Annotated in this window: 40 protein-coding genes, 2 pseudogenes and 1 other annotated feature (1 of these 43 cut by a window edge); of the genes and pseudogenes, 4 read left to right on the top strand and 38 right to left on the bottom strand. The window is 41.1% G+C overall.

The window, feature by feature from the left end:
* From tnpA to DL92_RS0101990, 7 genes are all read right to left on the bottom strand, one after another.
* On the bottom strand, positions 1-216 hold a 216-nt coding region (tnpA, locus tag DL92_RS0102020), incomplete at its 3' end, for an IS200/IS605 family transposase (protein ID WP_026666744.1).
* 200 nt (positions 217-416) lie between these two features.
* Positions 417-2,408 carry an oxidoreductase gene (locus DL92_RS0102015; RefSeq protein WP_026666743.1) on the bottom strand — a complete coding sequence of 664 codons (1,992 nt, stop codon included), beginning with the start codon at positions 2,406-2,408 and terminating at the stop codon, positions 417-419.
* 162 nt (positions 2,409-2,570) lie between these two features.
* A complete protein-coding gene (locus DL92_RS17980) occupies positions 2,571-4,742 on the bottom strand; it encodes a DEAD/DEAH box helicase (protein WP_051198962.1) in 2,172 nt (723 codons plus the stop codon).
* Positions 4,743-4,862: 120 nt separating this feature from the next.
* Positions 4,863-5,210 (bottom strand): type II toxin-antitoxin system RelE/ParE family toxin, encoded by a 348-nt coding sequence (locus DL92_RS17975; protein ID WP_034461977.1) that lies wholly within the window; start codon positions 5,208-5,210, stop codon positions 4,863-4,865.
* Positions 5,207-5,467 carry a type II toxin-antitoxin system Phd/YefM family antitoxin gene (locus DL92_RS0102000; RefSeq protein WP_026666742.1) on the bottom strand — a complete coding sequence of 87 codons (261 nt, stop codon included), beginning with the start codon at positions 5,465-5,467 and terminating at the stop codon, positions 5,207-5,209. Before DL92_RS0102000 ends, DL92_RS17975 begins: the two co-directional genes overlap by 4 nt.
* Positions 5,468-5,598: 131 nt before the next feature.
* On the bottom strand, positions 5,599-6,114 hold the full coding sequence (locus DL92_RS0101995; RefSeq protein WP_026666741.1) for a GGDEF domain-containing protein: 516 nt from the start codon (positions 6,112-6,114) through the stop codon (positions 5,599-5,601).
* An 84-nt stretch (positions 6,115-6,198) separates the two neighbouring features.
* On the bottom strand, positions 6,199-6,966 hold the full coding sequence (locus tag DL92_RS0101990) for a PAS domain-containing protein (protein ID WP_155840974.1): 768 nt from the start codon (positions 6,964-6,966) through the stop codon (positions 6,199-6,201).
* Between the two features lie 160 nt (positions 6,967-7,126).
* Here DL92_RS0101990 and DL92_RS21645 point away from each other — a divergent pair.
* Positions 7,127-7,522: pseudogene (locus DL92_RS21645) on the top strand (cache domain-containing protein); the annotation flags it as partial.
* Positions 7,499-8,752 carry a methyl-accepting chemotaxis protein gene (locus tag DL92_RS17970; RefSeq protein WP_330371019.1) on the top strand — a complete coding sequence of 418 codons (1,254 nt, stop codon included), beginning with the start codon at positions 7,499-7,501 and terminating at the stop codon, positions 8,750-8,752. The pseudogene DL92_RS21645 and the gene DL92_RS17970, both read left to right, overlap by 24 nt.
* 59 nt (positions 8,753-8,811) lie before the next feature.
* On the opposite strand, the pseudogene DL92_RS20595 reads toward DL92_RS17970, so the two are convergent.
* From DL92_RS20595 to DL92_RS0101955, 6 genes and pseudogenes are all read right to left on the bottom strand, one after another.
* Positions 8,812-8,982 (bottom strand): annotated as a pseudogene (locus tag DL92_RS20595) (diguanylate cyclase); the annotation flags it as partial.
* A gap of 33 nt (positions 8,983-9,015) precedes the next feature.
* Entirely contained in the window at positions 9,016-9,354 is a 339-nt protein-coding gene (locus DL92_RS0101975) for an SCP2 sterol-binding domain-containing protein (protein ID WP_026666739.1), read from the bottom strand.
* Between the two features lie 79 nt (positions 9,355-9,433).
* Positions 9,434-9,901: a GNAT family N-acetyltransferase gene (locus DL92_RS0101970; RefSeq protein WP_026654924.1), complete on the bottom strand. Its 468-nt coding sequence runs from the start codon at positions 9,899-9,901 to the stop codon at positions 9,434-9,436.
* A 3-nt stretch (positions 9,902-9,904) separates the two neighbouring features.
* On the bottom strand, positions 9,905-10,750 hold the full coding sequence (locus DL92_RS0101965; protein ID WP_026666738.1) for an amidohydrolase family protein: 846 nt from the start codon (positions 10,748-10,750) through the stop codon (positions 9,905-9,907).
* Between the two features lie 24 nt (positions 10,751-10,774).
* The gene (locus tag DL92_RS0101960) at positions 10,775-11,653 is read right to left on the bottom strand and encodes an aldose 1-epimerase family protein (protein ID WP_026666737.1); all 879 of its coding nucleotides are present in this window, start codon (positions 11,651-11,653) and stop codon (positions 10,775-10,777) included.
* Positions 11,654-11,677: 24 nt separating this feature from the next.
* Positions 11,678-13,225 carry a sodium:solute symporter family protein gene (locus tag DL92_RS0101955; protein ID WP_026666736.1) on the bottom strand — a complete coding sequence of 516 codons (1,548 nt, stop codon included), beginning with the start codon at positions 13,223-13,225 and terminating at the stop codon, positions 11,678-11,680.
* Positions 13,226-13,442: 217 nt separating this feature from the next.
* On the opposite strand from DL92_RS0101955, the gene fsa reads away from it, so the two are divergent.
* Positions 13,443-14,096 (top strand): fructose-6-phosphate aldolase, encoded by a 654-nt coding sequence (gene fsa / locus DL92_RS0101950; RefSeq protein ID WP_026654927.1) that lies wholly within the window; start codon positions 13,443-13,445, stop codon positions 14,094-14,096.
* 72 nt (positions 14,097-14,168) lie between these two features.
* Here fsa and DL92_RS0101945 read toward each other — a convergent pair whose 3' ends face one another.
* The 15 genes from DL92_RS0101945 to DL92_RS0101875 form a co-directional block, all read right to left on the bottom strand.
* The gene (locus DL92_RS0101945; protein WP_026654928.1) at positions 14,169-14,786 is read right to left on the bottom strand and encodes a metallophosphoesterase family protein; all 618 of its coding nucleotides are present in this window, start codon (positions 14,784-14,786) and stop codon (positions 14,169-14,171) included.
* A complete protein-coding gene (rnhA, locus tag DL92_RS0101940; protein WP_026654929.1) occupies positions 14,783-15,271 on the bottom strand; it encodes a ribonuclease HI in 489 nt (162 codons plus the stop codon). The genes DL92_RS0101945 and rnhA overlap by 4 nt, the downstream gene beginning before the upstream one ends.
* Before the next feature lie 2 nt (positions 15,272-15,273).
* Positions 15,274-16,947: a MutS-related protein gene (locus tag DL92_RS0101935; protein ID WP_026666735.1), complete on the bottom strand. Its 1,674-nt coding sequence runs from the start codon at positions 16,945-16,947 to the stop codon at positions 15,274-15,276.
* 9 nt (positions 16,948-16,956) lie between these two features.
* The gene (locus tag DL92_RS0101930; RefSeq protein WP_026666734.1) at positions 16,957-17,790 is read right to left on the bottom strand and encodes a purine-nucleoside phosphorylase; all 834 of its coding nucleotides are present in this window, start codon (positions 17,788-17,790) and stop codon (positions 16,957-16,959) included.
* A gap of 95 nt (positions 17,791-17,885) precedes the next feature.
* Entirely contained in the window at positions 17,886-19,817 is a 1,932-nt protein-coding gene (locus tag DL92_RS17965) for a serine hydrolase domain-containing protein (RefSeq protein ID WP_051625201.1), read from the bottom strand.
* Positions 19,818-19,867: 50 nt separating this feature from the next.
* Entirely contained in the window at positions 19,868-21,778 is a 1,911-nt protein-coding gene (locus DL92_RS0101920) for a heavy metal translocating P-type ATPase (RefSeq protein ID WP_026666733.1), read from the bottom strand.
* Between the two features lie 22 nt (positions 21,779-21,800).
* Entirely contained in the window at positions 21,801-22,019 is a 219-nt protein-coding gene (locus DL92_RS0101915; RefSeq protein WP_026666732.1) for a cation transporter, read from the bottom strand.
* A gap of 77 nt (positions 22,020-22,096) precedes the next feature.
* On the bottom strand, positions 22,097-22,456 hold the full coding sequence (locus DL92_RS0101910) for an ArsR/SmtB family transcription factor (RefSeq protein ID WP_026654935.1): 360 nt from the start codon (positions 22,454-22,456) through the stop codon (positions 22,097-22,099).
* A 174-nt stretch (positions 22,457-22,630) separates the two neighbouring features.
* Entirely contained in the window at positions 22,631-23,134 is a 504-nt protein-coding gene (locus DL92_RS0101905) for a hypothetical protein (protein WP_026654936.1), read from the bottom strand.
* A 246-nt stretch (positions 23,135-23,380) separates the two neighbouring features.
* Positions 23,381-24,343 carry a hypothetical protein gene (locus DL92_RS0101900; protein ID WP_026666731.1) on the bottom strand — a complete coding sequence of 321 codons (963 nt, stop codon included), beginning with the start codon at positions 24,341-24,343 and terminating at the stop codon, positions 23,381-23,383.
* Between the two features lie 100 nt (positions 24,344-24,443).
* The gene (gene tyrS, locus DL92_RS0101895) at positions 24,444-25,664 is read right to left on the bottom strand and encodes a tyrosine--tRNA ligase (protein WP_026666730.1); all 1,221 of its coding nucleotides are present in this window, start codon (positions 25,662-25,664) and stop codon (positions 24,444-24,446) included.
* A gap of 82 nt (positions 25,665-25,746) precedes the next feature.
* Positions 25,747-26,008, bottom strand: a binding site (T-box leader).
* 69 nt (positions 26,009-26,077) lie between these two features.
* The gene (locus tag DL92_RS0101890) at positions 26,078-27,100 is read right to left on the bottom strand and encodes an NAD(P)H-dependent glycerol-3-phosphate dehydrogenase (protein ID WP_155840972.1); all 1,023 of its coding nucleotides are present in this window, start codon (positions 27,098-27,100) and stop codon (positions 26,078-26,080) included.
* Positions 27,101-27,117: 17 nt separating this feature from the next.
* Entirely contained in the window at positions 27,118-27,771 is a 654-nt protein-coding gene (plsY, locus tag DL92_RS0101885; protein ID WP_026666728.1) for a glycerol-3-phosphate 1-O-acyltransferase PlsY, read from the bottom strand.
* A 1-nt stretch (position 27,772) separates the two neighbouring features.
* Positions 27,773-29,101 (bottom strand): ribosome biogenesis GTPase Der, encoded by a 1,329-nt coding sequence (der, locus tag DL92_RS0101880; protein WP_026666727.1) that lies wholly within the window; start codon positions 29,099-29,101, stop codon positions 27,773-27,775.
* A gap of 21 nt (positions 29,102-29,122) precedes the next feature.
* On the bottom strand, positions 29,123-30,487 hold the full coding sequence (locus DL92_RS0101875; protein ID WP_026666726.1) for a DUF512 domain-containing protein: 1,365 nt from the start codon (positions 30,485-30,487) through the stop codon (positions 29,123-29,125).
* 152 nt (positions 30,488-30,639) lie between these two features.
* On the opposite strand from DL92_RS0101875, the gene DL92_RS0101870 reads away from it, so the two are divergent.
* Complete coding sequence (locus DL92_RS0101870) at positions 30,640-31,839, top strand: ribose-phosphate pyrophosphokinase (protein ID WP_026654943.1); 1,200 nt, start codon at positions 30,640-30,642, stop codon at positions 31,837-31,839.
* Positions 31,840-31,914: 75 nt separating this feature from the next.
* On the opposite strand, the gene DL92_RS19990 is transcribed toward DL92_RS0101870, so the two are convergent.
* The 10 genes in view from DL92_RS19990 to lepB (DL92_RS0101820) are tightly spaced (at most 29 nt apart) and all read right to left on the bottom strand, a layout consistent with a single transcriptional unit that may run on beyond the window.
* Entirely contained in the window at positions 31,915-34,389 is a 2,475-nt protein-coding gene (locus DL92_RS19990) for a sensor histidine kinase (protein WP_026666725.1), read from the bottom strand.
* A complete protein-coding gene (locus DL92_RS0101860; RefSeq protein WP_026666724.1) occupies positions 34,386-35,081 on the bottom strand; it encodes a response regulator transcription factor in 696 nt (231 codons plus the stop codon). The genes DL92_RS19990 and DL92_RS0101860 overlap by 4 nt, the downstream gene beginning before the upstream one ends.
* Positions 35,082-35,098: 17 nt before the next feature.
* A complete protein-coding gene (gene pgeF / locus DL92_RS0101855; RefSeq protein ID WP_034461980.1) occupies positions 35,099-35,980 on the bottom strand; it encodes a peptidoglycan editing factor PgeF in 882 nt (293 codons plus the stop codon).
* 25 nt (positions 35,981-36,005) lie between these two features.
* Positions 36,006-36,377 (bottom strand): YraN family protein, encoded by a 372-nt coding sequence (locus DL92_RS0101850; protein WP_026666723.1) that lies wholly within the window; start codon positions 36,375-36,377, stop codon positions 36,006-36,008.
* Positions 36,378-36,400: 23 nt separating this feature from the next.
* Positions 36,401-36,700 carry an EscU/YscU/HrcU family type III secretion system export apparatus switch protein gene (locus DL92_RS0101845; protein ID WP_026666722.1) on the bottom strand — a complete coding sequence of 100 codons (300 nt, stop codon included), beginning with the start codon at positions 36,698-36,700 and terminating at the stop codon, positions 36,401-36,403.
* 2 nt (positions 36,701-36,702) lie between these two features.
* Positions 36,703-38,445 (bottom strand): flagellar hook-length control protein FliK, encoded by a 1,743-nt coding sequence (gene fliK / locus DL92_RS0101840; protein ID WP_026666721.1) that lies wholly within the window; start codon positions 38,443-38,445, stop codon positions 36,703-36,705.
* A complete protein-coding gene (locus DL92_RS0101835; RefSeq protein WP_026654950.1) occupies positions 38,442-39,203 on the bottom strand; it encodes a ribonuclease HII in 762 nt (253 codons plus the stop codon). The genes fliK and DL92_RS0101835 overlap by 4 nt, the downstream gene beginning before the upstream one ends.
* On the bottom strand, positions 39,203-39,742 hold the full coding sequence (gene lepB / locus DL92_RS0101830) for a signal peptidase I (protein WP_026654951.1): 540 nt from the start codon (positions 39,740-39,742) through the stop codon (positions 39,203-39,205). The genes DL92_RS0101835 and lepB (DL92_RS0101830) overlap by 1 nt, the downstream gene beginning before the upstream one ends.
* A gap of 29 nt (positions 39,743-39,771) precedes the next feature.
* Positions 39,772-40,647, bottom strand: a complete 876-nt coding sequence (gene ylqF / locus DL92_RS0101825) for a ribosome biogenesis GTPase YlqF (RefSeq protein WP_026654953.1) — start codon at positions 40,645-40,647, stop codon at positions 39,772-39,774.
* Between the two features lie 29 nt (positions 40,648-40,676).
* Positions 40,677-41,072, bottom strand: the 3' portion of a protein-coding gene (gene lepB / locus DL92_RS0101820) for a signal peptidase I (protein ID WP_026654954.1). It continues 192 nt past the right edge of the window; 396 of the gene's 588 nt are visible here — the last part of the coding sequence; the start codon falls outside the window, past its right edge — the gene reads right to left on this strand; it ends in the stop codon at positions 40,677-40,679.

The raw sequence follows: 41,072 nt of genomic DNA, 5'->3' as shown, positions 1-41,072 counted from the left end.
ACTCATACTCGGTGGGATCCTTACCAGCATATGTATGTGATCTGGGCATACTTCTGCCTCTATTATCTCTACACCTTTCCTCTTGCATAATGTACTGAGAATATTTGCAATGTCCTGCTTGATCTGACCATACGCAACCTTTCTCCTGAACTTAGGTGCAAATACTATGTGATACTTACACTCCCATCTAGTGTGTGATAAACTATTCATGTCCATTTTGGACTACCTCCTGTGCTTTACTTTGGTTGGCGAACCGTAGTAATTCTAGCACGGGAGGTTTTTTTACTGTAAGCTGAAGCAGCTGTTGTCCCCCTGCATAGCAGGGGGTTTTATTAAAGATGCTACACAAACAAACGACGAATGACTTAGATAATGAGTCATTCGTCGTTTTTATTTTTGTTTTTGATTTTCTTTTATCAGATATGATTTGCTACTTCAAATGCATCCCAGATACCGTACATAATGTTGGATACCTGTCTTGCATCTCCGAGAAGATAGATCTCATCCACATCGTTCTTGTACTGATTATAGAGAGTATTTTCGCTCGAATATCCAACGCATAAAACAACGCTGTCTGCGGCAAGTTCCTTAGTGCTGTCTGCAACTTCAGCCTTAAGAACGCCGTTCTTATACTCTGTAACCTTCGCTCCTGTTACAACTTCAATTCCGTTGAAAGGAATAAGCTTCTCAAGCATTTCCTTATTTGCTGAGCATAGAGGTCCGTTAACTGCCAGAATCTTATCAAGAGCTTCAACGATAGTAACTTTCTTGCCCTTCATGGCAAGGTCAAGCGCGAGCTCACATCCGACAAGTCCGCCACCAACTACTGCTACGTTATCACCTGTTTCCTTCCGACCAAGAAGTACCTGCTCTGCAGAATATACTTTCTCGTCATCTCCAAGTGAGAACATCTTCGGACGAGAACCTGTAGCAAGAATAACAGCATCGAACTGCTTGTCGAGAATTTCTTTTTCAGTAGCCTTAGTATTAAGGTGAACCTCAACTCTGAGACGAGTCATTTCATCTTCATACCACTTTGCAAGAGCTATATCGTCTTCCTTAAATGAAGGTGCGCCTCCGGGAATAAGATTTCCGCCAAGTCTCTCTGTTGCCTCATAAAGAACAGGCTCGTGACCTCTCTCTGCAAGTACGCGTGCAGCCTCAAGTCCGGCAACACCACCGCCTACTACAAGAACCTTCTTCTTTTTGACAATAGGATTGTAACGGTTCAATCTCTCTTTTCCTGCCTGAGGGTTAACCGCGCAGTTTATAAGAGAATAGCTCTGGATACGTCCCATGCAGCCTTCCTGACAGCTGATACAAGGACGGATCTGACTCAAATTGTTTCTGCGAATCTTGTTTACGATATCAGGATCTGCAAGAGTCGGGCGTCCGAGAGATATCATGTCGCAAATATTGCTTTCAAGACACTCAAGAGCTGTGTCGGGATTATCTACACGTCCTGCCATGATAACAGGGATATTTACATTTTCTTTTGTAATTCTTGCAAACTCTTTGTACGGAGCCTTCTCCATATACATCGGGGGATGATTCCACCACCATGCATCATATGTTCCGGCATCAACATCAAGAGCATCATAGCCGTATTTCTCAAGAAGCTTGGCAGCCTCGATACCTTCCTCGATATCACGTCCCTTCTCCTCGAATTCTTCTCCGGGAAGTGCTCCTTCACGGAAATCTTTAACCATGCTCTTTAATGAGAATCTTAACGCAACGGGGAAATCCCATCCGCAAGTCTTTGCAATCTCTTCACGGATTTCTTTTGCAAATCTGAGTCTGTTTTCAAGTGATCCGCCATATTCATCTGTACGCTGGTTGAAGAAAGAAATAGCGAACTGATCGATAAGATATCCTTCGTGAACGGCGTGAATCTCAACACCGTCAAATCCCGCACGCTTAGCATTATATGCGCCTTTTCCGAAACTCTCTACGATTCCGTGAATCTCTTCAACAGTAAGAGGACGGCAAGTCTTATCAAGCCATCTGTGAGGAATTGGTGATGCAGATACAGGCGGAAATTCACCTAAGTTTGTAGGAATTGTAACTCGTCCGAATCCACCGCTCATCTGTAAAAAGATCTTTGATCCGTAAGCATGAACACGCTCTGTCATCTCACGGCTGGTTCTTACGAACTGAACCGGATTGTATGTTGAATTGGGTGTGTTGGGGAAAGAAGGTTTTTCCACCTCTGTATCCGAAAAAGTTACACCCGTAATAATAAGACCGATACCACCCTGAGCACGTCTGGTGTAGTAGTCGATACCTCTGTCATTCCATCCGCCTTCGCAGTCTCCGAGACCAAGCGGTCCCATGGGAGCCATGGCATAGCGGTTTTTGATTTCCAGTTTGCCGATTTTGATCGGCTCAAAAAGCCCTTTGTATTTCATTGAAACCTCCTTATTATCCGGCATATTTTTTAGTTCTGCCATATGCCGATAACCATCGTTTAAAAAAAATTTGCCATAGAAATATTTTAAAATACGGGCTTTTTGATAACCATCAACAAATAGTTGTTGTGTAGCAACGTTTTATTTATGAAGAAAATAGAATCATATAAAATTTGAAAAACTAGCGGGTAAATATTTTTGTCTTTCTTTTTCAATTACTTTAGTAATCCATTCCTTGTCCATTATGTTATCGAAAGCGCCTGCAACTACGGACTCATCAGCATAGTTATCAAATTCTGTCTGTTTCTCATCAAGGATCAGCATCATCTCATCATCTATAGTATCAGGGCATAACAGCCTGTATACAAGCACGTTTCTGACCTGTCCCATTCTGTACACTCTTGAAAGGGCCTGGCTTTCCAAAGACGGTTTAATCTGTGGTTCGCAAAACACCACTATACTGGCAGCCTGAATATTTAATCCGACGCCCCCTGCAATTATCTGGCTAACAAGAGCGCTTCCTCCGGGAGCCTCGCCCAGCTTATCCACAAGAAACTGCCTTGTACTCATCTTAGTGTCTCCGCTGATCACACCTATGCATCTTCTTCCAAGAAGATCACTGACTTTAGATATTGTTTCTCTAAAGAAAGAATATATGATAACCTTTCTTCCTTCACTTTCTGCCTGATCAAGAAGTTCCAGAAGTCGCATGCACTTTGATGATGTAGTCATGTCATCCTGAAGAAAAGAAACCCTTCTCATATCGGAGAATCTTCCACTTACAATCGCATCTTTATAGGTGTCTTTATCTGTATCTGTAAGGCTGCACCACTCCTGTTCCTGTGCGATTTCCGGAAGTTCCTTGAGAACCTGCTGCCTTGTTCTTCTGATATATACCGGTGCCAAGCTTTCTTTAAACTGCGGCAAGTGACTGATATTTGCCAGTGCCTTTACCTGTTCTGTCATATCGGGCCGAACAAAATCAATCAGGTTGCACATCTCGTCAACGCTGTTTTCAAGCGGCGTTCCTGTCATCAAAAGAATTCTCTCCGACTCGTTATCAAGCCTTCTGATGTACATAGTTCTTTTGGCATCCGGATTCTTCATGTAATGCGCTTCATCTATAACCAACATAGAAAGAGACATGTGATTATCTATGCGATCTACAATCTTTCCCATGGACTCGTAGTTGGTTATTGCAGCACCGCCATTATCCTGCCATCTTTCAAAAGAATCTTCAAGTGTCTGACCATGTATAATAAAAGCCTCTATCCTGCTAAATTTCTTTAGTTCCCTTGCCCAGTTTATAAGCACGCTGGCAGGACAAACGATCAGAAAATAACATTTCTTTTGCTGCGTCACCTGTATATGAGCCATTGCAGCAATGGCCTGGATTGTCTTTCCAAGTCCCATCTCATCGCCAAGAAGAACCTTCTTCTGATGTAAAATATATTTTGCTCCAAATATCTGATAAGCCCTAAGCGATCCACTAAATCCATCCAAATTAAGAGCTGTTTTATTTATCTCTTCTGCAAGCTGCGCCGGAATACTGTCATATACAAAAGGCTTGTTGCCGGTCATATTGCCAAGGCTCTCCAGCAGCACATAGAATTCAGCGCTATTCCTGTTAAAAGCCTCCATGGCCGCAACCTTAGTTGTATGAGATGCTTCCTGATACTGATTAATGGCATGAAGCATATTATCAAAGAAAGAGCTACTCACAAACTCATATATGTCTTCAGCCATAGTCACGGTATTCTGCTTAGAAACACCTGAGGAAAAGATCCAGTGGAACCCGTTTCTTATCATCCCGCTGTTCTTTATCCTCTGAGCATAATCATCAAGATTTGATGAACCTTCCGAAACATCTCTTCTTACTTTTTCGCTATTAAGATAATTAGCAAGTTCTGTAATAAGCTCAGCATTGTCGTCTGCATTTTCAGACTTATCATCCGGATCAAGACGGATTGTCACTCTTGACGCCAAACTATTGGCAAATTCAGTAACGACATTTCTTATAGCCTCTGTCTGCTTTTCTCCTATGCCGTCAAGAGACTGTATTTCATAGTCAGTAGCTTTTGCCAGCTGTCCCAGACTCGTATAACCTGCATCCACAAGTGCCTGAACACGAATGCCTGCTCTTGCTTTTTTTAGCTCATCCACAGGAATGTTAAAAAGCTCCTTCCGAGCCTCAATTCCTGCGATCTTATTGCAAATCTGCTTGATATTACTTTCCTGCAGCGTCCGGTCATTATAGATATTTTTAAATGCCGCATTTGCATCATCAATTGCGTTTATTAACTTCTTTAAATCTTTGAAATTTGGTTTGTCCATAAGTATCGCCTAGTGGTATGAATCTTCTGCTTATAATCCATCAAAAATTCCCTATATATGTATAAATAGCGTGATTAAGATATCCATTCCATATCCTATCACGCCAAAATGTGACACTAATTATTCGCCCCAATATTCTTCTGTTTCTTGAGAAGTCGTTTTTATTCCAAACAATTTCCACATATAATCTTCACGTTCATCATAAATATTCACAATATATATCTGATTATCATCAATCCTGTAGAAAATATAATTCTTTGCAACATAAATAAAATAGTAATCAGTATCGATTCCAAACATATTTTTGACAGATATTCCTATATTTTCATTTTCCTTGACTTCATGGATTCTGCCATTTATTTTTGCGAATACTTCTTTCCTTTTTGCTTCTCCAAAATACGAGTCAATGTACTTCCGCATTTCTATAATCTTTTCTTTATAATCCTGAGAATAACGTAATGCCTTCAATCGTCAAGTCCCATCACTTTCTGCATTTCTTCATCACTAACCCAACCTTCTCGATTCGAACGCATTTCAGCCTTCTTAAGATCACCTAATACATTATGAAGAGTCCTTAAGTGATCAAGTTCATCTGCTTCCTCCACAGTCATTATTGCATAAGCACCTCTACCATTTCTGGTAAGGTATACTCTACTACTTGAATCAACTTCTTTAAGTACATCTGTATAATTTCTAAGATCGGAAATAGGCATAATAGCTGGCATGTTAAATAACCTCCTATCTACTACAATATATATAACTCTAACTTTTAGTATAAAACTCTTCCGGAAAAATCACAAGTTAATTCACCCGTAAATAAACACTGCTAATTTACAGCATATAACTTTTTATCCCTCTATGACCTACGCATCTTCAAGCTCTTCTTGTTTTCATACATTCTTTTGTCTGCAATTTCAAATACTGCAGCCACACAATCTTGTTGGTCATATTTTGCCATACCACAGGCAACGACTACTCCGCCGTTTATAAGAGCATCCTTGTTATGCCGTGCAATTACATCTACAAGTTCCTCACTACGAGCATAGTCCTCATCCTGCGAAATAACCACAAATTCATCGCCGCCTATTCTGTAAACAGGGCTGCGCTTAAAAATATTGCAGATTATGTCACACGCATCACATATATATTTATCACCGGCTTCATGCCCTTCAGTATCATTAATTTTCTTAAGATCATTTACATCCAAAACCACAATAGCGAACTCAGGCTGACGCTGCTCCTGAATTCTCTGATTCATGATACTCTCTCTTACCTTATATGCATTCTTGTTCTTGATGCCTGTAAGCGAATCAATCTCAGCCATATTCTGCACAAGCGCAAGCTTCTCCGTATATTCACGTTTAATGCGCATAGCATCAGTCACATCCTGACACAGACCTAACAAGCATTCCCTTCCGGTATCATCTGTAAACTTAAGCTTTGTTGTCTGAAACTGTCACGGATTGCCGGCCGCATCAGGCACGTCCTCATAGAAAATATACGGTCCATCCATCGCAAGAGCTTTTTTATCATCCTCTATAAAATGAATAGCAGTCTCTTCGTCAAAAATCTCTAAATCAGTCAGCCCTACAACACCTTCCGGAGTTTCTTTATTTGCATACTCGGCAAAGGCTTGATTACAAGCAAGATATTTCCCTGTGTCTACATCTTTTGAAAATGTCATGGCCGGCATATTGGTCAAAAGATCTGAAAGCGATTTCTTAAGGCTCATTATCTTTCGGCTTGCATCAGCCTCTTTCCTAAGACGCTCATTCTCCTGCTGAAGCCTCGCATATTCTGCTGAAATATCCTCATTTTCATTTATACTTTCTCCAACAAAAGCTCCCTGATCCGTGTACCAGACAAAAGCAAGTCTTGTGCCGTCTTCTTTGTAAATGTGCCTGCCATATGAATGAACTACTCTGTATTCTCCATCCTTTTTTTGCCTGTAGATCACATCAAATACGCCGCCCTCTGCCAAAAAGCAATTTACAGCCTCAACTATAGAAGACAGATCATCAGGATGTACATTACGATATATGTCGTCATTTACAAGATTATAGATTTCTTTTTTCTCCACATCCACATATCCTGAAAGCTCCAAAAAACCTTCAGACATGACTATTGTAACCACTTTCCCATCAATACACTGGTAAATTGCAAAGGGAATCGGGCTACTTTCCAATAGATTTAGTTCTTCATCACTATACCTGTATTTTTCCAAGAGAGCCACCTTCTTTATAAGACAACAAAGAAACTGTTTTCCATAATATATTTTATCATGTAATAGCCAGTCTCCATCATTATTACGATTATTTTATGAATTATTAACAATTTTACATTTACCGGTTATCACGTTGGTGATATAGTCTAATGAGCTAAAAAATGAAACGCAGGAAGCCATGAGCATTTGTCAGGTTATGTATGACAGATCTCAAGCCGGTACAATGTCTCTGGAAGAAGCTAAATTAGAAGCTGCCAATATCATCAGAGAGCTAAAGTATAATGATGGATCAGGCTACTTTTGGGTTGATACTTCTGAAGGCATTAACGTGGTTCTTTTAGGCCGAGATACTGAAGGACAGTCAAGATGGGACAGCGTTGACCCTAACGGCACGTACTTTATCCAGGAGATGATAAAAAATGGTATGCAGTCCGGAGGCGGTTACACAAATCTTATGTTTGCTAAGCCCAATGAAACCGAGCCTCTTCCCAAGATCAACTATACAGCATATTTCGAGCCTTTTGACTGGGTTATGGGCACCGGCGTATGGGTTGATTATATCGATACGCTTAAGAGCGAATATACAGCGGAATCCGGCAAAGCACTTGCAGCCACCATCAGAAACAGCATTATTACCATGATAATTCTTTTGCTCATCGGAATTGCCATCGCTGCTTATATGGGAAAAAGAATTACTACTCCCATTAAACTTGCTACAAGCCAGATGGTCAGAATGTCCAATAATGATTTTTCTGATAATAAAGAAATGAATAGCGTCCGAGCGCTTCCTGCCAGAGAGAACAATGAAATCGGACAGATTGCAAAGGCACTTGACCTTATGCACAACAACATAAGAGAACTTATGCTAAAAATCTCTGACACAACATCTTACGTAGCATCAGCATCTGAAGAGCTTTCATCAAGCGCTTCGCAATCCGCGAAAGCCAGTGAAATGGTTGCTACCTCCTGCACTTCAGTTGCCGAATCATGTTCCGGACAGATAACCTCTGTAGCGGAAGCAAGTAACGAAACACAGGCATTTGTAAATAACATGCAGGAATTCCAGGATGCGATCAACAAGACCACTGAAATGATAAAAACCACTAATGAAGCTGCTACCAAGGGTGCTTCTGACATGACCAATGCTACAAATATGATGAGTTCAATCAAAAATTCCGTGGAAAGCACTGCCTCTGTAGTAGAAGCCTTAGGCGATCAGCTCAAGAATATCGACACTTTTGTTGATACCATAGCAGAAATAGCAAGCCAGACCAATCTTCTTTCCCTCAATGCCAGCATAGAAGCTGCAAGAGCCGGAGAAATGGGTAAAGGTTTCGCGGTTGTTGCCAGCGAGATCAGCAAGCTTGCCGACCAGTCCAATGAAGCTGCTTCAAAGATCACGGAACTGATTGATGAAATAATGCACAACTCCGACGAAGCTGTTTCTTCAATGCGTCAGGGTGCTCAGGACGTTGTATCCGGAACAGAAACCGTCAACGACGCAGGAAATACCTTCAACAGTATCGTAGATATGGTATACTCAATCTCCGAGCAATCAGAAAGAATGAGTGAAATTGTCAACCAGCTTTCTGAAGGCACCGACACCATTGCAAGTAACATCAGCAAGATAGAGGATATGAGCGCCAGCGTTGCAGATGAAACCCAGAACGTTTCCGCCGCTTCACAGGAACAAACCGCTTCCTCGCATGAAGTTGCAGAAGCTTCCGATAAACTTGCCAGCAATGCACAAGACCTGCAGGAGTTCGTTTCCAAATTCTCACTTTAATAAACAAAAAACCGGATGCTTTCCTATATTTGACAGGAAGCATCCGGTTTTTTATTCTATTATTCTACGTAGTAAACATAGTTTTCTTTTCTGGGAGCAGCATCCTTAGCAGGCTCAGCAGCATAGCCAAGTGCACAATGACCGATTCCTTCGAAGTTGCCTTCAACTCCTAATTTCTTAAGGAGGTCTTTTCCAAACTCAGAATCAAACTCTTCTTTTGCTCTATTCAAGCCCCTAACTTCACAAAAAAGTCAGAGGCGCTATTACACATCATTATACCCTGGTTTCTTAAGCAGCTTTGAAAATTCCAAAGCCTTTCCAACATCACCATCAACCTTAATCTTGCCAATTGTAAATGCTGCAACAGGATCAAGTTTGCCGAAGATCAGCTTGTTAAAATCATCAGACTTGATAGTAATTGCGCAGTTTCTGTCGTGATAGTCATAGGGCTCCACGTTGATCTTGTGATCCTTGACCTCAACATAAAATACGTTAGGTTCAGTATCTGTAAGATTGACCTGCACCGCAAGAAAATCCACATTGCTGACATCAGCCTTCTCAGCCAGTTTTCTTACCTTAGATAACACTGTTTCAAACTTCATGGTCTTGGCCCTCCTCTTCCTATGGCTTAGGAAAATTTATTCCGTTTCTCTTTTGAATAGGATCATTTCTGGTCAAAAGTCAAAGTGTAATTTCCATTGTTGTCTTCTGCACCTTCATGCCAAGGCTCTCATAGAAAGCTCTGGCACTGTCATTACCTTCCCAAACATTCAACGTAATATCCCTGCAGCCAAGTGCCTTTGCTTCCTTGCAGACATGCGCAAAAAGCTTCTTGCCAATGCCTTTACCTCTGCACGCAGAATCAACGCAGAGATCGTCGATATACATATATTTAAAAGACACTACAAAAGGCTTGCGTAAAGTCTCTTGCAGCATACAAAACGCATAACCAAGGACTTTACCGCCATCATCCGCAACATATACTTTCACATCCTCAGCTTTAAGGATAGCCTCAAGCTCAGCTTCACTATACTTCGTATAACCGGATACAAAGTAATCCGGCTTTATCTTTACATGAATCTCAAGCACCTCAGACAACAGCTTCAAAAGCTGCGGAATATCTTTATTCTGTGCATCTCTTATGATCATATCTCACCTCCCGAGCAGTTTACATGCGTTCCCGCTAAGAATCTTAGTAGTATCATTCTCATCAATCGGTAATCCCTTGATGAACGTGGTCGCCTCTTTCTGATCTGACCAAGGTGAATCACTTCCGAACAAAAGCCTGTCACTACCAAAAGCCTTTACAAGCTTCATAAATCCATCTGCATCAAGCATTCCTGTATCCTTATCATCCCAATATCCATCAGAAAGCGCTTGAATTCTCCCGGAGGAAAAAGATGTATCCAGAAAAGCCTTTGTATCCTCAAGATACAAAGGAACTTCATCCCAGTTCCTCCATCCGCCCATGTGTGCGAGAACAAACTTAAACTCACCAATCGTGTTAATTACATTTCTGCACATCTTCGGCGAACATCTGACAACGCCCGGAAAGCCGATATCAAGCCCTGCGTGGGTAATGACGATAAGGTCATTCTCGCAGGCAGCATAAATGATATCAAGAAAAGTCTTGGAATCAATATCCTCATTCTGATAAACAGGATGAATCTTGATTCCTTTAATGCCGTTATTTTTGAGCCTTCTAAGCTCCTCTTTAAAACGTGAATACTCAGGATGAATACATCCAAAAGAACATAACCTGTCCCCGTACTTCTCATTATTTCTAAGAGCCTTGTCATTGATACTCTCCACCTGAGAAGACGCCGTTGCAACAGGCAAAAGGACGGACATATCTATGCCGCCCTTATCCATTGAATCCAAAAGACCTGAAACCGTACCGTCAGTATGCGGAACGATATGTGCCTCTTTGCTGAGGCTGTCAACCGCCCTTGCAGCGATTGAATCAGGAAATGTATGCGTGTGAAAATCAATTATCATAAAACGATCCGCCAAGTAACTTCATTACAGAATCTCAATCTCAAATGAAGTATCAAAGCTCTCTCCCACCGCTAATTTATTGCCGTACTCTCTATCTTCAATGCCACCTTCAAAGCCTACTCTGTCGCACCTTCCGTTCCAAGGCTCGATGCAGACAAAAGGTGCATTCTTTTTAACCGGTGACCATACTCCAAACAGCGGAACATCACAAGTAACACGAAGTTTATCTCCGTCATTCGCACTTACAAGTGTAACCGCGTCAGCCTGCCTTCCCTCAAATATAAGTGCGTCACCGTCAAAGAGCTCGGGACTTAAATTTACAATTCCTTCCAAAGTTTCTACATCAATCTGCTTATCGGAAAGACAACCGCAGGACATATCAATAACATTTGATCTAAGAGTTCCCGCAACAGGAGATTCGTCTTTTTCAAACAGGAGCTTATCCTTATTAAGATCGCAGTTAAACGCAGGATGCGCACCGATTGAAAAATACATCTCTTTATCATTCGTATTCGTGACCGTATATGAAACAACCACTTTGCTTCCAACAAGCTTATAGCCAATCTTCAAAGAAAACTTAAAAGGATATTTTTTTAGCGTATCTTCATTTTGGGTAAGCTCAAACACAAGCTCGTCATCAGCTTTTTTTACAAGAGAAAAATCATTATCCCTTGCAAATCCGTGCTGTGAAAGCTTATAAGAAACGCCTTCATACTTATACTCACCGTTCCAAACCGAACCTACAATAGGAAAAAGAACAGGTGCAGTCCTTCCCCAAAACCTAGCATCTGCCTGCCACATGTATTCTTTTCCCGATTTAGCTCCTATAAGCGACTTAAGCTCAGCACCGTGCTCCGATACCTTGATTGCAATATGATCATTCTTTAAAACATGTTCTGCCATAAACAACCTCTTTAATCAAAAAATTTACTCTGAATCATCAGAAAGTGATGTGCTCTGATGAACAAGTACTTCCTTGTTATAGCATGCAAACGCGCTGTCCACAAGTTCCTTCGGAGGCTTCTTTGTGAAAAGAGATATTACAGGCACAATGATAAGTCCCGCGATCATGCAGAACGCACCTGCATTTATAGGTGACTGAAGAAGCTGAGGGAACTTGGGTCTTATGAGCATATTTGCAAGCATAACTACTGTAGAAAATATGAAATTCACCCATACAGCAGCTTTTGTAATGAACTTAAAATACAATCCGTAAAAGAAAGGCGCAAGGAATGCTCCCGCAAGCGCTCCCCACGAAACACCCATGAGCTGCGCGATAAATGTCACGTTCTGCTTGTACTGAACAATCGCAATAACAACAGAGATGCCGACAAATACGACGATAAGAATTCTCATGATAAGAAGCTGCTTCTTTTCATCCATATTCTTGATAACATGGCCCTTCAAGAGGTCAAGCGTAAGAGTCGAACTACTTGTAAGAACAAGTGATGAAAGTGTGGACATTGAAGCTGAAAGAACAAGAACAACAACCACAGCAATAAGGAAATCCGGAAGCCCCGAAAGCATCGTAGGAACGATACTGTCAAAGCCATCCGCCGCAATATCTATCTTATCGGAAAAGAGTCTTCCGAAACCGCCGAGGAAGTAACATCCGCCGGCAACAATAAACGCAAAGAATGTAGAAACAATGGTACCTTTTGAGATTGACTTCTCACTCTTTATCGCATAAAACTTCTGAACCATCTGAGGAAGTCCCCATGTTCCGAGCGATGTAAGGATAACAACTCCGAGAAGATTAAGCGGATCAGGTCCAAAGAATGAAGCGAACACGCCCGGTGTTGTCGATACGCTCTCATCTGAGATTCTTGCAAGTCCGTCAAGAGCTGCAAGGAAACCGCCCTGCGAATTAAGAACAGAAAGAACAACCGCGCAGATACCGATAAGCATGATTATTCCCTGAATAAAGTCATTTATCGCAGTTGCCATGTAACCGCCCGCGATTACGTAAATACCTGTAAGTACGGCCATAACAATAACGCAGATTGAATAATCGATGTTAAAAGCCATACCAAATAGTCTTGAGAGTCCGTTATACAATGAAGCTGTATAAGGAATAAGGAAAATAAATGTGATAACGGAGGCTGCTATCTTAAGAGATCTTCCTCCGAATCTTGCAGCAAAGAACTGCGGCATCGTGGCTGAATCAAGATGTTGACTCATGATCCTTGTCCTTCTTCCGAGGATAGCCCATGCAAGAAGTGAACCTATGAGTGCATTGCCGATTCCAACCCAAGTTGCGGCTATACCGTATTTCCATCCAAACTGTCCCGCATACCCCACAAAAATAACCGCGGAAAAATAGGATGTTCCATAAGCAAAGGCTGTAACCCATGGGCCTACTGCTCTTCCACCAAGTACAAAACCGCTTACGTCAGTCGAGTTCTTCCTGCACATCAGACCGATGTAGATCATTACAGAAAAGAACACAAGTAACATTAACACTTTAATAATCATACCTTCTCTCCTTAAAGTAAATAATCTTTCTTCACTTTAACACTTTCAATCGCTAAAGGCAATCAAATAGTACAAAAAAGTCAAAGTAAAATGTACAAGAAATTCATATTGAAAAAAAATAATATAGTGCTATCCTAGTGGTATCATTTTTATTTGGAGATCCTTTGGGATTATCCATAACTATCAATAAGGTTACAGACAAGGAGTATATGCAAAAATGAAATTCTTTTTGGACACAGCCAATGTCGATGAGATCAGAAAAGCCAACGACATGGGCGTAATTTGCGGAGTTACAACAAACCCTTCTCTTATCGCAAAAGAAGGACGTGATTTCACACAGGTAGTTGCTGAGATCGCATCTATCGTTGACGGACCTATCAGTGGCGAAGTTAAGGCTACAACAACTGATGCAGAAGGTATGATCAAGGAAGGTCGCGAGATTGCTAAAATACACAAGAACATGGTTGTTAAGATCCCCATGACCGTTGAAGGTCTTAAGGCTTGCCACACACTTGCAGCCGAAGGCATCAAAGTCAATGTGACTCTTATCTTCACAGCTAACCAGGCTCTTCTTGCAGCAAGAGCAGGCGCTGCATTCGTAAGTCCTTTCCTCGGAAGACTTGACGACATCAGCGTTCGCGGAACAGATCTTATCTCTGAAGTTGCCGAGATCTTCAATATCCACGGAATTGAAACAGAGATTATCGCAGCAAGCGTACGTCATCCTATGCACGTTACCGACTGCGCACTTGCAGGAGCAGACATTGCAACAGTACCTTACAAGGTAATCGAGCAGATGACACACCACCCTCTTACAGATCAGGGAATTGAGAAATTCGTAAAAGATTACGAAGCAGTGTTCGGCAAATAATAAAGCTTTACACGCATAAATACAGGCATATCACTTTAGTAAGCTCTAAGGTGATATGCCTTTTCTTTTTCTTTAAATTCCGCCAAGACTACCCGACAACTTGATCCACTCTGACAGCGTCAGCGGCTCATAATCGGATCTCATGCAGAAACAGTTTATCATATTACATGGAATTGTCTTCTCATGCTCCGCCGCAATCGGCACATAAGGCGTCGATCCTATCATCTCAATTATCTTCTTCATGAGGACTTCATCTCTTGTTTCATGCACATGCCCGTATAACATATAAGTCTTAGGTTCTCCGCTGTGTTTCAGCCTGTACTGCCCGTCATAGAAAGGCATCGGATAATGGCAACAGACAACCTTCTTCTGGGAATCCGTGATCACTCTGTAATTGTCGATCCACTCAAATCTGTCCTTATCAAAATTTATAGATTTAACATATTTATCATGATTCCCTGTTATAAGACAGAGCTTTCCTTTCAGCCTGTGAATAAGTTCATTGGTCTCTTCAACCGTGCCAAAAGATAAATCTCCAAGAATAACAACGGTATCGGCGCGCGTAACCTTGTCATTCCACTTTTTTATCATGTACTCATTCATCTCTTCGCAGCTTGAAAAGCCGCGCTTATCCATCTTCTCATTAAGTGCGTTATGAAAAAAATGGCAATCGGCAATATAATATATCATCGAAGGTCACCGCCGTCATCGTGAAGTAGTGTGGACGGATCGTCATCGGCAGCAGTTGTCGCAAGCTCGTCGCACCTCTCATTCTCAGGATGTCCCGCATGGCCCTTGACCCAGTTCCACTTTATCGCATGTCCCTTTGTTGCCTCAAGAAGTCTTTTCCAGAGCTCTACATTTTTTACAGGCTGCTTTCCCGCTGTCTTCCAGCCTCTTTTTATCCATCCGTCTATCCACTTGTCGTTAAATGCCTTGATAACATATTGCGAATCGGAAAACATCTCAACTTCGCATGGTCTGTTAAGGCACTCAAGACCGACTATTGCGCCCATAAGCTCCATTCGGTTGTTAGTCGTCTTATCATAGCCGGCGCTCAGTTCTTTTTCATGAACCTCGCCCTTTGAATCGACATATCTAAGCACAGTGCCGTATCCACCCGGTCCGTCCGGATTTCCTCTTGCAGCGCCGTCTGAATATATTTCAACTTTCATATTTATTCCCAAACTCCCGTATTCAAAAATTTCTCCGCAAGATTCTGCGCGTTGTCTACAAGACTGCTGTCATATCCAAGAACGCTCAAAAGCTTGATCGCATTCCTGTTCGTCGCAGGACCTTTTTTAAGCATATAATCAAAATGTACATCGTTGTCAGAGACATTTCCCTCAAAGTGATAGAGGTCGTACTTATCCTTAAGAAGCTGAGTGAGCTCGATGTCATGCGTAGCGGCAAAACAATTAACTCCGGAATCTGTAAGGAACTTAAGTATCTCTGTCGACGCAGCGATTCTCTCAACCGTGTTTGTTCCGCGAAGTACCTCATCAACGAAGCAAAGAACAGGATTTCCCTCTTCCTTCGCCGCATCAATTATTCTCTTCATGGACTTGATCTCGACAATATAATAACTGTCACCCTCATAGATATCATCCTTAAGCGCCATTGAAGAATAAATTCTGAGAAGAGGTGCTTTGTAACTCTTTGCAAGAACTGTATGCACAGACTGTGCAAGCAAAACGTTGATACCGATGGTCTTAAGGAATGTCGATTTACCGGAAGCATTCGAACCGGTCAAAAGAACTCCTTTCTTAGTATCAATACTGTTAGAAACCGCATTCTCGATAAGAGGATGCATCACGTTATCAAAGTTCATCTCGCCGTTTTCAAAAACAGGAATACAATACTGCCCCTTTACAGACTCTCTGTAACAAGCAATCGAAATATATGCATCCAATCTTCCGATCACGGTGAGTATCACATCAAGATCGTCTTTCTTTTCCATGAGCTGACGATACATCTTGTTAAACTTGATAAGATCGATATGCGTGATCATACGAACATAATCCATGATAATATCAGCAGGACCACCGCCACCCGACGGCTTCATAAGAACACTTGAACCGCTGACAAATCCTTTAAGGCTGTCATAAGACTTATTCAAAAGCTCAATATCATCACTAAGCTCAGGATAACTTGCTCCTTTAAAAAGTTTCGCAGACGAAAGAGCCTTAAGAATATAAGAATATGTCGAAAGATACGGATCAATCTTCCCTTTGATATTAAAATACATGATCACATTTGCTACTACGGCAGCAAGAAAAAGAAATGCTCCGAGCTCAAACTTAATGCATGTAATAACGATCGTCAAAGCAATAAGAGCTATCATCAGATAGTGCTTTGCATTGCTGAAATTCCCTACATCATTGAGAACTTTGAGATAATCATAGATTGAATATCTGTTGCCTCTTCCGATTCTGGCAAAGATCTGCTGATACTTAAGCCTTGCCTCGTCATTTTCGGAAAAGAACTTTATCTTTTTCTCCTCATTTTCAAAATCATCAGTCTGCTTGGGCGTTCTGAGCATATAATAAAGATACTCTTCACCAGATGCACTGAGGCAATAGTTCATTCTTGTAAATACGCCGTCCATGTTAAGGTCATTCCAGGTCGTGTCGTCTACCTGAAATCCCTCTCTATGGTTATCGTAGTAACCGGTAATATGATCAAAGTCATCTTCCTTATATTTTCTCTTTGGCGAATCGCCCCAGTTTTTCTTAAGTTTATAAATAAGATTCTTCTTTGCAAGTGCAGCATCCCTCACGCCCAGAACGTAAGCAATGATCACGAACGCAAAAAGAACTCCCAAAACATATACAAGTCCCGAATTATCCATATACTGTCATCATCCTTTGCTGAATTTTTTGATTGATTCCGTCACAAGCTTTGTAAATAACGGAGCCGCTTTATCTGCAGCTTCCTGCACTTCCTCGTGAGACAAAGGATTCTCCGAAAGTCCCGATGCAAGGTTACAGATACATGAAACTCCGCAGATTTTAAGTCCCATGTGATTTGCAGCGATTGCTTCATTTACCGTACTCATTCCGACTGCAGAAACACCCAGCTTTGCAAGCATCTGAATCTCAGCGGGTGACTCAAACGAAGGTCCCGTAAGCTGGCAATATACGCCTTCTTTAAGCTCGATACCGTTTTCCTTCGCAGTTTCCTTAATGATATCCTGAAGATCTTTTTTGTAGACCTCACTCATATCGGGGAATCTGGGTCCGAGTTCATCGATATTCGCACCGATAAGTGGATTGGGCGCAAAGCATGAAATGTGATCCGTTATAAGCATAAGGTCACCTGCCGCAAAGCCCTTTCCAAGTCCTCCGGACGCATTTGTCAAAAAGAGAATCTTAGCGCCAAGCATTCCCATAAGTCTAACAGGAAGAACGACATCGCTGATATCATATCCTTCGTAGAAATGAACTCTTCCCTTCATGCAGACAACTTTAGTATCGCCCACATATCCGAATATGAATTTACCTGCATGTCCGGGAACAGTAGAAACAGGAAATCCCGGTATGTCCTTATATTCAATCTCAGCGCAGACTTTAATATTCTCCGCATAATTTCCAAGTCCCGAACCAAGAACCAATGCTACATCGGGAACGAAATCAGTCTTACTTCTAACCGCATCAACGCAGCGTGTAAGTTTTTCATATAATTTATCAGCCATTTTGCCACCTCTCTCATCTGAAATTACATTTTTTCCAAAAAACACTTTAAATAATATTAAAATCAATCAGTGTTTCCTTAGACATTCTATCATAATTACCACTGCGACAATACTCCACGAACTTTCGGTTCGAGCATATTCTTTATCGCATCCTCAAAAAGCCCTTTGACACCGCCTTTTATGATCTTTCCAAAGATAATACCCTGAAGTCCTCCAAGACCTTCGGGAGAAACATTCTTCATCGCATCAATCAGCATTTCACCGCCCGGTGTTTCAAAGAATCTAACCTCAATACCGCTTGGAACCGACGGATAAATAAATGTACCTTTCCTGTCCGCTCTGTCGGAAGCATCGTCGTCAAAATAGATATTTATTGTTCTGCTGCAGGCTTCCTCAAGGAACACGATCTCATTTCTAAGCACAAATCTGTTGTATTCGTCAGTCTTGCAATACGACTCGAGACTTACCTGATACATCTCACCGTGCATGTTGATATTTGTGACATATCTCTTACCGCCAAAGCCGCATTTAAGCGCATAAAGAGCATCCCCTTCATAGATATCTATGAAAAAGAATCCGTTATCATCAATCCTGAATCCGATTTTCTTGATGCCGTCGGTAAAGTTATTGTGCACAACCTGCATCATAATAGGAAATACGCCTATATTATTATTTTCAATATCATAGATCTTTCCGTCGATCTTGCGAAGCCATTTCGCAGCGAGAAGGCTTTCATTTCTCATATTGAAATAATTAAGGGATTTCTTAAAGTCGCCTCTCCTGCTCTTATAAGCGGCCGTCCTTCCTCTTGTACTTCCGACAGATTCTTTAATCGCCCTGTTTTTCCATCCTCCGCTGACAATCGCAGGGTAACTGACAGTTTCTCCGCTTATCGATTTGCATAGTGCCATAAGCTCTGAATACGCCGAGAAATTCTCATCCAAAGGCTTATTTCCTATCTCAAGGTTCTTAATAGCCTCTCGGATCTTAACTGCCATCAATGACGTCTGGAAAATATCGCTGTTTCCGGCATTCGTAACCACAACCATATTAATATCCGGATAGATAAAAACATTCTGACCGAGCATTCCGTTAAACGCATAAGAATCCTGCCTGTCTCCGTTTATCCATAACTGATAACCATAGTGCGTGCTGTCTTCACGTCCCGTAAGGATCTGCGGAGTGATAGACTCTTCCACCCATTTCTCAGGGACAATCTGTACGCCGTTCCACTTTCCCTTATTTAGATAAAGCTGTCCGAGCTTTGCCATATCTTCAGTACGGATAAAGAGCCCCCAGCCGCCTTTTGTTATCTTCTTAGGGCAGCTCTCCCAGAACACTCTTTTTATCCCCATCGGATCAAAGATACGTTCTTTGCAAAATTCAAATAAAGACTTGCCCGTAATCTGCGTCACGATAGCCGACAGCATATAAGTATTCATGCTGTTATATTCAAACTGCGAGCCCGGTTCAAATTTGGTTCCCGCTTCAAGAAACGCCGATACCCAGTCATTTCCGCTTATGGCACCTGCTTCGTTGAATTCGGAGCCGCTTGTCATATCGAGAAGATTTTTTACCGTTATTGTCTTTCTGTGGAATTTAAGAAGACCTATCTGCTCACTGAAGATATCATCGATCTTATCTACAATAGTGAGTTTCCCGTCGTTTATGAGTATGCCTATTGCCATAGCGACAATACTCTTACACATAGAATAAGAAACATGCCAATAATCAATGGAATACGGCTCAAATCCACACTCACAGATAACATTTCCGTTTCTTAGAGCCATGAATTTGTGCATCTTACATTCTTTGTTCTCGGCAAGTTCCCTTAATAAAGACGTAAAAAAAGCAGAACTGACACCCTGCGATTCAGGCGAACATCTTTTTAGCTTTTGTTCATCATTTGCACTGATGGTACTGAATTTCGGTTTTTGTGCAACATAATCAACCTTGCTGATTTCGCCGGTTTCGCCGGTAGCAATCTTTAAAAGAAGCTCTCCTATGTCAAGTCCTGCTTTTGCCATTATTCTGTTTCCTCCGTCAGAGCCCGGATCTTTTTTATGATAAAAAAATATTATATCTTCTCTGTCTTAAGCGCTCTCATGGAATTCAGAATAGCTATTACGGCCACTCCGACATCTCCGAACACCGCAAGCCACATCGTTGTAAGTCCCAGTGCTCCCAAGATCAAAATGATGACCTTTACGGAAAGCGCAAATACAATATTTTCTTTCACGATCCTGATAGTCTTGCGGGCAATAGCAATAACCGAAGGTATCTTGTTGATATCATCATCCATGATAACAATATCCGCAGCCTCAATGGCCGCATCACTTCCAAGTGAACCCATGGCTATTCCGACATCCGCTCTCATAAGGACCGGAGCGTCGTTAATTCCATCGCCAACAAACGCAAGCTTACTACCATTATCCTCTGATGAAAGCATTTTTTCAACCCATTCCACCTTATCTGCAGGCAGAAGCTGTGAAATAACTTCATCTATACCAAGCTTCCTTCCGACATCTTCGGCAACATCTTTCCTGTCACCCGTAAGCATGACTGTCTTTGCAACGCCAACCTTCTTGATGCCTGCAATCGCAGCTTTGGCTGTATCCTTTATAACATCAGAGATAACAACATATCCCTTGTATTCTCCGTCATATCCTACATAGACAATTGTTCCGGATACAGAGTCAGCTTCCGCAAAAGAACTTATGGCATTTTCGTTCATAAGCTTTGAATTGCCAAGAAGAAGTTTTTTTCCATTATAAAGAGTCTCTATTCCTCTTCCTGAGATTTCCTTTGTATCAGCTTCGCTTATGCTGCTTCTGTCTATGTTTTTTTTGCCCGACTCATTAAGATAAGCAGTAAATACAGACCTTGCGATCGGATGATTTGAGAATGCTTCACCTGTAGCAGCCATCTCAAGAAGTTCATCTCTCGAAATCTTTGCCACGTTCGAAGATACAACATCTGTAACTTTGAACTCGCCCTTGGTAAGTGTTCCCGTTTTGTCAAAAACGACCGTCTTTATACCCGACGCAGCTTCAAGGAAATTACTTCCCTTAACCAAAACACCAATCTTGGAAGAAGCTCCGATTCCGCCAAAGAATCCAAGCGGAACAGATATTACAAGCGCACATGGACAAGAAACAATAAGAAAGATACAAGCTCTTTTTATACTGTCAGATAAAGCCAGTTGTCCGAGAATCGGCGGTATGATCGCAAGAAGGAGTGCTCCTATTGTAACCACGGGAGTGTAATATCTTGCAAATCTCGTAATGAAGTTCTCCATACGGGACTTCTTATCGCTCGCATTCTCAACAAGCTCCAAAATCCTTGAAACGGTTGAATCTTCATATGCCTTAACGGCTCTGATCTTAAGAATTCCTTCGCCGTTTACGCATCCGCTAATAACATCAGAGTCTTTTACAACTCTTCTCGGAACAGATTCGCCTGTAAGCGCTGCCGTATCAATAAAGGACTCACCCTCGATAACAACACCGTCTACAGGAATCTTCTCACCGGCTCTTACAAGTAATGTGTCACCAATCTTTACTTCAGAAGGGTCAACTTCATTCACTTCACCGTTCTCGCCGACAATATTGGCAATCTCAGGTGCAATGCTCATCATCTCAGTGATGGACTGGCGCGACTTTCCAACAGCATAGCTCTGGAACAGTTCTCCAATCTGGTAAAAGAGCATTACCGCAACCGCTTCGGGATACTCTCCGATACCAAAAGCACCAAATGTAGCGATCATCATAAGGAAGTTCTCATCAAAAACCTGTCCGTGACTGATATTTACTGCCGCCTTTTTAATTACGTCGTAGCCGATCATCACATACGGAACGAGGAATATGAGGAATTTCACGATAAGCGGAACATTTTTAAGCAAGCCTGTCTTTTCAAGAATAAGTAATACCGTAAATATTCCAAGTACAATAAGTATTCTGTTTCTTGTTTTCTTTTGCTTCTTAGTCATAGTGACATCTCTTCTTTCTTAATTAAGCGCCCTCTATCTCACAATCGGGCTCAACCTTCTTGCATGCCTTAACAGCCTTCTCAAAAACATCATCAAATACATCATCTGCTGCTTCAAGAACAAACTTCTGAGTCATAAAATTAACTCTGGCATTTACAACGCCTTCGATTTTCTTAACAGCTTCCTCCATCTTTGCAGCACAGTTTGCGCAATCAACTTCACACTTAAATGTCTTCTTCATAATAAATATCCTTTCTCCTCTTGGGATGAATTTTATAAATTTATGTATGCATACGCATGCCAAATTACAGTTCCCGATTACTCATTTATATGGCTCATTCCCTGAGCGATAATCGTTCTCACATGATCGTCAGCCAGATAATAAATGATCGACTTACCTTCGCGCCTGTTTCCTACAAGCTTACTCTGCTTCAAAATCTTCAGCTGATGCGATATCGCCGACTGAGTCATGTTGAGTGTCTCAGCTATATCACATACGCACATTTCAGATTCAAACAAAGCAAACAAAATCTTGATCCTGGTCGAATCTCCAAATACTTTAAAGAGTTCAGCCAGATCATAGAGTTCATCCTCCGGAGGCATTTCTTTCCCGATTCTGTCTACAAGCTCTCTGTGAACATTATGTACTTCGCAGTGTTCTACATCATTTATAGCCATTCGCTTTTCCTTTCATTTAAACATATGAATAACTGTTCATATGTTTAATATAAAACTACCGCATCGGTTTGTCAATATCGATGCGGTAAATTATTAATCGCAATTAAATTAAAATAGGACATTGCACTAATAACCTTAGAGCAACGTCTTATTTTCGTAAGTTATCAATTTATTTTAGAGCTGAAAAGCTTTGCCCGCTGCATAAGCCAAAAGAAAAGATACAATAGATATACCAAGGTAAAGCAATACACAGAACAATACTTTGGTTAATGTGTTTCTCTTCTCATCAGCAGAAATATTTGCTGATGCATATGCTCCGATTGCTGAAGTAGCACCTCCAAGTGCACCTCCGAGAAGCACAAAGAAATTTACAATATATAAAACCACAAAGACATAAACCCACTTCGGCAGCTGAATAGTTTTGTACTCTTCACCTGTTTCTACATTTCTTCCGTTATATACAAGTACCTGCTTATTTCTGACGCAAAGTTTTGCAATTTCCCCATTGCCTAAAGGAATATCAAATACTCTCTCAGCAAAATTGCTCTCAGGCGATTTAAATGCCATCACCTTGGTTTCAGGACTACCGTTGACAGACACTAATCTGTTTTTATTTAATGTAATCCTGACCGGCATACCGGTAGACGTATTAAATAACCACTCTCTTGTCTTTGCCATTTAAAAACTCCTCCCTTTCAATAACATATAATCTCTCTTTCTTCATTTCTATTATTACAATAATTTTAATTATTTAACAACAAAGTAATAACATATTATCATACCATTCACCCTAAATCAACAATAAATTGTATAAATTATAAATATATTTACGCAAAAACATGGGCTGTTGCGCAATGTTTGCGCAACAGCCCATAATTAACGCTTTTATACATTTTAATTAATAATTATACATATTATTTCAACTTATTTTTCTTCATCATCAAACTCCCTGCTGATATCTTCTTTCCATTCATCTATATCTAGCTTACTGAGACCAATCTCATCAGCTCTTTTTAGCATACGTTCTTTGAGTTCTTTTTTTGAATAGAACTTATAACCGTCATCAATAAACGATTTTTTTATCCATGTATCAACGAAGCCCTCATCTGTACACATAGAGTCTTCACTCTTAGCATCACCATACATACCAAAACTATAAACAAGAAGTTGATTATTATTGAGCACATCCTCATCCTCTATGCCTGCCATTCCCAAATTAAGCGCCAGATAATATTGACAAGTATAAAAAAAATGATATCTCGCATCTTTATCAAGATAGCCATAATCATATATGGCAAGAGATGCTCCGGCTTTTCCAAAGCCACTGACATAACCGTCTTCACATATTCCTTCATAGAATTTCTCACCGGATTCAGAAACATATCGAATATAAAGTTCGCCACCTTCATCTTTTAAAACAAAACCAAAACCATACTCACTTTTGCTTACCCATATCAACAATTCTTTTTCGCCGTCACACCCACAGTCTATATATCTATAGTCAGAATCACATGGATTCTCACGAAGATTGGTGCTATCTGATGCAAGCTCTTTCAACTCCTCAAAATCGTATTCCTTTTTTTCTTCACTCTCGAATACATAATCATCACAATCAACTTTTGCCTTTTTTTCATTGTTCAAAAAAGCTGTATAATTTCCGCTTTTATCATCTTTTGCCTGCTGATAACGCTCATGGGAGATAAAAGAGGATGCATCATTTTCATTATCTGAAGCTTCCGTACCGGCATCATCAGCAATAGACATATTCGCAACAGATATATCTGCAACAGACGCACCATCAGATACATTTGCCTTCTCTTCATCAATCTTTCCACATCCCGTCAGCATAAGCACAATGGCTAATATTGTTATGACTAAAGGCTCCATATGTACCTCTTTCGTATAATTTTTAAGTAATTTACTTGATACAAGAATAAAGAGCCTATGAAAAATATTTTTCCTATTTTTCACAAGCTCTTCAATTATATTATGCAGTAACTTTCTTAAATGACTTCTTTCCTTTCTTTACCATAACTCCGTCAGCAAAGAAGTCCTTATTGTAAGTAGTCTTTACGTCTGTAACCTTTGCATCCGCTACAGTTACACCGCCCTGCTCAACTGCACGTCTTGCTTCGCTTCTTGTATTGCAAAGTCCTGCCGATACAAGAACCTGAAGGATATCAACAACACCGTCTCTGAAGTCCTCTTCTTTAAGTGCAACAGCCGGAACATTATCCATATTTCCACCGCCTGCAAAAAGAGCTCTTGCTGCATCCTGAGCTTTCTGAGCTTCTTCCTTGCCGTGTACAAGAGATGTAAGCTCAAATGCAAGAATTTCCTTCTTCTCATTGACTCTTGAAGGATCCCATTTTTCCATCTCAAGGATTTCTTCAATAGGAATAAATGTAAGCATCTTTATGCACTTATCTACATCAGCATCTGCTACATTTCTCCAGTACTGATAGAAATCGTAAGGAGATGTCTTCTTGGGATCGAGCCATACGGCATTTCCTGCTGTCTTACCCATCTTCTTACCCTGAGAGTCTGTAAGAAGAGTAATTGTCATAGCGTGCGCATCTTCACCGAGCTTTCTTCTGATAAGCTCTGTTCCGCCAAGCATGTTGCTCCACTGATCGTCTCCGCCAAACTCAAGGTTACAGTTGTACTTCTGGAACATGTAATAGAAGTCGTATGACTGCATGATCATGTAGTTAAATTCAAGGAATGAAAGCCCTTTTTCCATTCTCTGCTTGTAGCACTCGGCTCTGAGCATGTTGTTTACAGAAAAGCATGCACCAACCTCGCGAAGAAGTTCAACATAGTTAAGGTTAAGAAGCCAATCGGCGTTATTTACCATCATTGCCTTGCCTTCACCAAACTCAATGAATTTCTCCATCTGTTTCTTAAAGCAAGCTGCGTTGTGATCGATATCTTCTCTTGTAAGCATCTTACGCATATCGGTTCTTCCCGAAGGATCGCCGATCATTGTTGTACCGCCGCCGATAAGGGCAATAGGCTTGTTTCCTGCCATCTGAAGTCTCTTCATAAGTGTAAGTGCCATGAAGTGACCGGCTGTAAGCGAATCAGCCGTACAGTCAAAGCCGATATAGAAAGTTGCCTTTCCTTCATTTACAAGATCTCTGATCTTTTCTTCGTCAGTAGTCTGAGCAATGAGGCCTCTGGCCTGCAATTCTTCATAAATCTTCATTTTTCCCTCCTGTATTTTCCGATTGCGAAGTGCTCTATATATTGGAATACAAAATTAAAATCCTCCGCAACCAACAATGATTGCGAAGGACGAAATAATCGTGTTACCACCTTCATTCGCATGTAGCTCACACTACACGCCTCAGCAAGTACGATCCGCAAATCATTTACGAACGATACTCTTCCGATATAACGGTCAGTCCCGTCAGAGCCTACTACTGTAATAACCTTCTGCTCTGCAGCTCACGGAGGTATTCATCATCGCCCTTAACATACGCCTCTCACCACCCGGCAATTCTCTGTTGTCAGCTTGCGAATCTTACTTATTCCGATCATAGCCTTTTTATGTTTAATCTATTTACAGATTCTAATTAAAAAACGCATATATGTCAAGCATACCGCTGTAACATACGATTACCACTCAAGCATGCTGTTCTCAGTCTTCTTATCTCTTTGCATAAGATCGTTAACAGCTTCCTGAAGCGATTTGCCTTCAAATAATATATCATTTACCGCAGTAATGATAGGCATCTCAACCTCATACTTCTCGGCAAGTTTAAGTGCGGCTCTTGCACTGTAAACCCCCTCAACAACCATGTTTACTTCATCCATGGCTTCCTGATATGACTTGCCCTGTCCAATAAGGATACCGGCGCGTCTGTTACGTGAATGCATCGATGCACAGGTTACGATAAGATCACCGATTCCCGAAAGTCCGGCAAAAGTCTCAAACTTACCACCCATCGCCATACCAAGTCTAGAAATCTCGGCAATTCCTCTTGTAATAAGTGCAGCCTTTGCGTTATCGCCGCATCCGTAACCATCAGCAATACCCGCAGCAAGTGCAACTACGTTCTTAAGAGCCGCGCCGATCTCGATACCGAGCATATCGGGACTGATATATACTCTGAGGAAGTTATTCATAAATATATTCTGTATATATTTAGCAATCTCCTTTTCAAAAGCACCGACTACAAGTGTCGTAGGCATGCTCTTTCCGACTTCTTCCGCATGAGAAGGGCCTGAAAGAACGCATACATTGCATCCGGGGATCTCATCAAGAATAACATCGGACATAACCATAAGTGTGTCTTCTTCGATTCCCTTGCTGCAATTAACTATTATCTGTCTGTGCTCTTCACTCTCGTTAATGAAAGGCTTCATAAGCCTAATTGTTTCACGCATGTGAGCCGAAGGAACAACAACAACGATAATATCTTTATCCTTCACGGCATCTTCCATGCTTGATGTGTATTTAACCGATTCCGGAAGCTTTACACCGGGGAGTTTCTCCTCGTTTCCGTGATATTGCTTGAGTTTCTCAACTGACGAATTGCTTCTGGACCAGACGGTGACATCATGTCCATTACCCGCCAGCACGTACGAAAGCGCAATACCCCAGCTTCCCGCACCAATTACACCTACTTGTATACCCAAAAAATTAATCCTCCTGATCAGTCGACTTTATTTTTCTTTGAAATATAAGTCTTTCTCTCTGTTCCTGAAATAAGCTTTTTAATATTTGCTCTGTGCTGATAAAAAGCAAGAGCTGTAAGAAGCGCAACGATCACATACATCTCATTGAGCGCACTCTGCGGAAGGTTTCCCAAAAGCCCCATCTGTCCGAATATTACATACTGGGCAAAAAAGCATGTATACAGGCAAAGGCTGCTGAGTGACACAAAATGTGTGATGTTGAAAGGTCCGAAAAATGCGATAAGTCCGACAAGGACAAACTTCCATCCCATTGAGATGATGTATCCTGCTGTGCAAGCGATACCTTTTCCGCCCTTAAACTTTAAAAAGAACGGGAAGTCATGTCCAAGTACGGCTCCTGCCGCTGTATATATCATATAAAAATATCTGTAATCCGGATTGCTTCTTCCAAAAATAAAATAAGTAACGATTATGGCAAAGATACATTTGAACATATCTCCAAACAAAACAACAAGTCCTGCCTTGGCTCCCATAACTCTGAGTGTGTTTGTTGTTCCGGCGTTCTTACTTCCAACGCTTCTGATGTCAACGCCCTTCATTTTTCCGTACAATACAGCTGTCTGAAACAGGCCAAATACATATCCTATGATCAAACAAACTACTCTTTCCATGTTACTTATCCTCTTTTCTCTCTCTTATTATAAATCTAAGGGGTGTACCCTTAAATCCGAATGCTTCTCGGATCTGATTTTCTATATATCTCGTATAACTAAAATGCATGAGCTTCTTGTCGTTTACGAAGATAACGAAAGTCGGCGGCTTCACCGAAGCCTGAGTAATATAGTAAAGCTTTAATATCTTACCCTTGTCACTCGGTGGCTGCTGCATAACAACTGCCTGAGTCATGATCTCGTTAAGAACACCCGTTGAAACTCTGAGCGCATGATTCTCACTTACGATATCGATCATGTCATAGAGCTTTACAAGCCTCTGGCCTGTCTGGGCAGAAATAAAGATAATCTCTGCATAATTCATAAACGCCAGGGTATTCCTGATGTTCTTGGTAAATTCCTTAACGGAATGATTATCTTTTTCAATAAGATCCCACTTATTAACAGCTATTATTACGGCTTTTCCGCTCTCATGCGCAATTCCGGCGATCTTGGCATCCTGATCCGTAACCCCGTCCTCGGCATTGATAACAAGGATGGCAACATCAGCTCTCTCAACAGCTCCGACGGTACGGAGTATCATGTAATGCTCAAGTTCGTCTTTAACTTTGCTCCTTCTGCGAAGTCCTGCCGTATCGATAAATGTATACTTCTTACCGTTGTATTTAACATCGGTATCGATGGCATCTCTCGTAGTTCCCGCAATGTCGGAAACAATGAGCCTGTTCTCACCGATAAGCTTATTGATTATAGAGGACTTACCTACATTTGGCTTACCGATGATGGCAATCTTTGTAGTGTCATCTTCCTCGTCATTTGTCGAATCCTTGCTGAAGTGACTTACAACTTCTTCAAGAAGATCGCCGATACCGAGCTTATTAACCGCAGAAATAGGGAAAGGCTCGCCTATTCCAAGGTTGTAGAACTCGTATACATCGAGCGAATCCCTGCTATAACTGTCAACCTTATTTACACACAAAACAACAGGCTTTCCCGATCTTCTGAGCATATCAGCCACTTTGGAATCAGAATCGGTAAGTCCCTGCTTTACATCAACCATAAATAAGATAACATCTGCCGTATCTATGGCAATCTGCGCCTGCTCTCTCATCTGTGAAAGGATAATATCCTTTGAATCAGGCTCGATACCACCGGTATCAATAAGAGTGAAGCTGTGATTAAGCCACTCAACGTCCTGATAAATTCTGTCTCTTGTAACACCGGGAGTATCCTGCACAATGGCAATCCTGCTTCCCGCAAGAGCATTAAAGAGTGTTGATTTTCCGACATTTGGTCTTCCGACCACCGCTACTATATTTTTTCTGCTCATGTGTTTTCCTTTTTTATATGTTTAATTCAAAAATGTATGCTCAACCGGAACACCGAATAACACTGCGGCAAGTTCATGCCCGTCGCATTTTGATATTCCGACATTGATATCAAGCTCTTTTTCGATATCTCCTATCTTAACATCATCAAGAAGATAATCCTCTCCGCTTCTAAGTAGATTCTCGGGAAGATACAACATTGTTCCAAGTTCCCTGCCTTTAAGCTGCTTTATTATATCCTGTCCGGTAAGAAGTCCCGAAACGGTTATCCTCTCACCAAAGAACTCATTGACTATCTCATATGTATGAACATTAAGTCCCTTGCATACTTCCATAGCTCTCTCAGCCATCTGCATTATGCACGGATAGACAAGTCTTCCGGTCGCAAGTGAGATTTCTCTTTTTACAGAATCTATTTCATCTGCATAATTATTAGTAAGCGCCTCCAGAGATTCTCCGAACTCATCAAGAAGAAGTCTCATCATTCCGACACCGTTCTCATACTGAATATAACCGTCATAGCGCTCAGCCTCGGGAAAATCTCTTTTCGCAAGGAAATACCACTCGTCACTTGCATGTATGAAATGAATGCCGTGCTCATCATACACTTTTTTCTGCCATTTTTCTATCATATCAATGACAGCGCACGCATCCTCATACTCAAACGGCTCAAGCGGATACAATCCGTCCCTGTATTTGGAAAGGCCAACGGGTACAACCGATACGCTCTGAAGATTCGGAATATACTTGGTAAGATCCGATATCGATCTCTCAAGCTCAGCTCCGTCATTTACGCCCTTGCACAAAACAATCTGGCCGTTTAGCTCAATTCCCGTTCCGGGCGCGCATAGTTTGTCCACCTTTTTGAGAGCCTCACCGGCAAATCTGTTTCCAAGCATTTTGCATCTGAGTTCAGGATTGGTCGTCTGAAATGAAACATTGATAGGCGAAAGATGATACTTCAGGATTCTGTCGATATCCGCATCGGACATGTTAGTCAGTGTGACATAATTACCCTGCAAAAAAGAAAGTCTGGAATCATCATCTTTAAAGTACAAAGTATCGCGCATGCCCTTCGGCATCTGATCTATGAAGCAAAAGATACACTTATTGCTGCAAGATCTGTAGTTATCCATGAGTCCGTTGTCAAATTCTATTCCAAGATCCTCATCAAATTCTTTGTCGATATCAAGGATCCACTCCTCGCCATCGCTCTTCCTGATAAGAACCTCCAAATGCTCATCCTGCACAAGATACTGGTAATCAAATATATCCTGGATATCCTGATCGTTTATCTTAAGCAGTGTGTCACCCGGCTCAATATTCAGTTCTTCGGCAATACTGCCCTCATCGACTCTGCCGATAAGGTGCCCTTTCTTTGAAACCATTTAAAAAATAACCTCATATTCTGCAGGATTACCCCAATAATGTATTATATATGAAATTCCTTGACTTGTCAGTAATCATAATGATAAAACAATATAGGAAGTTAAATGCTTCATAAAAATATAAACTTCATATTCCGAAGAAAGGAACAAATATGCCAGATTTTTCTAAACTGGAAACCTCTATTCCGGTAGCTCCGCTTAATTTAATTGTTATGGACTCAGCAAAAGAGCTGGGTGACAGCGTAGATCATTATATCGCGGAGTTTCGCCACAATCTTTACAAAATGCCTGAAAACGATCCCGCATTTCACGGCTATGTCAAGGACAGCTACAAGATAAAATACTGTCTTGACCGTTTCGGAAGCGGCGAAGCAAAAGCTGCTATCAATGAAAGCGTCCGTGGAAACGACGTCTATATTCTTACCGATGTCTGCAATTACAGCATTACTTATAAAATGTATAACTACATAAATCACAAATCTCCCGACGATCACTATCAGGATCTTAAGAGAGTTATCGGCGCCCTTACGGGAAAGGCCAAGAGAATCAATGTCATCATGCCCTTCTTATATGAAGGAAGACAACACAAGAGAAACGGCATGGAATCTCTCGACGCGGCTCAGATGTTTAAAGAGCTGTATGACATGGGCATTTCAAACTTCATCACTTTTGATGCTCATGACCCGAGAATCTCAAACTCAAAACCTCTCGGAGGATTTGACAACTTCCTAGCTTCATACCAGTTTATGAAGGCGCTTCTCTCACACATTGATGACCTTATCGTAGACAAAGATCATCTCACTGTAATCAGTCCTGATGAAGGAGCTCTCGACAGAGCCGTATACTTTGCAAACGTTATCGGCGCAGATACAGGTATGTTCTATAAAAGACGTGACTATGCCCACGTTGTAAACGGAAGCAATCCTATCGTTGCACACGAATTCCTTGGTTCTGATATTTCAGGAAGAGACGTTATCATCATCGATGATATGATCTCATCGGGATCAAGTATGATCGACACAGCCAAGCAGCTTAAGAGCATGGGTGCTAAGCGAGTATTTATCTGCACTACATTTGGTCTTTTCACAAACGGAATGGATAAGTTTGATGAGGGATATGAAAAGAAATACTTCGATGCGGTAATTACTACAAACCTTACATATATGGATTCCGAAATAACAACAAGACCTTATATATTTATTGCCGACATGGGCAAGTTCCTTGCAACGATCATCGACTTCTTAAATCACGATGCCACAATGCAGAGCGTTAACATGCCTACAGAAAAAATCCGCGAGATCGTCGGTAAGTACAATTCAGGATGCAAGACTCCCGGCGAATTGTTCGACTGAAGATAAGCAAAACCTCCGACTTTTCAAGTAAAATTGAAAAACCGGAGGTTCTTTTTTATTTGAAATTCCTTGTTCTTATTGTTCTACACAATCAAACACTATCACTACTTTAAAAAGATCACCGTCAAGTCTTATATCAAACTCTCCGCCCTGTGCGATTGTGAGGTTCTTTGCGATAGAAAGTCCAAGTCCGCTTCCTTCCGTTGTTCTGGACTCATCTCCTCTTATAAATCTTTCCGTCAGTTCATCCGCACCGATATCAAGCTCGGATTCAGAAATATTCTTGATTGAAAACTCAACTTTCTTATTCTTACTATCTTCTGTGATATAGACCATATCCATATATACTCTGGTTCCCGGAAGAGCATATTTGCAAACGTTATTCAAGAGGTTCTCTATAACTCTCCAAAGATGCCTTGCATCTGCGCTTATGCACATGCTCATATCTTCATGTTTAAATATCGGAGTAAGTGTGTGAGTCTCAAACTTCTCATAGAATTCGCCTATAGTCTGATTTATAAATTCAACAAAATCAATGGTTCCAAGCTGAATGCTTATATTTCCCGAACTTATCTTAGATGCTTCTACCAGGTCTTCTGTGAGCTGTTTAAGCTTCTGCGACTTGGTCTCAAGAACCTCGACATACTCTTTTACCTTCTTATTATCGATATTCTCACGTTTGATAAGATCGACATAATTGATAATCGAAGTAAGTGGTGTCTTGATATCATGAGATACATTCGTGATAAGATCGGCCTTTAGCTTCTCATCCTTCATGCTTGTATTAACCGCGATCTTAATTCCTTCGCCGATTGAATTGACCGCTTCAGCAAGATTTACATTGTCGGAATGAAGGTCCGTCACATCAACTTTAGCACTGACATCACCTTTTTTAATATTCTCTATGACATGAATTATCCCTTGCCTGTCATAATTCTGTCTGTATAAATAAAGTCCTACAAGCATGTCAAAAAATCCGGCAATAACTATTCCAAGAATTCCTATCCTGAAAAGCAGGAAATTGAGCACAACAAACAGTGCGTACGGAACCCATGTCCTTATGATCACACTGCCGTTGTTCGTGGTATTTAGAATCATCTCCCTAAAAATTGCCACGATTTTTTTCAAAAAGCTGTCTTCCCAAAGAACCTTATCTTTTCCCTTTTGCACAAGTCCGTATACAAGAGAAAGGAGTCCTATATCAATAACGATAGATGACACCATTCCGTAATACGGGAACAGCACATGTCTGAATATCTTGTCAAAACTTACATTCCAAGCAGTCATAACAGCGCCGACCACAATAAACGGAATAGCCATCAAAAGCGCGCAAACAAGCAAGAGTATTTCCGTCGGAATTCTCTTTTTACCATAGACAAGTTTTTCTCTTACAGGGATCTTTACGATATATACCGTAAAGATGATCAGATAAGAAAGAATCGCAAGTCCGCAGACAATGTAGATCTGGCTTCGATAAGGCATGTATTTTGAAAAGCTTGCCTTTCCCTTTGTAAAATCATCGGATGCCGGATATTCCTTTGTATCCACTCCAAGATATACCTTGATCTGGTCGGGATATGCATAGCCGTATGTGTTGATAACGGATCTTACCGTGTTCTCATTTATAAGAGTGTCGGTCTCATATTGGAATTCGTAAGGACAGTAGTAAATATATCTTCCGTATCTCTTAAACTTTTCAAGAATATTAACGCCTATTGTCTCGTTCTTGAGCTCTTCGACATTGGTATAGACTTCCGTCTTACCGTTGATCATTCTGGTAATGTAATATCTTAAATTTGAATTCTGGTAGCTGTAGTTATTGATAAGCTTTCCGTATTCCGCAAAATTAAGCGCAAGATTGTTCGCCGACTCTTCGACATACGAAGCCAAAAGATTGTAATCTTCCCATGTCGAAACGATATTCTCAATATTTTTTCCGTCGACAGTCTTGTATCTCTGTGTAAGTATATTGTATGTTCCGCCTTCAGGCGCAGAATTCCCCGATATGGTAAAAATCAAACTGTTATCATCAAGCTGCGAACTGAGATAAGAGTTCATACCACCTGATACCACGTTGTTCTTAAGATGTGTATATGTTGTTACGGGACTCAAGAACTTACTGCTGTCTTCATCGGTAAATTTGAGAGTTTTATATTCAAAACCGCTCTTTTCCCAGTTTAAGAGATCTGCAAGGTAGTAATTTGCGGTAATGTAATCTCCCGGTAGAACACTTCCCTTACTGGCATATGCGGTGACATCGATAACCTTCTTGCCGTTATACTGTCCCTTAGTCTCAAGCTGGGTTCTTTCCGCAACAAGCCTGAATACATTCGACATATTGTTTCCAAGGATGTTGTTAAAAAGATATGACTCCTCATAGCTTCTGCTTTTATCGGACTCATAGAGGTTGTAGGAAACATCTTTTCCCGCACTGTTAATAACAACGCTGGTTCCGACAACCGAGTATATAATGATAAATACAACAAAAGCAGCCAGAATATGCTGTATTATGCGCATTGTCACGCTATATCTAAAGCCTTTTTTCCTCATACAACCTCATCCTCAACCTTGTATCCTACTCCCCATACAACCTTAAGGAATTTGGGATCTTTGGGATTTATCTCAATCTTTTCACGAATATGTCTGATATGAACCGCGATCGTATTGTCTACGCGAACCGCGGAATCATGCCATATCTGCTCATAGATCTGATTTATTGAATAAACCTTCCCCTTATTTTTTACAAGAAAAGCAAGGATATTGTATTCAATAGGTGTAAGTCTGATGCTCTCACCGTAAACAAAACATTCCTTGGAATTATCGTCAATCACAAGTCCGCCAGCCGAATACACATTTTCCTTTTCCACCATGCGTCCGAGAGATACATATCTTCTGAGATTGGACTTAACTCTTGCGACGAGTTCCAATGGATTGAAAGGCTTTGACACATAGTCGTCGGCACCGATGTTAAGCCCGAGTATCTTATCAGAATCTTCGCTCTTTGCGGAAAGAAAGATAACGGGAACGGTGCTGAATTTCCTGAGCTCTTTTACAAAATGGATTCCGTCCATTCTGGGCATCATAATATCAACTATCGCAAGCTGAATCTCAACTTTCTTCATAACTTCGATAGCTTCTATGCCGTCATATGCCTTGTATACCCTAAATCCCTCCTGTTCAAGATAAATCTCAATGGCATCAACTATTTCTTTATCATCATCACATACTAAAATGTTTTCCATATCAACCTCACAACAAATTATTCTGTTTCATCCTTAAGTGACAAAAATGCGCACAGATTACCCCTGTTATCCTTATGAACTCTGTGCGAGAACAAAAGATCCGGATTGCATCTGGTGCATATATCGGTAATAAGTATATTTTCAGTTTTAACACCGCTCTTTATAAGCGTATATCTAATGGCATTCCACAGATAAAGCCTGAATTTTCCGTTCGGATACGGAACAAGGATTTTTTCTCTCTCAAGTTCTTCCTCAGTATAATTCTCGGCAAACTCATCCGCAACATCGCCGCCGATCTCGTAGCATTCGCCGCAGATAGAAGGTCCGACGGCGCAGATAAGGTCAGCAGGATCCGTTCCGTATTCCCTTGTCATTGCTTCGATCGTTCTTGCGGAAATCTCACCTTTTGTTCCCTTCCATCCCGAATGAGAAAGGCCTATAGCCTTTTTGACGGGATCGATAAAGAATACCGGAGGACAATCCGCATGGAACGTTGATAAAATAATGCCCGGAATATTCGTGATAAGTCCGTCTATATCTGTATAATCGCGAAGTTTTGCAGGGCCTTTACCCCTGTCTTCTTCCGTAACTTTCATTACATTTACGGTATGCGTCTGGAAAGTGCACACAAAATCATCGAGCTTTTTCCCGTGTCCCAGGACTTCTGAAATTCTCCTGTAATTCTCATCTACAGCTTCTTTTTCATCTCCACGTGTATAGCTTAGATTCATCTCGGAAAAGCATCCCTTTGAAACTCCGCCGAGCCTTGTACTAAACAGATGATCTACAATTCCAAGTTCTTCTATTTTAGGAAAAACAAGGTAATGAACACCTTTCTTTTCCCTAAGCTCCATTGTCTTCTCGCCGCCGCATCTCTTTATGTCAATATATCTGATCATTTAAATCTCCAATTTCTTCATTTCTTCAATTTAATACGTATTCAAAGGCATTCTTAAGCCAGTTTACATTAAGTGTTCCTCCTTCGGAAGCATTAACTGCAATTACATCATACCTTATCGGCACATCAAAATCCGCTCCGTTCATCTTAATATAAACGTTCGAAACTTTGCATATGGTTCTCTGTTTAGTATAACCCACACAATCAAGTGGATTACCGTAATCGTCTTTTTTCCTGTATTTAACTTCTACAAAGCAAAGATATTCGCCGTCTCTTGCAATAATATCAATTTCGCCCTGTCTTGTCCTAAAGTTTCTCTTTATGACCCTGCCACCTTTGTTTTTAATATACTCGGCAGCAATATCCTCATAAAAAGTTCCCAAATCTCTTTTATTCATAATAACTTATTTCTAACTTATTTCTATCTTTGAGACTTATCTTTTGCCTTGATTTTATCCATTGCATCGACAAAGACAAGAATCTCCGCCACAACCTCATATAACTCAGGAGGGATCATCTCTCCGATTTCCAGCTTTGAAAGCGTATCCGCAAGCTTACTGTCCTCATGAACCGGGATTTTGTTCTCCTGAGCCTGCTCAATGATTTTCTCGGCAAGTGCGCCCTTTCCCGACGCAAGTACTACGGGTGCCCCGTTTTCATTGGGATCATATCCCAGAGCGACGGCGGTTTTTACTTTTTTGTTTTCATCGTTATCTGCCATAATTACGCCCTCGCATCAAACGAAGCTGTGGAGATCACAGACATCTTATTAACATCAAACATCTCATTCACAGCCATGTCACCTTCGTCCTTATCATCATGAAGCATCATCTTGACCTGCATGGTATATCCGCGCTTTTCAAGCCTTTCGTTGAGGATATGGATATTGTCATTTATAAGATCAAGAACGCTTTCATCCATGACATAGAAGTTTGTGGAAACCTTATTTTCCTTCATCTTAACAAACACGTCAACAGGCCCGAGATTATCCATATCAAGATGCAGAACCGCACTGACCGAACCGTCCTCGCTGACTCTTTTGTTCTTATTCCTATAGACGTAAAGATCGCCGTGCGCTTCCTGTCCGCTCATCTGAAGCGGCAGCTGAACATACTGAAAGATCTGATTAAGCTGATTCATAAAATCAAGGTTGTTCTGCATATTGGTCACGGTGCTTCCAAGTTTTGATTCAGCGCCCAGTGTATTCGTGATCGTATCAGACATGCTCTTTAGCTGACTTCCCAGCTTTTGATAAAGCGAAGTCACATTGTCCTTCTTCTCGACATCAAACGGCTTAAGAAGCCAATCATCAGCTATGGCATTCTTCAATATCTTTCCGAATTCTTTATGTGAAAAGAGATCCTTAAAAAGAGCTTTAGTCTCATCCGACATGTTCTCTGTGTCCGAGAGCATGGATGACAGTTCTTTTAACAACTCTTTTCCGTCAAACTTGACATCCGTATTTTCGTTAAGGGAAGCCGCCAAATATCTCTCTGTTATCTTTGGGGAAATATTTAAATTGTTAAGTTTTTGTACGAAATCTTCCTTCGAAATGTCCTCAAAAGGCATTTTTTCAGAATTTTTTGTAAACTCGTCAGCCCTTGCCACATCTAAAGAAATGACACCCCTATCATTTTTATCAACAAACTTATCTACATTATCCACAGATGAATTAGCGGTAACACCTGTCTGTTCTCCCGACATCTTTTCACTGCTTTCAATATTCGGTGAAACATTAACCGCACTTTCTTCTGCTTCGTTTTGTAAAGAAGATGATGATCCGGTTGAAGCAAATTCATCTATGATTCCTTTATAAAGATTAAGAGCCTGATCAATCTTTCCTTCCGATGCAAGCGCATTAAAAGCCTGCGGAAGTTCGTCTGCAAATTCCTGCATCTCGTTTATTACCTGATGCTCATAATTCTTGTAGTTTTGGTACTGTGAAATATTGTTTTCGGTAATTGGAATATCAAGACTCTTCATCTCAACAAGTGTTGAAATAGAAGCATTCTGAAAAGAAGAAACCACATTGTTCATATCACGGAGCGCATCCTTATTTATCGGAAGGCCTGATTTCATCATACTCTCGACCATAGCAACGCTGTCACGTGTAATCGCTATGCCCGCAGCATTTAATGCTTTCTCCGTGCTTAAAGAAACTGCCGTGTTTTCAAAAAGAGGGGTAAGAGAAACTCCGTTTTTAGACAAGGACTTAACAGCAAAATTCAATGTCTGTCCCTGCCTAAGCCCCATATCCTCAGAGAGTTTGGCGCGTATAACATTATCGCCCAGACTTATATCGGCGTATTTCTCGCCGTTTTCCTCAGCTACGGATACAACCGTTCCCTGAATACTGTCGCCCGCCTTAAGCTCGACCGGCTTACCTTCGGCAGGCTGTAATTTAGTCTGAACGCCCTCAACGGTAATCGTAGTATTTTGTTGTGATACATTTAAAATACCGCTCATATAAAATTCCCTATAAAAGATCTGCGATGAATGGGACAAGGGCCGTATTTCTTTATGGCGTCGATATGCTCTTTACTTCCGTAGCCTTTATTCGAATCAAATCCATACTCGGGATATTCTTCCGCGTACTTTTTCATGACTCTGTCTCTCGTAACCTTGGCAATAATACTTGCCGCCGCGATCGACGCACTCTTTGCATCTCCCTTTATTATAGAAATCTGCTTGTACTCTTCAAGCTGGGGAATATGCACCGCATCGATCAAAAGAGCTCCGGGTTTAACGGAAAGCTCGGAGACCGCCATAGTCATCGCTTCAAAAGTTGCCTGCAAAATGTTTATCTCATCTATCCTTTTTTCGGATGCATGTCCTATGCCCACCGCTACAGCTTTTTCCATTATTTCAGAGTATAACTCTTCTCTCTTTTTTTCGGATAATTTCTTGGAATCGTTAATATATAAAATATCAACATCCTCGGGAAGCATTACAGCCGCAGCATATACAGGTCCCGCCAAAGGGCCCCTTCCTACTTCGTCAATTCCGCAAAGAAGACCGAACTGCCTGTTCTCATTTTCAAACTTTCTCATTTCCTTGAGTCTGGCAAGTTCTTTCTCTATAGAATCAATGCGCTTTTTTGCCGTATCAATAAGTTTACGGACACCCGCTCTCTCATCACTTTCATACGTGGCAATAAAGCTCTTAAGCGCATCGACGGTAACAGATTCATTTAGAACGCTCTTGATGTCATTAAGAGATTGCATTACTTTACTCCCCCGATTTTATCAAAGGGGAATATCCTGCAAACAACCCTTCCAAGGAACTTATCCTTGCTGATATTTCCGACATTTTCAAATCGGCTGTCCATACTTCTGTTTCGGTTATCTCCCATTACAAAGTATTCATCATCTCCAAGAACAACGTCGTTTATTGCCACTCCCGGATCCTCGATTACTTCATTTCCATAGTTTTCCTCAAGCTTCTGACCGTTTACAAAGATATTACCTTCTTCGTCAATCTTTATAGTCTCGCCGGGAAGTCCGATTATTCTCTTCACAAAGAATTCCTTTCCCTGATTGCCATGCTCATAAGGAAAAACAATTATATCAAATCTCTTTGGTGCACTGAATCTGTAAGAAACCTTCTCAATGATAAGACTATCGGCATCCTGCAACGTAGGCTCCATTGAATGTCCGACTACACGCGTCCTCTGTGCAACAAAAGTTATAAACAAAAAAGTAAGTACAAAAACAACTGCAAGATACAACACTGTACTCAGTACTTCTTTTAATACATTTTTCATTTCCACGGTCCCACTCCTTATATTAGTTTTTACTGCGGTCTTTCAAGTGATATCCTGCCAAGCTTGCCGTTTCTGAAATCATCAAGAAGAAGAGCCGCAGCTCTGTCGATGTCAGGTTCCGCTCCCTGCTTAAAGCATTTTCTGTTCTCGGCTATGGCAGATAGAATTGCACTATAATGAGTAGCATACTGCCTATTCTCAAGTTCTTCAACCTGTTCGTCCGTAATGCCGTACTTGTCGGGAATAGCATTCTTGTAATTAACTTCAAGGATCTTGATAAGCTCACATGCAAGCTCGCACACATCAAGATTCTCGTCATTCATGGATCCGATAAGTGCAAGGTGAAGACCTACAGTCTCGTCCTCAAACTTAGGCCACAAAATTCCAGGAGTATCGAGAAGCTGCATATTCTTCCCAAGAGAGATCCACTGCTTTCCCTTAGTAACACCGGGCTTATTACCCGTCTTGGCAGATGCCCTTCCTGCAAGCTTATTTATAAAAGTCGACTTGCCGACATTGGGAATTCCGGCAACCATCGCTCTGATAGGTCTTCCGACAATTCCACGCTTTTTATCTCTCTCTATTTTCTCGGCACAGGCTTTCTGAACCAGATCTTTTACCTTGGCTGCCTCATTTCCGGTCTTGGAATTCATCTCCATTACCAAGGTCTTGCCATCACTAAAAGCTTCCTGCCACTTCTTCGTCACGGAAGGATCGGCAAGATCTGCTTTATTCAGTATAACAAGCCTGTACTTGTTTTTTCCAAGTTCATCTATATCGGGGTTTCTTCCTGCTGCAGGTATTCTTGCATCAGTCAGTTCTATGATAATATCAATAAGTTTGATGTTTTCCTGCATCATCCTTATTGCCTTTGTCATATGCCCCGGGTACCACTGATAATTCATATAACCACCATTTTCTTATATGTTTTCCGTCAATTGATAAATCCGCCGGATCTGCTACCGAATCTAAGCTTAAACCACGCTTTACCGACGATCATGTTATCTTTTACAATTCCGATATTAGGACTTCTGGAATCCTCACTGCCGTTTCTGTTATCACCAAGAACAAAATATTCTCCGCTACCGAGCGTGATCTCATTATTGGCAATGCCTCCATTTTCCATTTTATCATAATTATCTTTCTGAATGTTTCCGTTCACATAAAGTTCTCCGTCAATTATCTGAACTCTGTCTCCGGAAGTAGCCACAACTCGCTTAACATAGTAATGAGAATTCACATTTCCGTTTGGCAAAAAAACTATCACATCATTCTTCTTTGGTCTAAAAACCTTATATGCGGTTCTGTTCACGAGTATTCCCTGTCCGTT

It is taken from the genome of Butyrivibrio sp. AE2005 (genome assembly GCF_000686965.1).
GTDB lineage: Bacteria > Bacillota > Clostridia > Lachnospirales > Lachnospiraceae > Butyrivibrio > Butyrivibrio hungatei_A.
This window is presented reverse-complemented; position numbering and strand designations above follow the sequence as displayed.

Excerpts from the sequence above, each read along its gene's own strand:
- DL92_RS0102015 (WP_026666743.1), bottom strand. The coding sequence starts at position 2,408 with ATGAAATACAAAGGGCTTTTTGAGCCGATCAAAATCGGCAAACTGGAA.
- DL92_RS17980 (WP_051198962.1), bottom strand. The coding sequence starts at position 4,742 with ATGGACAAACCAAATTTCAAAGATTTAAAGAAGTTAATAAACGCAATT.
- DL92_RS0102000 (WP_026666742.1), bottom strand. The coding sequence starts at position 5,467 with ATGCCAGCTATTATGCCTATTTCCGATCTTAGAAATTATACAGATGTA.
- DL92_RS0101995 (WP_026666741.1), bottom strand. The coding sequence starts at position 6,114 with ATGCGCATTAAACGTGAATATACGGAGAAGCTTGCGCTTGTGCAGAAT.
- DL92_RS17970 (WP_330371019.1), top strand. The coding sequence starts at position 7,499 with ATGGGCACCGGCGTATGGGTTGATTATATCGATACGCTTAAGAGCGAA.
- DL92_RS0101975 (WP_026666739.1), bottom strand. The coding sequence starts at position 9,354 with ATGAAGTTTGAAACAGTGTTATCTAAGGTAAGAAAACTGGCTGAGAAG.
- DL92_RS0101970 (WP_026654924.1), bottom strand. The coding sequence starts at position 9,901 with ATGATCATAAGAGATGCACAGAATAAAGATATTCCGCAGCTTTTGAAG.
- DL92_RS0101965 (WP_026666738.1), bottom strand. The coding sequence starts at position 10,750 with ATGATAATTGATTTTCACACGCATACATTTCCTGATTCAATCGCTGCA.
- DL92_RS0101960 (WP_026666737.1), bottom strand. The coding sequence starts at position 11,653 with ATGGCAGAACATGTTTTAAAGAATGATCATATTGCAATCAAGGTATCG.
- DL92_RS0101955 (WP_026666736.1), bottom strand. The coding sequence starts at position 13,225 with ATGATTATTAAAGTGTTAATGTTACTTGTGTTCTTTTCTGTAATGATC.
- fsa (WP_026654927.1), top strand. The coding sequence starts at position 13,443 with ATGAAATTCTTTTTGGACACAGCCAATGTCGATGAGATCAGAAAAGCC.
- DL92_RS0101945 (WP_026654928.1), bottom strand. The coding sequence starts at position 14,786 with ATGATATATTATATTGCCGATTGCCATTTTTTTCATAACGCACTTAAT.
- rnhA (WP_026654929.1), bottom strand. The coding sequence starts at position 15,271 with ATGAAAGTTGAAATATATTCAGACGGCGCTGCAAGAGGAAATCCGGAC.
- DL92_RS0101935 (WP_026666735.1), bottom strand. The coding sequence starts at position 16,947 with ATGGATAATTCGGGACTTGTATATGTTTTGGGAGTTCTTTTTGCGTTC.
- DL92_RS0101930 (WP_026666734.1), bottom strand. The coding sequence starts at position 17,790 with ATGGCTGATAAATTATATGAAAAACTTACACGCTGCGTTGATGCGGTT.
- DL92_RS17965 (WP_051625201.1), bottom strand. The coding sequence starts at position 19,817 with ATGGCAAAAGCAGGACTTGACATAGGAGAGCTTCTTTTAAAGATTGCT.
- DL92_RS0101920 (WP_026666733.1), bottom strand. The coding sequence starts at position 21,778 with ATGACTAAGAAGCAAAAGAAAACAAGAAACAGAATACTTATTGTACTT.
- DL92_RS0101915 (WP_026666732.1), bottom strand. The coding sequence starts at position 22,019 with ATGAAGAAGACATTTAAGTGTGAAGTTGATTGCGCAAACTGTGCTGCA.
- DL92_RS0101910 (WP_026654935.1), bottom strand. The coding sequence starts at position 22,456 with ATGGCTATAAATGATGTAGAACACTGCGAAGTACATAATGTTCACAGA.
- DL92_RS0101905 (WP_026654936.1), bottom strand. The coding sequence starts at position 23,134 with ATGGCAAAGACAAGAGAGTGGTTATTTAATACGTCTACCGGTATGCCG.
- DL92_RS0101900 (WP_026666731.1), bottom strand. The coding sequence starts at position 24,343 with ATGGAGCCTTTAGTCATAACAATATTAGCCATTGTGCTTATGCTGACG.
- tyrS (WP_026666730.1), bottom strand. The coding sequence starts at position 25,664 with ATGAAGATTTATGAAGAATTGCAGGCCAGAGGCCTCATTGCTCAGACT.
- plsY (WP_026666728.1), bottom strand. The coding sequence starts at position 27,771 with ATGGAAAGAGTAGTTTGTTTGATCATAGGATATGTATTTGGCCTGTTT.
- der (WP_026666727.1), bottom strand. The coding sequence starts at position 29,101 with ATGAGCAGAAAAAATATAGTAGCGGTGGTCGGAAGACCAAATGTCGGA.
- DL92_RS0101875 (WP_026666726.1), bottom strand. The coding sequence starts at position 30,487 with ATGGTTTCAAAGAAAGGGCACCTTATCGGCAGAGTCGATGAGGGCAGT.
- DL92_RS0101870 (WP_026654943.1), top strand. The coding sequence starts at position 30,640 with ATGCCAGATTTTTCTAAACTGGAAACCTCTATTCCGGTAGCTCCGCTT.
- DL92_RS19990 (WP_026666725.1), bottom strand. The coding sequence starts at position 34,389 with ATGAGGAAAAAAGGCTTTAGATATAGCGTGACAATGCGCATAATACAG.
- DL92_RS0101860 (WP_026666724.1), bottom strand. The coding sequence starts at position 35,081 with ATGGAAAACATTTTAGTATGTGATGATGATAAAGAAATAGTTGATGCC.
- pgeF (WP_034461980.1), bottom strand. The coding sequence starts at position 35,980 with ATGATCAGATATATTGACATAAAGAGATGCGGCGGCGAGAAGACAATG.
- DL92_RS0101850 (WP_026666723.1), bottom strand. The coding sequence starts at position 36,377 with ATGAATAAAAGAGATTTGGGAACTTTTTATGAGGATATTGCTGCCGAG.
- DL92_RS0101845 (WP_026666722.1), bottom strand. The coding sequence starts at position 36,700 with ATGGCAGATAACGATGAAAACAAAAAAGTAAAAACCGCCGTCGCTCTG.
- fliK (WP_026666721.1), bottom strand. The coding sequence starts at position 38,445 with ATGAGCGGTATTTTAAATGTATCACAACAAAATACTACGATTACCGTT.
- DL92_RS0101835 (WP_026654950.1), bottom strand. The coding sequence starts at position 39,203 with ATGCAATCTCTTAATGACATCAAGAGCGTTCTAAATGAATCTGTTACC.
- lepB (WP_026654951.1), bottom strand. The coding sequence starts at position 39,742 with ATGAAAAATGTATTAAAAGAAGTACTGAGTACAGTGTTGTATCTTGCA.
- ylqF (WP_026654953.1), bottom strand. The coding sequence starts at position 40,647 with ATGAATTATCAGTGGTACCCGGGGCATATGACAAAGGCAATAAGGATG.